General features: G+C 50.4%; 69 protein-coding genes and 1 tRNA gene (1 of these 70 cut by a window edge). 55 read left to right on the plus strand and 15 right to left on the minus strand.

The features are described 5' to 3' along the window. The first annotated feature begins 684 nt into the window (after window positions 1-684). The 17 genes from KGP26_RS29770 to KGP26_RS29850 all read left to right on the plus strand — a co-directional run bounded on the left by KGP26_RS29770 (window position 685) and on the right by KGP26_RS29850 (window position 10320). Complete coding sequence (locus KGP26_RS29770) at window positions 685-2004, plus strand: hypothetical protein (protein ID WP_223665818.1); 1320 nt, start codon at window positions 685-687, stop codon at window positions 2002-2004. 8 nt (window positions 2005-2012) lie between these two features. Continuing rightward, window positions 2013-2576 carry a 3'-5' exonuclease gene (locus tag KGP26_RS29775; RefSeq protein WP_223665819.1) on the plus strand — a complete coding sequence of 188 codons (564 nt, stop codon included), beginning with the start codon at window positions 2013-2015 and terminating at the stop codon, window positions 2574-2576. Between the two features lie 161 nt (window positions 2577-2737). Further along, on the plus strand, window positions 2738-2965 hold the full coding sequence (locus tag KGP26_RS29780) for a hypothetical protein (RefSeq protein WP_223665820.1): 228 nt from the start codon (window positions 2738-2740) through the stop codon (window positions 2963-2965). Beyond that, entirely contained in the window at window positions 2962-3636 is a 675-nt protein-coding gene (locus KGP26_RS29785) for a hypothetical protein (RefSeq protein WP_223665821.1), read from the plus strand. Before KGP26_RS29780 ends, KGP26_RS29785 begins: the two co-directional genes overlap by 4 nt. Further along, window positions 3633-3899: a hypothetical protein gene (locus KGP26_RS29790; protein WP_223665822.1), complete on the plus strand. Its 267-nt coding sequence runs from the start codon at window positions 3633-3635 to the stop codon at window positions 3897-3899. The genes KGP26_RS29785 and KGP26_RS29790 overlap by 4 nt, the downstream gene beginning before the upstream one ends. Beyond that, a complete protein-coding gene (locus KGP26_RS29795) occupies window positions 3896-4816 on the plus strand; it encodes a DNA cytosine methyltransferase (RefSeq protein ID WP_223665823.1) in 921 nt (306 codons plus the stop codon). Before KGP26_RS29790 ends, KGP26_RS29795 begins: the two co-directional genes overlap by 4 nt. Beyond that, window positions 4816-5586 (plus strand): phosphoadenosine phosphosulfate reductase family protein, encoded by a 771-nt coding sequence (locus KGP26_RS29800; RefSeq protein ID WP_223665873.1) that lies wholly within the window; start codon window positions 4816-4818, stop codon window positions 5584-5586. Before KGP26_RS29795 ends, KGP26_RS29800 begins: the two co-directional genes overlap by 1 nt. 44 nt (window positions 5587-5630) lie before the next feature. Beyond that, on the plus strand, window positions 5631-5969 hold the full coding sequence (locus KGP26_RS29805) for a hypothetical protein (RefSeq protein WP_223665824.1): 339 nt from the start codon (window positions 5631-5633) through the stop codon (window positions 5967-5969). Window position 5970: 1 nt separating this feature from the next. Beyond that, the gene (locus KGP26_RS29810) at window positions 5971-6432 is read left to right on the plus strand and encodes a phage protein NinX family protein (RefSeq protein WP_223665825.1); all 462 of its coding nucleotides are present in this window, start codon (window positions 5971-5973) and stop codon (window positions 6430-6432) included. After that, entirely contained in the window at window positions 6429-6773 is a 345-nt protein-coding gene (locus tag KGP26_RS29815) for a hypothetical protein (protein ID WP_223665826.1), read from the plus strand. Before KGP26_RS29810 ends, KGP26_RS29815 begins: the two co-directional genes overlap by 4 nt. Continuing rightward, the gene (locus KGP26_RS29820) at window positions 6773-7105 is read left to right on the plus strand and encodes a hypothetical protein (protein ID WP_223665827.1); all 333 of its coding nucleotides are present in this window, start codon (window positions 6773-6775) and stop codon (window positions 7103-7105) included. The genes KGP26_RS29815 and KGP26_RS29820 overlap by 1 nt, the downstream gene beginning before the upstream one ends. Beyond that, window positions 7102-7410, plus strand: coding sequence for a hypothetical protein (locus KGP26_RS29825; protein ID WP_223665828.1), 309 nt, complete (start codon window positions 7102-7104; stop codon window positions 7408-7410). The genes KGP26_RS29820 and KGP26_RS29825 overlap by 4 nt, the downstream gene beginning before the upstream one ends. Window positions 7411-7670: 260 nt before the next feature. Then, on the plus strand, window positions 7671-8690 hold the full coding sequence (locus KGP26_RS29830) for a hypothetical protein (protein WP_223665829.1): 1020 nt from the start codon (window positions 7671-7673) through the stop codon (window positions 8688-8690). Then, the gene (locus tag KGP26_RS29835) at window positions 8687-9214 is read left to right on the plus strand and encodes a DUF262 domain-containing protein (protein WP_223665830.1); all 528 of its coding nucleotides are present in this window, start codon (window positions 8687-8689) and stop codon (window positions 9212-9214) included. Before KGP26_RS29830 ends, KGP26_RS29835 begins: the two co-directional genes overlap by 4 nt. Continuing rightward, entirely contained in the window at window positions 9202-9447 is a 246-nt protein-coding gene (locus KGP26_RS29840) for a hypothetical protein (RefSeq protein WP_223665831.1), read from the plus strand. Before KGP26_RS29835 ends, KGP26_RS29840 begins: the two co-directional genes overlap by 13 nt. Window positions 9448-9457: 10 nt before the next feature. Continuing rightward, window positions 9458-9883, plus strand: coding sequence for a hypothetical protein (locus tag KGP26_RS29845; protein WP_223665832.1), 426 nt, complete (start codon window positions 9458-9460; stop codon window positions 9881-9883). A gap of 2 nt (window positions 9884-9885) precedes the next feature. Further along, a complete protein-coding gene (locus KGP26_RS29850) occupies window positions 9886-10320 on the plus strand; it encodes a plasmid protein (RefSeq protein WP_223665874.1) in 435 nt (144 codons plus the stop codon). 230 nt (window positions 10321-10550) lie between these two features. Here KGP26_RS29850 and KGP26_RS29855 read toward each other — a convergent pair whose 3' ends face one another. The 6 genes from KGP26_RS29855 to KGP26_RS29880 form a co-directional block, all read right to left on the minus strand. Further along, window positions 10551-10994, minus strand: coding sequence for a hypothetical protein (locus KGP26_RS29855; protein ID WP_223665833.1), 444 nt, complete (start codon window positions 10992-10994; stop codon window positions 10551-10553). Next, window positions 10994-11209, minus strand: a complete 216-nt coding sequence (locus KGP26_RS29860) for a hypothetical protein (protein ID WP_223665834.1) — start codon at window positions 11207-11209, stop codon at window positions 10994-10996. The genes KGP26_RS29855 and KGP26_RS29860 overlap by 1 nt, the downstream gene beginning before the upstream one ends. A 203-nt stretch (window positions 11210-11412) precedes the next feature. After that, window positions 11413-11537 (minus strand) — tRNA-OTHER (locus KGP26_RS29865). Between the two features lie 388 nt (window positions 11538-11925). Beyond that, window positions 11926-12366, minus strand: coding sequence for a hypothetical protein (locus tag KGP26_RS29870; RefSeq protein WP_223665835.1), 441 nt, complete (start codon window positions 12364-12366; stop codon window positions 11926-11928). Between the two features lie 11 nt (window positions 12367-12377). Continuing rightward, a complete protein-coding gene (locus tag KGP26_RS29875) occupies window positions 12378-12593 on the minus strand; it encodes a hypothetical protein (protein ID WP_223665836.1) in 216 nt (71 codons plus the stop codon). Window positions 12594-12644: 51 nt separating this feature from the next. Continuing rightward, window positions 12645-13274: a hypothetical protein gene (locus tag KGP26_RS29880; protein WP_223665837.1), complete on the minus strand. Its 630-nt coding sequence runs from the start codon at window positions 13272-13274 to the stop codon at window positions 12645-12647. 241 nt (window positions 13275-13515) lie between these two features. On the opposite strand from KGP26_RS29880, the gene KGP26_RS29885 reads away from it, so the two are divergent. Then, window positions 13516-13923 carry a hypothetical protein gene (locus KGP26_RS29885; protein WP_223665838.1) on the plus strand — a complete coding sequence of 136 codons (408 nt, stop codon included), beginning with the start codon at window positions 13516-13518 and terminating at the stop codon, window positions 13921-13923. On the opposite strand, the gene KGP26_RS29890 is transcribed toward KGP26_RS29885, so the two are convergent. Together KGP26_RS29890 and parM are read right to left on the minus strand one after the other, a co-directional pair. Then, window positions 13913-14428, minus strand: coding sequence for a hypothetical protein (locus tag KGP26_RS29890; RefSeq protein ID WP_223665839.1), 516 nt, complete (start codon window positions 14426-14428; stop codon window positions 13913-13915). The genes KGP26_RS29885 and KGP26_RS29890 overlap by 11 nt on opposite strands. 3 nt (window positions 14429-14431) lie before the next feature. Next, on the minus strand, window positions 14432-15535 hold the full coding sequence (gene parM / locus KGP26_RS29895) for a ParM/StbA family protein (protein ID WP_223665840.1): 1104 nt from the start codon (window positions 15533-15535) through the stop codon (window positions 14432-14434). A 200-nt stretch (window positions 15536-15735) separates the two neighbouring features. Here parM and KGP26_RS29900 point away from each other — a divergent pair, with 200 nt between their 5' ends. Then, a complete protein-coding gene (locus KGP26_RS29900; RefSeq protein ID WP_223665841.1) occupies window positions 15736-16992 on the plus strand; it encodes a hypothetical protein in 1257 nt (418 codons plus the stop codon). Next, window positions 16982-18499 (plus strand): terminase, encoded by a 1518-nt coding sequence (locus KGP26_RS29905; RefSeq protein WP_223665842.1) that lies wholly within the window; start codon window positions 16982-16984, stop codon window positions 18497-18499. Before KGP26_RS29900 ends, KGP26_RS29905 begins: the two co-directional genes overlap by 11 nt. A gap of 21 nt (window positions 18500-18520) precedes the next feature. Here the strand turns inward: KGP26_RS29905 and KGP26_RS29910 are convergent, their stop codons facing one another. Beyond that, on the minus strand, window positions 18521-19495 hold the full coding sequence (locus KGP26_RS29910; RefSeq protein ID WP_223665843.1) for a hypothetical protein: 975 nt from the start codon (window positions 19493-19495) through the stop codon (window positions 18521-18523). Between the two features lie 1080 nt (window positions 19496-20575). On the opposite strand from KGP26_RS29910, the gene KGP26_RS29915 reads away from it, so the two are divergent. The 15 genes from KGP26_RS29915 (at window position 20576) to KGP26_RS29985 (ending at window position 32052) form a co-directional block, all read left to right on the plus strand. Next, on the plus strand, window positions 20576-21607 hold the full coding sequence (locus KGP26_RS29915; protein WP_223665844.1) for a tyrosine-type recombinase/integrase: 1032 nt from the start codon (window positions 20576-20578) through the stop codon (window positions 21605-21607). Window positions 21608-21673: 66 nt separating this feature from the next. Next, window positions 21674-22006 (plus strand): hypothetical protein, encoded by a 333-nt coding sequence (locus tag KGP26_RS29920; RefSeq protein ID WP_223665845.1) that lies wholly within the window; start codon window positions 21674-21676, stop codon window positions 22004-22006. Beyond that, window positions 22003-22800, plus strand: coding sequence for a hypothetical protein (locus tag KGP26_RS29925; protein ID WP_223665846.1), 798 nt, complete (start codon window positions 22003-22005; stop codon window positions 22798-22800). Before KGP26_RS29920 ends, KGP26_RS29925 begins: the two co-directional genes overlap by 4 nt. 406 nt (window positions 22801-23206) lie before the next feature. After that, complete coding sequence (locus KGP26_RS29930; protein ID WP_223665847.1) at window positions 23207-23857, plus strand: hypothetical protein; 651 nt, start codon at window positions 23207-23209, stop codon at window positions 23855-23857. After that, entirely contained in the window at window positions 23854-24192 is a 339-nt protein-coding gene (locus KGP26_RS29935; protein ID WP_223665848.1) for a baseplate protein, read from the plus strand. Before KGP26_RS29930 ends, KGP26_RS29935 begins: the two co-directional genes overlap by 4 nt. 8 nt (window positions 24193-24200) lie before the next feature. Next, window positions 24201-25412: a phage tail protein gene (locus tag KGP26_RS29940; protein ID WP_223665849.1), complete on the plus strand. Its 1212-nt coding sequence runs from the start codon at window positions 24201-24203 to the stop codon at window positions 25410-25412. A gap of 3 nt (window positions 25413-25415) precedes the next feature. Beyond that, on the plus strand, window positions 25416-26228 hold the full coding sequence (locus KGP26_RS29945) for a phage tail protein (protein ID WP_223665850.1): 813 nt from the start codon (window positions 25416-25418) through the stop codon (window positions 26226-26228). Next, window positions 26225-26992, plus strand: coding sequence for a hypothetical protein (locus tag KGP26_RS29950; RefSeq protein ID WP_223665851.1), 768 nt, complete (start codon window positions 26225-26227; stop codon window positions 26990-26992). Before KGP26_RS29945 ends, KGP26_RS29950 begins: the two co-directional genes overlap by 4 nt. Window position 26993: 1 nt before the next feature. After that, window positions 26994-27977 (plus strand): hypothetical protein, encoded by a 984-nt coding sequence (locus KGP26_RS29955; RefSeq protein ID WP_223665852.1) that lies wholly within the window; start codon window positions 26994-26996, stop codon window positions 27975-27977. Window positions 27978-28032: 55 nt separating this feature from the next. Next, the gene (locus KGP26_RS29960) at window positions 28033-28605 is read left to right on the plus strand and encodes a baseplate protein (protein ID WP_223665853.1); all 573 of its coding nucleotides are present in this window, start codon (window positions 28033-28035) and stop codon (window positions 28603-28605) included. A 143-nt stretch (window positions 28606-28748) separates the two neighbouring features. After that, a complete protein-coding gene (locus KGP26_RS29965) occupies window positions 28749-29678 on the plus strand; it encodes a recombination-associated protein RdgC (RefSeq protein WP_223665854.1) in 930 nt (309 codons plus the stop codon). Beyond that, entirely contained in the window at window positions 29669-30541 is an 873-nt protein-coding gene (locus tag KGP26_RS29970; protein ID WP_223665855.1) for a Dam family site-specific DNA-(adenine-N6)-methyltransferase, read from the plus strand. The genes KGP26_RS29965 and KGP26_RS29970 overlap by 10 nt, the downstream gene beginning before the upstream one ends. A gap of 21 nt (window positions 30542-30562) precedes the next feature. Beyond that, entirely contained in the window at window positions 30563-30829 is a 267-nt protein-coding gene (locus KGP26_RS29975) for a hypothetical protein (protein WP_223665856.1), read from the plus strand. Between the two features lie 182 nt (window positions 30830-31011). Further along, complete coding sequence (locus KGP26_RS29980) at window positions 31012-31401, plus strand: DNA-binding protein (RefSeq protein ID WP_223665857.1); 390 nt, start codon at window positions 31012-31014, stop codon at window positions 31399-31401. Window positions 31402-31572: 171 nt separating this feature from the next. Further along, window positions 31573-32052, plus strand: coding sequence for an Hcp family type VI secretion system effector (locus tag KGP26_RS29985; protein ID WP_223665858.1), 480 nt, complete (start codon window positions 31573-31575; stop codon window positions 32050-32052). Between the two features lie 42 nt (window positions 32053-32094). On the opposite strand, the gene KGP26_RS29990 is transcribed toward KGP26_RS29985, so the two are convergent. From KGP26_RS29990 to KGP26_RS30000, 3 genes are read right to left on the minus strand one after another with little or no spacing between them, the layout of a single operon-like run. Next, complete coding sequence (locus KGP26_RS29990) at window positions 32095-32421, minus strand: DUF2645 family protein (RefSeq protein ID WP_223665859.1); 327 nt, start codon at window positions 32419-32421, stop codon at window positions 32095-32097. Window position 32422: 1 nt separating this feature from the next. Further along, on the minus strand, window positions 32423-33121 hold the full coding sequence (locus KGP26_RS29995) for a hypothetical protein (protein WP_223665860.1): 699 nt from the start codon (window positions 33119-33121) through the stop codon (window positions 32423-32425). 17 nt (window positions 33122-33138) lie between these two features. Next, window positions 33139-33594, minus strand: coding sequence for a hypothetical protein (locus KGP26_RS30000; protein WP_223665861.1), 456 nt, complete (start codon window positions 33592-33594; stop codon window positions 33139-33141). A 132-nt stretch (window positions 33595-33726) separates the two neighbouring features. On the opposite strand from KGP26_RS30000, the gene KGP26_RS30490 reads away from it, so the two are divergent. The 6 genes from KGP26_RS30490 (at window position 33727) to KGP26_RS30020 (ending at window position 36352) form a co-directional block, all read left to right on the plus strand. After that, complete coding sequence (locus KGP26_RS30490; RefSeq protein WP_371824957.1) at window positions 33727-33888, plus strand: hypothetical protein; 162 nt, start codon at window positions 33727-33729, stop codon at window positions 33886-33888. Beyond that, window positions 33852-34019, plus strand: coding sequence for a hypothetical protein (locus KGP26_RS30495; RefSeq protein ID WP_371824958.1), 168 nt, complete (start codon window positions 33852-33854; stop codon window positions 34017-34019). Before KGP26_RS30490 ends, KGP26_RS30495 begins: the two co-directional genes overlap by 37 nt. Beyond that, on the plus strand, window positions 34016-34708 hold the full coding sequence (locus KGP26_RS30005; RefSeq protein ID WP_223665862.1) for a hypothetical protein: 693 nt from the start codon (window positions 34016-34018) through the stop codon (window positions 34706-34708). The genes KGP26_RS30495 and KGP26_RS30005 overlap by 4 nt, the downstream gene beginning before the upstream one ends. An 80-nt stretch (window positions 34709-34788) precedes the next feature. After that, entirely contained in the window at window positions 34789-34992 is a 204-nt protein-coding gene (locus KGP26_RS30010) for a hypothetical protein (RefSeq protein ID WP_223665863.1), read from the plus strand. Next, window positions 34992-35777: a hypothetical protein gene (locus KGP26_RS30015; protein WP_223665864.1), complete on the plus strand. Its 786-nt coding sequence runs from the start codon at window positions 34992-34994 to the stop codon at window positions 35775-35777. The genes KGP26_RS30010 and KGP26_RS30015 overlap by 1 nt, the downstream gene beginning before the upstream one ends. After that, entirely contained in the window at window positions 35774-36352 is a 579-nt protein-coding gene (locus KGP26_RS30020) for a hypothetical protein (RefSeq protein ID WP_223665865.1), read from the plus strand. Before KGP26_RS30015 ends, KGP26_RS30020 begins: the two co-directional genes overlap by 4 nt. Before the next feature lie 105 nt (window positions 36353-36457). Here KGP26_RS30020 and KGP26_RS30025 read toward each other — a convergent pair whose 3' ends face one another. Further along, a complete protein-coding gene (locus KGP26_RS30025) occupies window positions 36458-36721 on the minus strand; it encodes a hypothetical protein (RefSeq protein ID WP_223665866.1) in 264 nt (87 codons plus the stop codon). Between the two features lie 643 nt (window positions 36722-37364). Then, window positions 37365-38267 carry a RepB family plasmid replication initiator protein gene (locus KGP26_RS30030; RefSeq protein WP_371824959.1) on the minus strand — a complete coding sequence of 301 codons (903 nt, stop codon included), beginning with the start codon at window positions 38265-38267 and terminating at the stop codon, window positions 37365-37367. A gap of 749 nt (window positions 38268-39016) precedes the next feature. Between KGP26_RS30030 and KGP26_RS30035 the strand changes: the two genes are divergently transcribed. After that, window positions 39017-39274 carry a helix-turn-helix transcriptional regulator gene (locus tag KGP26_RS30035; RefSeq protein ID WP_223665867.1) on the plus strand — a complete coding sequence of 86 codons (258 nt, stop codon included), beginning with the start codon at window positions 39017-39019 and terminating at the stop codon, window positions 39272-39274. Between the two features lie 24 nt (window positions 39275-39298). Here the strand turns inward: KGP26_RS30035 and KGP26_RS30040 are convergent, their stop codons facing one another. Beyond that, window positions 39299-39724 (minus strand): hypothetical protein, encoded by a 426-nt coding sequence (locus tag KGP26_RS30040; protein ID WP_223665868.1) that lies wholly within the window; start codon window positions 39722-39724, stop codon window positions 39299-39301. 157 nt (window positions 39725-39881) lie between these two features. Between KGP26_RS30040 and KGP26_RS30045 the strand changes: the two genes are divergently transcribed. The 13 genes from KGP26_RS30045 to KGP26_RS30105 all read left to right on the plus strand — a co-directional run. Next, window positions 39882-41849, plus strand: a complete 1968-nt coding sequence (locus KGP26_RS30045) for an Ig-like domain-containing protein (RefSeq protein WP_223665869.1) — start codon at window positions 39882-39884, stop codon at window positions 41847-41849. Window positions 41850-41897: 48 nt separating this feature from the next. Beyond that, window positions 41898-43475 carry a phage tail protein gene (locus tag KGP26_RS30050; protein ID WP_223665870.1) on the plus strand — a complete coding sequence of 526 codons (1578 nt, stop codon included), beginning with the start codon at window positions 41898-41900 and terminating at the stop codon, window positions 43473-43475. A gap of 13 nt (window positions 43476-43488) precedes the next feature. After that, complete coding sequence (locus KGP26_RS30055; RefSeq protein WP_223665871.1) at window positions 43489-44211, plus strand: hypothetical protein; 723 nt, start codon at window positions 43489-43491, stop codon at window positions 44209-44211. A 60-nt stretch (window positions 44212-44271) separates the two neighbouring features. Continuing rightward, entirely contained in the window at window positions 44272-44829 is a 558-nt protein-coding gene (locus tag KGP26_RS30060; protein WP_223665779.1) for a hypothetical protein, read from the plus strand. A 7-nt stretch (window positions 44830-44836) separates the two neighbouring features. Next, the gene (locus KGP26_RS30065; protein ID WP_223665780.1) at window positions 44837-45328 is read left to right on the plus strand and encodes a baseplate protein; all 492 of its coding nucleotides are present in this window, start codon (window positions 44837-44839) and stop codon (window positions 45326-45328) included. A 4-nt stretch (window positions 45329-45332) separates the two neighbouring features. Beyond that, complete coding sequence (locus tag KGP26_RS30070; RefSeq protein WP_223665781.1) at window positions 45333-45893, plus strand: hypothetical protein; 561 nt, start codon at window positions 45333-45335, stop codon at window positions 45891-45893. A 12-nt stretch (window positions 45894-45905) separates the two neighbouring features. After that, window positions 45906-46682 carry a phage tail protein gene (locus KGP26_RS30075; protein ID WP_223665782.1) on the plus strand — a complete coding sequence of 259 codons (777 nt, stop codon included), beginning with the start codon at window positions 45906-45908 and terminating at the stop codon, window positions 46680-46682. A 9-nt stretch (window positions 46683-46691) separates the two neighbouring features. Beyond that, window positions 46692-47519, plus strand: a complete 828-nt coding sequence (locus tag KGP26_RS30080; RefSeq protein ID WP_223665783.1) for a hypothetical protein — start codon at window positions 46692-46694, stop codon at window positions 47517-47519. A gap of 120 nt (window positions 47520-47639) precedes the next feature. After that, a complete protein-coding gene (locus KGP26_RS30085; RefSeq protein ID WP_223665784.1) occupies window positions 47640-51596 on the plus strand; it encodes a hypothetical protein in 3957 nt (1318 codons plus the stop codon). A gap of 255 nt (window positions 51597-51851) precedes the next feature. Then, window positions 51852-52199, plus strand: a complete 348-nt coding sequence (locus KGP26_RS30090; RefSeq protein WP_223665785.1) for a hypothetical protein — start codon at window positions 51852-51854, stop codon at window positions 52197-52199. A 4-nt stretch (window positions 52200-52203) separates the two neighbouring features. After that, entirely contained in the window at window positions 52204-53658 is a 1455-nt protein-coding gene (locus KGP26_RS30095; protein WP_223665786.1) for a baseplate protein, read from the plus strand. Beyond that, window positions 53658-54713, plus strand: coding sequence for a phage tail protein (locus KGP26_RS30100; protein WP_223665787.1), 1056 nt, complete (start codon window positions 53658-53660; stop codon window positions 54711-54713). Before KGP26_RS30095 ends, KGP26_RS30100 begins: the two co-directional genes overlap by 1 nt. Window positions 54714-54827: 114 nt before the next feature. After that, a protein-coding gene (locus KGP26_RS30105) for a phage tail protein (protein WP_223665788.1) crosses the window boundary here: on the plus strand, window positions 54828-54925 show its start. It continues 352 nt past the right edge of the window; only the first 98 of its 450 coding nucleotides appear in the window; it begins with the start codon at window positions 54828-54830; its stop codon lies off the right edge, out of view.

Genomic DNA, 54925 nt, shown 5'->3' on the forward strand with positions numbered 1-54925 from the left:
TACTCGGCGTCGGATGGTCGGTGCCGCAGTGTTTACCGGCTTCTTCGCTGTGAACATACTGCCGCTGTACATTTTCAATTTGAAAGCTGACCCGGTGGCAGTGGCTTTAAACGTGGTTGCCGCCTTCCTTGTGTCATGCTACTGCGCTATAAAAATTAAGTGATTTCAATAAGAAAAACCCCCAGCCTGAGCCAGGGGGTTCACCACTCCAGCTATCTTCGAATACACGCCCCACATAATCCAAGATAACCGAACTGCTCAAGCTTAGACTAGCTTTGGCCATCCTCGGCTGCAAGTGTAAGGCGCTTGTTTTTTAGGCGAAACTCTCCTGCTACTTATCGGTTACCCCCTACATACGCACTGTTATCGGTGGTTTGTCACAGATGTCTAATTAATTAATGCAATTCATTCTAATGTTTTGTACTATTTGCACTAATAAATTAATTAGACAAACGAGGACATGGAGGGTTAAAGCGGTGTTTAGACGTAAGTATCACTGGTTTTCACTGGTGTTCCAGAAGAGTGATGGGCAGGAGCAGATTTGCGTACGTTTCCGGCATTACCGTCTTGGCCACCGCCGAATTGAGGTGATCAAGAGCGAATTGGGCCTCGAGCCAGGTGCGACACTCGTAAGTGTGATGTACCGAGGGAAAATGACGAAAAAGCAATGGGAGACAGAAGGGAATGACTGATACAGCTTTAGTAGCAGAACAGGAAAAGGTATTCGCCCCGGATGCGGAAACCCTAGTAGCACAGATTAACTTTCTGAAAGCGGAAACCAATTTCTGTAGCCATGTAGCCGGTAACTCTATTTTTCGTGCCAGCATGGAGCGCATGGAGGAGGATCTGGGCGAGCTTGCTAGAAACTTCGCTGCCTTCGATGACCGTGAAAAAGCCGATTACAATCAGCTGGTGGACGTTGTTGAAGCACGCGATAGCACGATCACCAATTTGCATCTCCAACTTTCCATAAAAAACGACGAGCTCAATGCTCTGCGCGTTGCACTAAGCGAATCAGCAAACATCACGGCAGAAGAGCGGAACAGCCTGGATCGTGAGATCGAGCGACTGAAACAGCGTATCGATGCAATGAAATCTGAGCAGGCTGAAGCCTTGCGCCGGTTGAGCGTTAAGCTGAAAAGTGCAGAGGATGAACTCAGCGAGGCTCGTGCCAAGATTGCCAATTTGCGCACTAAACTGGGCAAAGAAATGCATGCGCACGACAGCACCGCTGTGTCGTACAAAAAAATGCAGCTCGACTACATAACACTACTGCAATACCGCGATTATTCCCGTCGTGAGAAGGACATTATCAACGGTTCCTGCGGTGACAAATTCTGGCAGAGTGAAACGTACCCAGGCCTTAAGTTCTACATGCACTTCTTCCTGTACCCGCTGACATATCCAAATGTGCAACAGGATGCCGACCAGCCAGCGTTCGTTAATAACCTGACCTTCCACATCAACGTGCGCAGTACGTACGGTGTAGACCTTGTGGGGCGCATTAGCGAGTGGGGTGTTGTTCAGTATCAGAATCTGCCTCTTTTCAAAAACGAGATCCCCGAAGAGCTCTATAACGAATTAACTCGCGCCCATCACGAGCTGATCGCCGTTACCAACCCGCACCTTGCTTCGTTCTTTGCCTACGCCGACAGCGTGAAGCTTGTCGATGTCCCGGAGCTGAAACCAGCTGACGTGGCCAAGATGGCCGAGCTGGAAATTACTACCCTGGCACACCTGGGCAACGCTTTCACGACTGATCTGGAAAAGCTGAAGGGCATCGGTGAAGTAACTGCCCGGAAGCTCCGCGCCGTGGCCTACGTCTACAAAGCAGCATGGGAAGCTGAGTTCGGCGCAGTTGAGATCGAGAAGCCGCTTTACGTCGAAACCTCACACACCATTGAAGACACCATCAACCGGCTGGTGGGCCTGCCTGCTCAACAAGAGGGGCGACCGCAGGCAACAGTTGGCCGCAGTAAAAAACACCGTAAAGGCAAAAGGTAAGGGATTACATGTATAACGTTATGATTGATATTGAAACGGGCGGCACCGGCCCACTGGCTCCCATTCTTTCGATCGCCGCCGTGCTGTTCGACTTGAACACCGGCGAAATAGGGCCAAAATTCTATGCCGTTATTGATCTGAATAGTGAGTTGGCCCTGGGTGCAAAGCCCGACGGCGATACAATTTATTGGTTGTTAAGTCAGAGTGCAGAAGTTCGTGAGGCGCTCACGCAAAAACCTGAAAATAATGCAGTAGTCCTTAAGCGCCTGACCAATTTTATTAAAAAGCATAGTAGTAAAGGATTGGATCATGTGCAGGTTTGGGGGAATGGCTCAACGTTTGATAACACGATAACTCGCACTGCATATCAACGCTGTGGCCTCTTACCATTCTGGGTGTTTTGGAACGATTGTGATGTACGTACAGCCGTTAAAATGGGGAGGGCCATTGGTTTCAATCCCAAAAAAGAAATGCCATTCGAAGGTGAGAAACATCATCCCGTTGATGATGCTATTCACCAAATAAAATATCTCACTGCAATCTGGAAACGTATTACTGCCCCGAGAGGCTAACTATGGATATATGGGAATTGTTTTCTACGGCACTTCCATTTCTTCTGCTGGCGATTGGGGTGTGGGCATGGGTGTGGGTAGCATCCATGTCAGACGAAGAATATAAGAAAAGGCCTGAAACAAAAAACTACGACTAATAATTAACTTCTGGGGTGTTCAAAGTGAAAAAAAATGAAAGCTTCAATATAACTACTCAAAAATTAATTGCTCTTTGTGATTTTATGGGAATCTCCACCAAGATAGATCCAGGGGTAGATCTGGTCACAGAAGTAACTATCCGCCAGGGTGTTATTGCCGGTGATAACGGCCAGCCGAATTATAACGGCTGGCTTGCCGAGGATGCTATTTATCCTGAAGAAGGGGCACTGGCCCTGGAGAATGTAGGATGAAAGCGCGCCCAGTCTTATTCAATGCTGAGATGGTTCGAGCCATTCTCGATGGTCGCAAGACGCAGACGAGGCGAATCCTCGCAAATCAACCCGCAACTCATTATGACGGGTTTACATTCGAAGCAGGGAAACACTATCCGCATATCGTTCGAGACGGAATGACGTTGCTATCGAGTGAAGGTATTAGCTGCCCGTTCGGACTGGTGGGCGATCAGCTTTGGGTGCGTGAAACATGGGGCGTTGTCAGTCATGACTTAGATGATAACGGCAGCATTATTGATTGGGTACCAGACCGCCCAGCTACTCCAATCCATGAAATGCCATTTGGCGATGGCCATTACTCCGGTCATGCCATTTATGCCGCCGATGGCAGCTTTGCTTGGGGCGACGATGACGGTCATGTAGATGGGCGTTCATGCTGGAAGCCATCGATTCACATGCCTCGTTTGGCATCGCGCATCTTGCTGGAAATCACCGCCGTTCGCGTTGAGCGGTTGTGCAGCATGAGCCAACAAGACGCCCGTTCTGAGGGCGTAATTGCTGCCTCTGGCCCAATGGAAGCTGGATTGGCATTCCGTGAACTGTGGCTATCAATCTACGGTGATGAGAGTTGGAAGGCTAACCCCTTCGTATGGGTTATTGAGTTTAAGCGCGTAGAGGGCCAGCAATGAAGAAGGCGATAGCACACCTCACAGAAGAAGTGATCGAACAGGCCTTCACCGGTACTAATTTTGGCCGTACTGACTTTGACGTAATCTTGGCTGACACGGTATTAAAGCGCGCAGCGGGGTATCACTCTGGCGGAACTGCAACGGCAATAACAATTCGTCTGGGACTCCTCGGCGAGAAAACAAAAAAGCCGACTAAAGCTGGTCACGAGTGGGCACTAGAGGTTTTCTATTCGCGACGCAAGCGCATGGAGGCCAAGGGATGAAAGCGATCGATTTGTTCGCAGGCCTGGGCGGTTCATCTACAGGGGCTCAGATGGCGGGCGTTGATGTTGTTTGGGCTGGCAACCACTGGCCGGACGCCGTTGAAATCCACGCTATGAATCACCCTAGGGCACAGCACGTCTGCCAGGATTTGCACCAGGCTAACTGGGCGAAGGTTCCCGCGCACGATCTCATGCTGGCCTCGCCATGCTGCCAGGGCCATAGCAGAGCCCGCGGTCGCAAAGCCGGTAATCCGCAGCACGATGCTAGCCGCTCGACTGCGTGGGCCGTAGTGTCTGCTGCTGAGTTCCATATGCCGGAAGGCATCATCGTGGAGAACGTGAAAGAGTTCCTGAAATGGGCTCTGTATCCAGCATGGGCCGCAGCAATGCAAGCGCTTGGGTATTCGCTTGCACCGCATATTGTGGATTGCGCCGATCTTGGAGTGCCGCAGAACAGAGAGCGCCTATTTATTGTCTGTACTCGCAGCAAATCACCATTGTTCCTCGACCTTCCTAAGATGCCTCATGCACCGGCCAGCAGCTTTATCGATTTTGACGCCGGTAAATGGCAACCAATTGAGAAGCCTGGCCGAGCCGCAGCAACGTTGGCCAGGGTTAAGAATGGCCGAGCGAAATTCGGTGATCGTTTCCTCATGCCTTACTACGGCAGTGGCAGCGGGCTTACTGGACGCAGCCTGAATCGCCCGATCGGCACAATCACAACGCGTGACCGCTGGGCAGTTGTGGACGGCGATCGTATGCGCATGATTATTGGCGAAGAAGTCATGGCAGGAATGTCTTTTCCAAAAGGTTACCACCGGCCACAGAGCAACAAGCTAACGGTGCATATGGCCGGGAACGCTGTTCCCCCGAAGGCTATGCAAAAAATCATTACAGCAGTGAGGGTTAGAGCGTGATGACCACCCCAGGTTTCCAGCCTGAAATCATTCAACTGATCGACGCCGGTGCAATTTTCTACGCTTCTCATTCGGGCGGCAAAGACTCACAAGCCATGTATGCGCTGATGTGTCAGCACATACCAAGTGATCAGATCGTCGTTGTTCACGCCAGCCTAGGGGAAGCTGAGTGGCCAGGAGTCATTGATCATATCAACGCGACAATCTCCCACCAGCTAAACGTTGTTGAAGCAGGAAAGACCTTCCTGGAGATGGTTGAACGTCGAGGTATGTGGCCAGGGGCTCAACACCGGCAGTGTACCAGTGACCTCAAGCGCGGCCCGATCGAGAAATTCATTCGGCAGGACATGGCAAAGCGTGGCGGTGGCATCGCGGTGAACTGCATGGGTTTACGTGCGGCTGAGTCTGCGACCCGCTCCCGGCGCTCCCCGTTCAAAGCCAATCGGAGGCAAACAGTTAAAAAGCGGGCTGTCTGGGAGTGGTTGCCGGTCTTCAACCTATCCACAGCTGAAGTGTTTCAGATGATTGCCGACGCAGGGCAAAAGCCTTTCTGGGCATACGAGCAGAATGAGCGCCTATCTTGCGTATTTTGCATCATGGGGAGCCGCAACGATCTGCGCCATGGCGCGGAACAAAACCCCGAGCTCTACCGGCGCTACGTTCAACTGGAGCGAAATATTGGACACACAATGTTCATGAAGTCTGGGCAGCCAATTTGGCTCGATGAGCATATCGGCATTCCAGTGAAGAACATCGAGGTGGCGGCATGAACAAAAAGTTATGTAGTGATGACGCCTGAGGAGAAAGGGAATTAATGACATTCTTATCGATGAGAAAAATATCAAACTCAAGCAAAACAGACAAATTCTTAACCATAAGAAAAAACAGGGTTGCCTACATCTCCAAGAGCATTTTGGCTGGTGAAAAAACAGTAGAGATGCAAATTAACGTTGAAAAAAAGGAAGTAAGACTACGCCTTGGCGAAGGACTGAGAAATAAACTCTGTGGCCCCGGCGGTATCGGTGGGCAATTCACTGTTCCTTCTGCGGTAATTAAGGCGGTTATTGAACGGAATCAAATAAAAAGACGTATCGATCTTGAAAAGAACAGCGATGGCTGGTGGTACGGCAGCTATAAATCTGAGGAGGAATAGAGTGGTTATCAACACAAAGGATCTGACGGGGAAACATCTGGATTGGGCCGTGGCCAAGGCGCTTGATATCGATATGTTCATAAACCCATTCAACGAGGTCATGAAAAAGCAGCCAGAAGGCATTGGCCCCGTTCGCTTTGAACCATCGACTAATTGGGGGCAGTGCGGGCCGCTGATCGAACAGTTCGAGATATCACTTCAGCCCCCAACCACGCGGCATGTGAATTATGGCGATGGTAAAGGAGGCTGGGAAAAAATCGAGCACTGGACGGCGACTGTACCCGTTCAGCATGCCAATCAGCACAACCAGAAGTTACTTGCAGACCTTGCGATCCCGAATATTGGTAGGGCTACGGGCCCGACATCACTCATCGCCATCTGCCGCGCAATAGTTGACGCCAAATTAGGCGATATCGTAACAACACCTTATGACCTTAATTATGCAGGGAGCAAAAAATCATGAGTAAATCATTAATAGGCCGTTGTATCCGCCGTTGGAAAGTAAAATTTAAGCCGGTCTGCGACTCAAAAGTTTCGCCGATTTGGCGTAAGCGTGACCTTAGAGGCTATATCCGCCAATCAGCCTTAACTACCGCCGATAACATGGTTCAAGACATGGCCCAACGAAATGCCAAAATCGATTATGGCATTGATGGGTGGTCGCCTGAGTTCTCAGCCTGGTACTGCGAACCAGAACGGCGCGCAGAGTATGAGAAAGAGGCGCGTGATTTTCTTAATGAGGAGGCCGATAACGATGAGATCGACGATCTGATCCAGGCGGAGGTTGATGAATGGAACGGCTGATGATCAATTCAATCCCTATTCAGAGAACAACGGTAAACATGGCCACCGGCGCGGAGAAAACCGAAACCGTAGCTGTTCCATTGGTCACGCAGGTTCGTCCTGGCTGTTGTACGGCATGCGGCCTAAAACACGCGCCTGATGAACCGCATAACCTGCGGAGCATGGTGTATCAGTACACGTTTTACGTTGAGCACGGCCGCTGGCCAACGTGGAGCGATGCTCTGGCGCACTGTAGTGACGCGCTCCGTCAATTTTGGATAACAGAGCTCACAGCACGCGGTGAAATGGCTGGTGGTGAAAACGGATTGATAACACAGGAGCAGCAGGCATGAGCAAGGATAACGATCCGATCGGCATCGAGGAGCTGCGCGAATTCATCAAAGAGGGCAAAAAATTCTGTGAGGCAGGCCTGCCACTGCAAATGCACGTCCGTATTGCCAGCGAGCTACTGGCTCGGCTAGAGAAACAGCCTGTTTACTGGTTGTGGGAGCACCGCAGTAATGAGTCTTTTGTAACCTCAATTTCACCCGAGAGATACCCTTCGGCCAGCAAACTGCTGTCTGAAGGCTGGATGGTGCGCGGGCTTGAGTTCAGCACCGCTATTGAACTGAGGCGCAACGATGAGCCACTGCACTGATATCGAGGTACCAGCTCAACCGGTGGCGTGGCGGCATGATGGCGGGCCATTCGCTGGCATAGCAATAACGCGGTCTGAGAACGTCGCTAAGGGCTGGATTTCCCGAGGCTGGAAAGTTACCCCCCTTTATCAGCAAGACTGCGTAACAGCCTTACAGGCCGAAATAGAGCGCCAGAAAGCGATCGCGGCCGAGTATCAACAACTGATTAGCCACATGAACGCTGGTGGTGATTTTTTCGCATTTCAAAGGAGCATAAGTCATGGATAAGAGCAAAGCCGTTTGGACGAATGAAAAAAGCGATGAAGCCATCATGCGGCTGATGGCCGACTGCGGTATGCCAGAAAATACAACGCTCTACCGGGCATTCAAGCAGTTAGAAAACGAAATAGTGCAATCTGCCTGGGCAGCGCTGGCGGAGCAGAACGAGCGCACCATTGCCTGTGTTAATGCCTTTGCTGGCATCGATACTGATCGCATCGCGGGCAAAAGCCTGGGCGAGTTCCTTGCCGGTGAGGTGCGACTCAACAAGGCTGAGGCGAAACCAGACGGCAGCTTTGGTTTCTCGTTCTCCGGGTTTGCCGTCCAGCTCATGGCAGGAGCCTTTGCTGAGCAGTTCAAAGCCTCCGGGGCGATCAATTACCTCGAACTGACATTCAAACATGACGATGTGGGCCCAATGACGGTCACTATGCAGCGCGTCGAGGGCTTAACACCGGTGCAGAAACTGACTGCAGCAGAGCAGCGCGCAGAAACAGCGGAACTACGAATCCTTAAAGCAATTAATCAGCGCTGGTGCCCCGACGTCGATCCAATCACCGGCCGTAAGCTCTTCATGTGGCTTAACCATCCAGACCTGGGCTATGTGCCGACGTATGGCGGCCCGTATGACAGTTATACCCTGGCAGAGCGCGATAACGCTGGTGGCTTTTCTGTGCATCGTTATGACCATGATCGTGGCGCTTGGGTTGAGGATGAGTGTGTTTGTGTGCAGGTCGTAGAGGAATGGTTGCCGTCAGACCAGGTGGAGCTTGATGAATATGTGAAAGAGAACGCACCAGGTGCGGAACGATCGGCAGATCCTGGGTTACAGCATCCGATCATCACAAGCCCGGACACAGACCCACGACGAGGAGATTTCAAGTGTGAGTCCACTGGCGAGTTCTATCGGACACAGATGGGTTCCGTGCCTGGCCGCGAGTTTATGCTGTATCGAAATGAGGCTGAATCGCTCTATTTAGGCCTGCGTGACGCGCTTTGCTCAACTGCAAAGGAGGCATGATGGCCAACCGCATCCGTTCTTTGCGGCAATTCAACGCCGGTACAGGTGAATACAGCATAGATAGCTATATTCATTGGCTTAAAAACGGAGCGATGTTCTTCGACGCCGATTACCAGCGCGAATATGTCTGGGGGGAAGAGCAGCAGCAGGCCTTTTTGCACGCGATTGTTTCTGGCTTTCCCCTTGGCCATGTGGCGATCGCCAAAACCGTGGACTGGTGTGAAAAAGAAGGCCCGTTCCTGGAGGTGGTCGACGGCAAGCAGCGCCTTACCACGTTGAAGCTCTTTATCACCAACGTCATCCCTTTTGTCATCGATGGCGTGCCGGTATATTGGCGGGAACTGTCCCGCCCTGAGCAGCTCGCATTCGGCAAAACAGGCCTTCCTGCAGTGATACTTGATGACGCTAGCCGCGATGATCTTCTGAATTATTTTATTGCCGTTAACTTTACCGGCGTTCCGCAGAGCGAAGAGCACAAACGGCATGTACTGAAATTGAAGGAGGAAGTGATATGGCAGAGTTAACAGCAGAAGAAAAGAAGTGGGTTAAGCAGATGAACGCACTTCTCAAGAAATGCCCGTCTAAGCGGATCGGCTTCTATACCATCGGCGACAACGATATAGGGCTTTATGATATCGACCATCAAGACGCGATTGACGCAGCAGACCGCGACTTAGTCCGGGGACTCAACTACACCGGCCACGGGTTTGCGGAAACTATCGTTTTTCCTGGGCCAGTTAACGGCGTATGCGGCTAAAGGGTGATGCATGATCATATCAACTGAGAAATTGAAACAACGGATCGACCGCCTACGCAAACAGGCTGCTGACGTTAAGTGGGTATCGGCTCACGGCGCACAAGAAATGCTGGAAGTTGCGGATGCCCTGGGCGAGTTGCTGGCTGTAAGGGAGGCAGCAACGCCGATATATCAAATTTGGGACGATGGCCGCTGGTACGATGCCGAAGAACGCATCTGGCGCGAGACATACAACGAATACTGTGAAAACCAATTCCGCATTGTCTACACCGCCCCGCCTGCGCCAGCACTGACAGTCAATTTCAAAGCGCTGGCGAAAGACCTGGTAGATAATCTTGTCGATTGCGGTGCCGCGGATGATGAGGTTGTTAAGCAATATCTGTCTTTCGCTGAAAAAGCCTGCCGTGCCGCAATGCTGAAGGGAGAAAAAAAGTGAACATGGAAGCAGACGTTATCAGAGAAGTAATCTCGCTGGTGGACTCCCAGCACATGATTATGCCTGGTAGGTACCCGGCGCAAGGGCAATTTGTTGTCACCGGCGCAGAGCTTGGCGGTAGTGATGACGCAAGGCGGATAGGTTACTGTGTGCAGATTCGAAAGGGCCGTGGCCAATTTGGCTCTGATATGGTTTTTTTACGCCACCCTGATGGGGCATTAATCACCCATGAAAACCAGTGCTATATCGGCATGACGGAAGAACAAGAACGGCTTGCTCGCTCTATTTTTACCGTTCTGCCGGAAGATGAAGACTATTCAAACGGCTACCGTTGTTGCGGGAAGATCGAGGAGGTTGGTTTTATTATCGAAAATTCAGCCTCAGAGCCGACACCAGACCAGCCATTCACGATAATGATTTCTGGTAGTAGAGCATAGAATGCAAAAGCCCCAACGGAGTGGGGCTTTTTATTGAAGCAGATGAGAATCAGAGCCAGTCGCCAAACTTATACCCAACTCCCACCCCCGTAACCATTTCTGCCTGTACGGCAGTGAACTCTAGCCCTTGGGCTGCTTTCGACTTTACTAAGCTGCCTATACGGCAGTGAACCTACAATAACTCAAACACCGTACTCTGCCAACGCTTATTAGTGCCACCCCCGGCGCTATTACTCATAGGATTTCAGCATTGCGTCCAGGTATGACGCTTGGGTGAACTCCCCAGGGCAATTACTAGCAAGTTCAGTCAGCCACTGCGTGTTAGCATCTATATCTAATGATAGGGTCATGTACCCGTCTATCAGCGCCATTCCAGGGCCAGAAGTGCGCCCAATACTAATTTTTTTATCATTACGAACTCGCTCAACACTTACGCCAGGCACTGATACATTTCGCCCCTTGATCTCAATGTTATTAGCCTTGCAAATTGCATCGGCAATGAGAACGGAAGCGTAGAGAGGGTGGGGGTCAGAAGGAAACTCTACGGATATGGATCCTGATAGTTCTTGCTCTTTCGTCAGCACGTCTTCCCTGTCTCGCACGACAACAGACTCTATTACCGCACTGTAGATAACGGTTGCACGAACCGTTTTAACTGTTTTCTCCAGTTTCATTATGGCGTTCCTTCTGCTTGTATTGCGAATAGTTCCAACTGCTTTGTTTTTATCAAAAATAGCTCCCAGAAGCCGAGGTGCATCTTTCTGTCACCGGCTTCCCATTGTTGCCATGTGCCCGCGGCAGAATGTACCAGGGCAGCAGCTGCGCTTTGTGTTAACTTAGCAGAATCGCGGGCGGCTCTTATTTCCATCGGGGTAGGTGATTTTTTCATTGCCTGCTTATGTCTTCCTCGAATTTCAGTGTTGGCATATTACTACCCCTTGAAGCCTTCATCACATCGAAAAGAGCACTGCCTTTGACCACCTTGCGCCGCGTTGCCCGTAACGTCGGCTCTGCGACCTCACTACCTTGCCGCCAGCGGGAGTTACACAGGTGCTGGCCACATATCCGGTGCAGCGCCCTTATCGATGTGTGTTGTGGCGGCCGGATTCGAACCGGCGACCGCACTTTGAGGACTGAATGCCTAGGGCTTGCAAACCTTTTGGCACCCACGCTGGCCAGCATTCCATAGCCCGCTCTGACCACTGAGCTACACCACAACGGCGTGAACCATCCCCCCAGGCCTTCACTCTCCTGGTAAGGTTCCCCGCGCTTAACTCCACTCGGGCCAGTTTGCGTGCTGGCTTGTGTGGCTACCGTGACCGATCCATCCGCTAAAATGAATCAGCCGGAAATGGTTCACGCCGTTGTGTGCTGTGGTGGCCGGTACTGATCTCCGGCTTGGGTTGATTACCAGTGACGTACCCTTTCGGGACACTCCCTCACGGTTTAGCGCATCAGCCTGCGTATTCACCACAACGGGGAGAGCACTGGAGTCGCTGCAACGCATATCATCGTTGCCGTTCCCCTGGTGTTGGTCGGCCTTTCGCGCTTCCGCGTACGGCTCCAATGCTCTTTCCGTTGTGCGCCCCGTAGGGCGCGGTGAGTTTACTTGGCTTGAGCCTCAACAATGACGCAATGGCCATACTGACTGTATTTGGCCATCAGCTTCACGGCGAGGTCGTGGCGTCCACACCAGCCCGCACATCTCCAATCGTCTGAAAGCGATCCTGTGCCGTCTTTGTTGATCCTGGCTATCTCAGCAACAACCACTGACTCTACCCAAGCTTCGCAGCCCATCGCGACACGCTCGCGGTATTCAGCCAGAAGCTTTTCGCTATCGTTGTAGGGGTTTCCTTTCGCTATACACTCAGCAGTGAAACGCCAGTTCTTGGCGATCTGGTCGCGGTTAGCCTTGCTGTTGACGCCTGCCCGGCGAGCATCCTGATTGGTACGGAACAGGACTGCGTGGGTGTAAATGCGGGCGCTGCCACGAGTGTGCTCAACGCCGTTCGCGTCGATTACGAAATATTTTGTTGCCTTTGCCATCGTGTAACCCTCTACTTATTTATGCCTAACGCTTCACGGATTTCGGCGGCACGTTGTTCACTTCCAGCGGCCATCCCAGCGGTATATGCGCCTTCCACCATCGCGTTGATCATTTGCCAATCATCGCGATTTAGCTTTACTGTCAGGCTTGCTACTACGGTGCCATTCGCCCGTTTGAATGCTGTAGCGCCTTTAAGCATGTAAAATTTGTTTAGTAAATATCCCATCGTGAAATCCTCTTAGTGGTATTAACGAAGCGCCCGGTAAGGCGCGGCTGATTAAAATGGGATATCTGAGTGGGTATGTTCTGCTACTGATTGAGGTTCTGTTTCAAGGTACCCTGTCAACGTCTCAGCAATTCGCCGAGCATTAACAATCACCTTGATGATGTGATTAGCCACGCGAGGGCCGTTGTTGAAAGCATCACGTTTGTATTGTGCGATTACGTCCTGTTGGTTATTGCGTACAGCTTCTGCACTCATCCAGTAGCAACGTCTGTCGGCAAGTTTCTGCGCCAGCTCATCAATTTCGTGATTCATTACCAGTGCTGCGGCATGAGCCTCAAAAATAGTGTTCTTTTCTACCATCTCAGCCAGGCGCATCAACTCATCGGCGATAGTTCTATTCAGCTTGCTAAATTCTGCTTGGTTCCAGGTATCGAGGTTGGACTCAACATAACCAGTAGCCGCTTGGCTCATGTCGTTATAAAGGTTTGCATCTAAGGTAGTGCTGTTCTCGCACTGGAAAGCATTAGCGACTGAATCAATGATGAGGCTGGCCATATGGTCAGCGCTCCGCCAATTCTTCCGCCAGGCACTTGTAAGGTAACCAACAAGGTCAAGGGATACACCGGCAGCGGTGACTATATCTTGTGCTTTTATCAGTGCGTTGATTGCTGTCTTGCTCATTGTCCAGTCCTTCTTGAAGTTAGCGGCTAAGTGCTTCCATTAGCATGACAATACCCTCATTGAGGGTGCCTGTAAACAAATAATTAGACAATTAGACTAACGAGGACAACAAAGCCACGCCTGGCCTTTAACACTTGTGATCTTTGCCTGGCTGTTTAGATTGATACTTCATAAACCGGCCGTTATTATCGTTATGTAAAATTAATTAGTTTATTAGTGACAAGCGGTAAGGAAAGTTGCTATGCAGGAAAAGTGCCCGCGCATCAGTAGCGCAGAAGTCGCCGATTTTATGCTGCGGTTGAACCGGCCGGTGTCGGCCCCAGAGTTAACAGTCCTGCTTCAGAAAGCCTATCCAGGCCTCCTCGTTGAAAAGAACGACATATACATTCGCCTGAAGGGGTTTTACCGCTCCGCGCAGGCTGATTGTGTACTAGACGATGATGTGCGGCCGAGAACGTTCCACCTGAAGGCGATCAGCAGCCACTATTTCAAGTTCCGTAACGGTCGGAGAATCGATCTGTCGACAACGGTCATCAAAGAGACGTTACTGGGCGAGGAAAAAGAAAAAGCCACGCTAAGAGCAATGGCTTTTGGTAGGGAGCTATTTCATCGGATATTAGCTAAACGTTCGCTTCTGGCTACCCTTTAGCGGTAAACGTTCGCCTCTTGCTACCCTTTGGCGGCATGGCCATCACGCTGGTGGATTCGCCTTCAACCGATTCTGCAACATCAGGCTGTGTAGGTTGCTTGGTCGCCGGTGTGTTGTGATCAGTGCGTGCTTTGACAGGTGGCGCTGAAGTCAGTTCGGGCTCGAATCGCTCAGGTTCCTGCGGCACTGGCGTAAGAGCATTGGCGCTGTTGCTAGTGCTGGTGGGCCGGATACCGCAGAACAGTTCCAGGGCGCGCAAAATCATTTCGGCCCGTTCCGCTTTATTGGCGTTAGCAAACGTCGAATTATCCAGCGCCTTGAATGCGCTATCTAAGCCGCTCTCAATAACCATGTTACCGATGCTGATCGAGTTGAACAGGAGAGCCTGCCGAGATGCTAGCGCGTCTAGTTTCTGATGCTTATCGACAAAGCGTTTACCGTAGTAGCTGTGCAAGGCAACCTTGTCTAGATTGAGCTGGAGCAAGCGGCGTTTGTTATCAGCCATAAATTAAGCCTCTATTTCAGATTGTTCGTCTTCTACATCATGCCGGGCGAGTAAAGCTAGATAAGCGCCACGCGCAACAGCTGTTTCAGGCTGGTGGGGCACAACCACGTTATCATGCCAGTCGGCAACAAAGTTAGGGATCTCACGGAGCAGGCCGCAAATATAATAAGCGCCGCCACCGACAATAATCAGGGCATCAATGCTGCCAAGCGACTTAACGATCGTCTTAAGATAATAGTTAATTTCGCTGGCAAAGCTGGCGGCCGCCGCAGTGATGATGTCATCGAGATAGATTCGCTTATCCTTCAGCGCCTCGATAGATGAACCGTAGTAGCCCTTGCGAACGATCGCATCGATATCGTCAAGCGTCATGGCGCGGATCTTTTCTACCTGGATGCCAATGGTTTCTGCCTGGGCCAGCATTTGCAGCTTCACCGCTTCAAGCATGATGTGTACGCCACGCGGCGTCGTTCCGCGTGAGAACAGGGTGTGGTTATCACAGTCCAGGTGCGCGATGTCGCATGTATAGCGGCCAATATCAACGATGGCCACATCCTTGGCGCCCACCAGGTAAGGGTTGTCTTGCCCGTCTTGGTTATACAGCGCGGCGTTATAAGCTGTCACAGCCTCGGGCATGATTTCGACGCATACAATGTCAGGAGCCGCGATATCGCTGGTGGCGTTTGTGACAGCAGTCATTAAGGATTTACGCTTCAGTTCGATTTGTTGGCGATTGATAGCGTTGTTATCGTCGTAATACTGATCGGCCGGCAGCGTGTCGGCGATAATAACTTTGCGGCCGCCAAGCTTAAGTGAGGTTAGGGCGTTCACGACCAGGACTCGGCAAGCGGCACTCAGCTGATAGTCTGGTGTCCGGGTATCAATAGCCCCGATCGCTTTATTCATCACTGTGTAGGTTTCCAGTTCGCCGCTGGCACCTGTCGTCACCCAGTTAGTTTTCGAGTCACTCTCATGCGCCTGGCCAAGCACCCGCGATACAAACGATGGAGTGACACGGATTTGTACCGCGCCTTTGTTTTCCATGACTGTTGCAACGTTGCCAGAACCGCAGTCCAGAGCCACATAAACCGGATTGTTTTTACTCATTTTTTCGCCTTTCTCTGTTAGGTAAACACGGCGAGAAGATTATCGCACCGGGATCCCTTAATCAAGCTAATACCTGATAATCAATTGCATTTTATTGGTTAATGATTACAAAAACATGATTGTAGATAGGGGTGCCGGTTTCATTACTCACTTTTGATATACAGCCTGCCATGTATTGAAAAAAGGCCTGAGTAGCATCAATGAGTTGGGACGAACACAGAGAACGTTTTGCCGCGCTTCAGAGCGAGCGGGGGATCACTGTTAAGGAATATGCTGAAGCGCACGGGTTGAACCCCAACACGGCCCGCAGAGAGCTGAAAAAGAAGGCCTCCGCAGAAGGGCTGGCTCCCCAACCCAAACGCGGCAAAAAAGCCGTGGCCAAGAAGATCACTAAAGGTGATCAAAAGCGTGATCATTCAGGTGATCACTCAGTTGTCGATGATAGTGATCATGTGATCACCGCCCCCAAGAAAAGCCGCGCACGCCGCGCCAGAACTGGTGATGCACCATTTAGCGCTGACACGCCAGCCTCAAAAAGATCACAAAAAAGTAGTGATCATCGAAGCGACAAAAAGATCATATCACCCGCGTCTAATGGGGTTGACGATACAGCCCTCGTCCATGTGCCTAAACCCCGAGGCGGTCGCCGGTTTGGGCAGATGAATGAGGATTGCATTATCCACGGTCGCTACGCATCGCCGCGACCGCAAGATATTGAAGACGCCCTGGAGGAGATGAGCGATCCCAATTTTCTGAACACTATCGAAGCTCGTTCCATGGCGATGGTCTACTCCCACTTAAAACTCATGGAGCGGGCCCGAAATCGCTCTTTAGATCTACTGGACGAGGAGGCGGAAGATCACGCCGGTGAAAAAAAAGAAGACCGAGGCACTCACCCCGACCACAAAAAGTTGCAGATGTTACTCAACGTCAGCGTGGGGATTGGAGAGACAGCAAAGTCATTAAGCGCCCTGCGATCTGCAATGCTGAAGGCCCGCCGAGAGGAAGAAGTCCACAGCATCAAGATGAACACGCTTAATCTGATCTCGATGGCTTACGAGCAGCAAAAGGAACACGACTGGAGTTATGCAGAGACGGCAGCATACATCGAAGCCCACGGAGGCATAGTTCCACCTCACTTAATGCAACAAGCCCGTATCGAGGCCACCAGGCCGCCTGAAATCGATGATGAAGAAAGTACCCTCGATCAAGATAAGTTGGATGAAGATGCCAGGGAGCATCAAGCCATGCGAGATGGCAAAGAGGCGTTTATAGCGGGACGCCGTGCCCTGGTGGCCAAGATCGTGGATGAAGGGAACTATGGGGACATCGATGCCAACGGCGATGGCCGTGAAGGTGAATTCATCGGTGCTGAATATGAGTCCGAAGAAGAGTTTGATGACGACCTGACAGAAGAGGAGCTGTATGGGCCGGAGGGCGGGGATTATGGCGCGTAAAAAGCTACGTTCTGTAACCGAAGACCCTCGCTGGCGGGAGATGGTTATTCGGTATCGGTATGATTGGGCCCGAGCATCTGTAGAGTTGTTTGGCAAAATCCCGAGCTGGCAGCAAGAAGAGATCATCGAAGCAGCACAGGGAACCGCGAGCCGCACAACAGTAGCGTCTGGTCATGGTACAGGCAAGTCGGACATGACCTCTATCATGACCCTGTGCTATCTCATGTTCTATCCAGAGGCTCGCGTTATAATTGTCGCGAACAAAATTCAGCAGGTAATGACAGGGATATTCAAGTACCTGAAACAAAACTGGAAAAATTGCCTCAAGAGACACCCGTGGCTCCAAAATTACTTTGTTCTCACTGACACCTCGTTTTACGAGATCACAAGTAAGGGATCTTGGACGGTTATGGCCAAAGGCTTCCGTCGCGGTAACGAAGAAGCATTGGCCGGTGAGCACGCAAAGCACCTCTTCTACATCATCGATGAAGCGTCTGGCGTTAGCGATAAAGCATTCGGCGTTATCACCGGCGCACTAACTCAAGACGATAACCGGCTGTTGCTAATCTCGCAACCGACCCGCCCAAGCGGGTATTTCTATGAATCCCACCATAATCTGGCACGTAACAAGGACAACCCGGACGGCGATTTCACGGCCATAACACTCAACTCGGAAGAATCATTTTGGGTAACAGAACGATTCATACGCAGTAAGCTGCTTGAGTACGGCGGCCGTGATAATCCCGAGTATCAGATCAAGGTATTAGGCCTGTTCCCGAAAAATGCCAACGGGTTCCTGCTGGGGCGTGATGAGTGCGATAGGGCCGCCAGGCGTAAGGTCAAGTTACACAAGGGCTGGGGTTGGGTAGCATGCTGCGACGTCGGGAATGGCCGAGACAAGTCCATATTGAGTATCTTCCGTGTGTCCGGTAGCAGGCTTACTCGCCGGGTTGTCCCATTCAAAGTGCTGGAGATGCCTGGTGATTGCCATCCGACGAAGTTCGCACATGCCATTTTCAACGAATGCAGCCAGGAGAAGTACCCTAATATCACTATCGCTGTGGATGCCGACGGCATTGGTGATGCGACCGTCAGAGAACTGGAATCGTTGGGCGTTCCTGTGGTTCGTATCAACTGGGGTAAGCCGATGCACTCCCGTGAAGATAAGCAACGATTTGCCAATCAGCGGGCCTTTGCCAACATCATGGCCCGCGATGCGGTTAAGTCCGGCCGGATGCGCCTGGATGCCAACCAGGCTACAGCTGAGCAGGCCAGCAAGATACCGGTGGAAATCAACGAAATGGGCCAAAACGTGATCATGAAGAAAACCGTCATGCGGCAAAAGTTGAATATCAAATCCCCAGACCGGTGGGACACGTATTGTTTCGCCATGCTGGTGGACTATGTGGCAGCGAATGACGATACCGGGTTTGACCGCGAAAGCGTACGTGTCGATGCACTGAAGTATCTCGATGCATTTGATGATCCGGAGGAAGCAGTTGCATAGCCTCCTTCCCGCTGCAACACATCAATTTTTAGCCTTTGGAATAGCTTTGCTAGTAATACGCGGAACTCGCTTCCTTTTTGCGTCAAATGCCTTTTTCTCTGCGGCGATCCTATCACTATCTGTACGTCCAGATCGTATGCGCAGGCGGAGCACTTCGCGTCGGGCCTCGTCAACTTCTTTCCTTAACTTTTCTTTTGCCTGGTTCACATCGTCGAGGAAGTAAAAAGACACGTTAGAGCTCGCTAGCGCGCAAGGCACCGGCTTAATGCTTGCATAAACGTTAGACCGGACGCCTGCGGCATTGTTTTCGACAATTGGCTCATATTTCAGTCGAGAGCCATTGATAACACAACCATGGGCCCCCACCCGCGTGGATTCGATATCTATAAATCCATCGAACATCCCAACAAGAGTAGTCACCTCTTCCTGTAGTGCTTCGTTCTTGATCTTTACAATAACATCGGTGTAACCACTTTGCCGCCGCACTAGTATGGTGTCTTCTGGCATGGCTTCGAAGCGCTCTATATCGGCTTCATACACAGCGATCGCCGCATTTATCATAGCCAGTTCGCTTTTTGGCAGCATACCTGACTCCACTGTCCTGCGCATCCGTAGATGCTGGGTCAGCTTCTTTTGGAGTGTCAAGATCACTTTATCACGGTGCCACTTTATTGTGTTTGCCGCTGGTCTAATGATGATGCCAGCCAGGTCACCATCTGCCGCGATAATTGGCATCGGAGAATAAAACGATGGGGGCAAAGGCATAAGCTTCAGTGCGCGCCGGGACTCAGCGATCTGGTAGAAGAGCTCCCATTCCTTTTGTAGATGTCGCAGACGATCCATCACTTTCGGATCATTGATCACTGCCACCGGCCGTTCCACTGCCTCGCCACTGTCGTTAATGTACGCCGCATTGTCGTGTAAAATCTGAATCCACTCCCTTCGCACTTCTTTAAAGGCTTTAAATGCGGTATCGAAAATGATGGAAGTATTCATTATGTAATTCATTCCCATACGTTAATTAGCGCTGCACAGTCCTTCCTATAACCCCGGAAGTCTAATTATCAATTAGTTTATTAGACCAGCTTTATTTTAATACGTTTCAACACGAATTGAGAATGTTTTTTGCTGGTTAGACGAAATATGAGGGATTTCTAAGACTAAACCTACAGAGCCTACACAAATGGGAGGGTTTTTTGTTACTTAAGTACAGGGAGGGAGTCAGTCTATCGTACAGGTAGTTTTGGAGTGGCAAAGCTGTCAATGCCCCCATGGAAGGGGCTTGCGGGACAGAACAGGCTGTTAAACCGTAAGGTTAACAATGTTAACTATTGACTTACTAAGTATTTATTTGGTTCAGGATCTTTATTCTCCGGTGTGCTTCCTGCATGCAGTCACATGGAAATTCGACGCTTAATATACACATCATTTCCACAATAAAAGAAGAAGTTCCTATGGTGATGAAATTTTCACTTGCCGATTTCAGTATTTGATCGTGATCAGGAGAGGTTAAAGAACTCACGAAATTCCCTTTAAAATTATAGTCTGTTTTCATTCCGTATCATGCGTATTTTATATAGTTTTGGATCGGTGTCCATTACAAATTATATCAATCAATGGCTGTTCTTTTTAGTGCGTGTAAAGGCATCTCTTGCGTTTTCGTGCTGTTCCAAGAGTCTTGTCAAAAACAGCATTATCTCCATAGCGTGGAGCTTCGGCGCTTAACCATAGCTGTTCTTTACTCATAGCCTATAACTTTATATAATGGGAGTTATATAAAGTTATAGGCTGGTGAGGGGGAAGGGTATGGCCGTTCACTGGGCGCTTGTCGCACTGCATCAGCTTGTTCGCGAAGCCTCCATCTTTTATGAAGGACGGTAGAAACCACACCGGCCTACGTCCGAATCACTAATAGAGGTTTAGACTCGCACGGGCCACATAGCTATTTCTAAGAGAAATCCTATAAGAAGTTTGCATTCTGAATCAGCATCGCTACAGGAAATCTGCAAGGCAATCCCCTTGCGAGTGACGTATTTTTCACGTAGCGCCACCAGCACATAAATGAAGGGAAAGAACATGGAAAACCTCAGCGGCCTGAATTCACTTATCGCCCTCGACGCACAGGACGATATATCCGCACGGCTGCGCGAGCTCGTTCGTGATAAAGGGGCTTTCGCTACCAACACCTGGGAGCAGTTAATCAGCGTTATGCGAATAGTTGCAGCGTGGGCGAAAAAGGAAGGTCGAATTTTTTTCCCAATGAAAAGCACTGACCTCCGTGACTATATTTCCCACATGGAAGCAAACGGTATGGCCGTCAGCACGATCCAGGTGCATACATCAATGATTGCGATGTTACACCGTGAGGCGCAAGTGGTATCGCCTACATCTTCCTCTACAGTCAGGCGAGCTATGAGACTAACCCGCCGCTCCGCGCTTGTTGCCGGTGAACGCACTGGCCAGGCTGTACCGTTCCGGCGGGATGATCTGTTTAGCCTCGATGCACTCTGGGTTGCTTCAGATCGTGTGGCCATCATCCGCAACTTGGCTTTTCTCCATGTCGCATACAGCACTTTGCTACGTATGAGCGAGATCTCTCGCATCCGGGTTCGCGACATCGGTAGAGCTCCCGATGGTCGAATCATCCTTAACGTCGGCTATACAAAGACAGTTCTCAAAGCTGGTGGCGTAACCAAATCACTCAGTTTTCAGTCGAGCGAACGGCTCACCAGCTGGATCAACATGGCCGGGTTGGCCGACCACCCCGATGCTTTTCTCTTCTGTGGCACCCACCGAACCAACAAGGCGATCATCAATACGACCAAACCGCTTACCGCCCCATCGATGGAAAAGATCTTTTCTGACGCATGGGCAGCACTGGAGAAAAACGACGTCAAGGCCAACAAAGACCGGTATACGTGTTGGACTGGCCACAGCGCCCGTGTTGGAGCTGCACAAGACATGGCGGCCGCCGGTTACAGCGTGGCCCAAATCATGCAAGAAGGCACATGGACAAAGCCTGAAACCGTCATGGGGTACATCCGTCATATTGAGGCCCAAAAAGGGGCCATGCTGGACTTCATGGAGCACGGGAAGAAGACCAACTAACAAAAATATCGTTAAACTAATTATAAATTAGATATACAATGACAACTCGTTTTATCGGGGGGTCTTGTGTCTAAAATTCATGCATCCAAGGTCTTCATTTTGGACAACCGGCGGGTAACCCTGGCCGCCGGTATTAAGCATAAAACCCCCGTTGTTGTACTGGGCCTAGAGCTGCCAGATCACCCCGCGTTACGAGATATATCGATAGACTACACAATGCTCAGCCTCGATCGCGCCGTTGCCTTTGTTGACCAGGCAACGGATGAAACGGCCCGGCGAGGCATGCAGGATTGTGAGGCTAAATTCGCGGAGGTGCTTACTCGTCTCGCTACGGCGTTCGATGGCTCAAACCACCCTAACATTCCCTCGCGCTCTAACTTATTCAAGGATCACGAATGAAATACCGCTTAACAGATGACCTAAGCTTGACCACTGACACTGATCGTAATCTCGATATCGTTGAGGCCTCCAATGCGCTTGCACTGATTGCAGGCCTTAAGCATGACCCGGTTGCCAGCATGGGGCCAGCTAACGTGTTTGTTTCAGCAGACGGTTCTCGTACCTGGATCCGTAAACACCCAACAGACGACAGCGCCCCAGATTTCTCCGCATATGAAACCATGCCCGAATTACGGCCGTTCGACAATCTAGCGTTTGGTCAAAGTCTCGTTCGTTCCCTGGGCTTAGTTGTTTCCCCTCTCATTTTCAAAAATGGCGATCTTATCGGTCAGTGGTACGTTGAGCTGAATACGGGTTACGGTGCCAATGACATGGCCAAGACAGGCCTGAAAGTTGGCACTTATGAGCCGGTTTCTGAGGTTTCGGACGTATTAAACCATGCCATCTGTTTTGCCGCGCTGCGCATCGCAGGTATCGGCCGCAAGGCATACGTGTTGAAGCCCGCCGTCGAAGGCGAAAAACCGACACTCCAGTTCATGAGCGACACGACTTATCAGTGGATGCTTGAAAATACGGATATGGGGAAGGATGTTATTCCTGTTCCGGAGCTGGATGAATACGCGTTTACCGGCATTTCAGCTGAAGACGCTGTAGCTAAAATTGAGTCCATCCTGTCGGTCGAGAAAGCCCAAGACCAGGCAGATGAGCCAGAGCAGACCGAGTTGGCCACAGGCACTGCTAACGCTGAAGAATCTCCAAAGGTTGACGATGGCGGCCCGTCTAATGTCATCTAATATCTAATTGTTTTATTATTTACATACATGAAGTGACGTAAAAGCCAGGAGCGATGGCAAACTCATTCTTCAGCCGCACTTGATCTTGAAGAATACACAAGGTCTGATACAACCGGACTGGGTTCCGTCACAAGGCGACATTTTGCTGATGATTGGCTACTGTCCTTGCTTGTCTAATTTTTTTATTTACTTTTGCGCACCAGGCGGATAGTATCGATTTCGTATCTCATGTATGCCATCTCTTTGTTAGTTAGGTACCAAGCAGTCCTTGTAGCTTGAGGCGGTTCGGTTTTGGGGTTTTGCTTTTCGACACGAAACCACATTTTCAGCACGACAGCCGGATCCCCATGCAGCAGAAACCAACCGCCTTCGGGCGGTTTTTTTCTTTCTGTATGAGGTGAATTTTATGTCAGCCGCTTTACCCATCTGCGTCGCTACATTGACCGGCCCCAACGCTGTAATGCTTCGCGCCCTTTATAAAGATAACGTCCTGGTCATGGACGAACCGACTAAGTACGCTCCCACACTGACAGGCATCAACGACAATCTCGTTCCTTCGCTCCGCAAGTTCGCCAGCAGAGGCATGCTGACGATCGTCGATGAAGTCTCTGGTGACGTATCAAAAGCCACGGGAGCTAACCGTGTCCGACTTAGTGATAAACACCACACCGGCTCGCCAGTAATTTCCGTCGCTCTGGAACGCTATAACGAACTAAAACGCACTAAAGCCATAATCCTACCCACGACAAGCGGCCGGTTCGAAATCCCCCCATCGATCGTCGACGTCTCGTTTAACTCAAGTGGCGAAGCCGTCTACAACATAGCCTGGGCAGAAATCAAAGCGGAACACATCCTGACAATATTGTGTTGTTACGCCACGTTCTACCAGCCGGTGGGCAGCGCTGGCTACATCAAAAAAATGATGAGTGCCCTACATCCTAAAAATGCCGAAGTGAGCACCGGGCCGGAATGGATTACCGAGGCAGTGATCAAAAAAGACATCCGGCCGGAAACGTTGGCAGGAACACGACATGACGAGGACACGATCATCTTATGACCACTTACAACCGACTGGACGACCGCTGCATCGAAGACCCCATCATCCGGGCATACCTACACAATGAGGTGATCCGGAAATCCAATAGCCAGGACGTAGACCTATTTCGTTACGATATAAAACCCGATGAGGAATACCGCCCTGACCTGGTAGCACATCGAATCTGGGGAATTTGCGAGCTGCGCTGGTGCGTTCGGCTGCTCGCCGGTACCGTAGCGGAGTACGAGCCGCTGCCGATTGGCCAAACCCTCGCTGTTCCTTCGATCGCATGGCTGCGTGAAAGGATCCGCCATTACGTTGATACCGGTGAATTACCGGCCATCCAGGCGCTGTAGGGGGGCTGGTGGACGGTTTCAGAAAGGATGATAACGGCCGGTACATCTCAGATGGTTTATCGCCTAAACAATTTGCACGCCTCTTCGACCAGATCCAAAAGGAGCGTGCGCATTCGCGTCGGCGGATGAACGGCAGCAGGCACCTCACGCCTTCCCTGCTCAAAAATAAGCATTTAGACGACATTATTGGGCTCGGCAAAAAGAAAGACGGCACTTTCTTCACGATAGAAGACCTTAAACAGTTCGAAGCCAACCGTGGCCAGGCACGGAAGAAGTTCACAAATACCCAGCCAGGTATCACGTATGCCCAGCTCGTGGCCCACTCTCAAGCGATCGACGTCAAACGGGCAAACAACAACGTAGACGACGGATCGGGCATTTCAAATGCCAGCTTTATCGGCCTACAACACAACGTGGCCCTGATCCGTGTAGCCGCGTCTAATCGTTCAATCGACAGCAGCCACCTGGTGCAACTCCGATTCGAAGAGTGGGATGAAGCCCTGGAGAACGTCACCAATGATAGGGCCGCGCTGATGCGCCTGGTCAGAAAGCTGGTGGCCGGACGTGCTTCGATCAACTGCGACTGCGGCCGCTACATGTACTGGTACCGCTATATCGCCACGGCTGGCAACTTCACCATATCCCCGCCCAAGGAATACGTCTTCCCCAAGATCAAGAACCCTAACCTACGGGGTGTGGCGTGCAAACACATCATCCACGCATTCACCCGCATGCAGGGGGCTGGCTGGCAAACTCGGATCATTGAATCCCTCATCAAGGCCTCAAAGGGCCACCACTATGGCGACGATCGGAAGAAGACAACCGAATACTTCAGCGAGAGCGAAATTAAGCAGCTCAATCGCAACAGGAAAGGGAAAACCAACCATGCCGCGATAAAGGCCGAGTATCAGCGATACCAGAAGCGTATCGATGCGCTACAGAGCAAGCTGACTGACAAAGATAAAACCAAGATCGATAACGCTCGGAAGAAGTTGGCCAGGGCGCGCCAAGTGACGGCGCAGGAGCGCGAACGCCGGAAAGCAGCTGAAGCTAAAGCCAAGCAGCACGCCAGCGACGTCGAAGCCTACAAGCGGCAGTTGTCGGACTTATTGAAGATGCAGAAACAGCTATTCATCGACGCCCAGGTAATGGCCGGTAAAACGCCAGAAGAGGCGGCCAAGGCCTTCGAACTACACATTAAAAGCACATTAGGGAAATAAAACATGGGCCGTTATAGCCAATTTTTCGAGCCGGAAAACGAGGAAGAACTGCCGGAAAATATGCCGATTGAGATCAGGTCAGCACCGGAAGCGCCCACCAGCACGCCCGAGATCGAATCTCCGGCCTTTACCTATATTGATGGTACGAATGTCAGCGATAGCGACAACGACGGCACAGCACCGCTCGGGGAGCCGGATTCCCCGGCTACCGCAACAATCCCTCACAGTATTGCATCACGGCCAGCACCGGCGCTAAAGAGCCGATATTCAGGGCACGCGCCTTTTAACGACATGGTGCGCAGAGATTGGCAGCGGGCCATTGCCGCTGACCCTGACGCTTTTGACGCCCTACTCTACATCCCCAGCGATGCCGAACCCGTTGATTTAGACGACGATGGCCAGCCAGTCGAGCCGAGCTTCACAGAGATCGGTAATAACCAGAAAACGCTAACTTACGGTGATCCTGCGCCGGTGGCCATACTGGATTGTCCGGATGAACGTGCAGGCCTCAATGCGATGGATAACGACGGTGACCAGGATGGTGGCGTTGATGACGTCCTGTTGCTACGGATTTCCCCCCCTCTTGAGGCGATCGAAACGGGAGAAGACGACGACGGTAACCCACATCCGGCGGCCCGCGCCTTTGTGCCTGTCGGATCTATTTTGGAATGGAACGAATCGTTATCAGAGGGTAACACGGTGCGCAGCTGGTGGTATGTACACCGCATATTTACGTACGGTACCGCGTCAGTCGGATCGGTTTACTACTGTATCCCGGCGCGCAACTTTGAAGGATCTCCGGAGGCTACACAATGATGGAACAACTATTATCCCGCTTCAACGAATTGAATTTAGAACCAACCGGCGAATTTGAGGTTTCTGGCTTCCAAGCCGTTGATGGTGCCATTGCAGCCTACATCAGCCGCATGTTTGACAAAGCCAGGGTCAATACCAAATCCTTCGAAAACGCCTCCTACATACGATTTATCGGAAGCCCTGCGGCAAATCGAGTTGTCTTGGGGAAGTTTGACGATATAGTCGATTTTTTGAAATCCTTGCGGCGTTCCGATGCCTGGAAGGCCAAAACTGAAAAGCCCAAGAACCCCCAGGTACTGCCTGTGATCAACGTTTCACGCTCTTTCGATACCGCCTTCATGGGCATAGAGCACAAACGTGATACCCCTGGCCCCCTAGAGCTGGAAGTGGTCAGCGATGGGGATGACAAACCCTATTCCACGATCGGTACCACAAATGCCTCACTGACGTACTCGATCACAATACTGGCCGCAGAGAAAGAAACACTCTCTCTGCTGATTAACACTATCGGCGCTAGCTTCAGATTTGCGGGGCACCGCTCACTATCAGCTCCGATTAAGTTAGCGCTGGTTGAAACCGCGTTAGACGCAACATTTACGGATAGCCGCGACATTGCATTCAATGATATCTCGGCTCCGATCGGTGAAGAGCGTATTTTCGCAGCGCAAGCAGTCCTCACGGTATCCGCCGACGTTAAGATGGCCATGGCCGTTAACCCGAGAAAGATCCGCCATGAAGTTGTGACAGCAGTGAAAGAGGATTGATATGGCCGCACAACTGAACCAGTTTTTCCTACAGTCCGTTGTGATCGATGGTGAGGAGATCCCCAGGGAAATGGTCACGACCTCCGCTTATGCCTCACACATGAACATGCGTTCGCCGGTGCTGGAGCTGCATGTCCGTGACGTCAACAATCAACTGATGAACGAGAGGAAAATGAGGGAGGGCTCTTCCCTGGTGGCCATCATGGGGGATAGTGAGAACGGGGCTGACTGGAAAGAGGATATGGTGATCGTGTCCTGCCCCTACGGCAATGATACGGTGCGTATTGTGGCAATACCTAAGGCACTGCATAAACTCCACCAGCGGGCCGTTACCCCTCGGTTTTTTGTCGATCAGAACCCCAAAGATATGCTTAGTACACTCGCCGGGGATAGCCTTCAGCTGGTGGCCGACCCCTTCAACCGGATCACAACCTATCATCTCGGCCCACGAGCAAAGCCGTCTGAGCTCATCGAGACAATAGCCCGCGATCATGGTGCGCGAGCCTGGATTTCCCGTGGCAATCTGAACGTCAGAACACTCTCCGCACTGGAGAGGCAAAAACCCGTTGCTAAATACGAAACCAACAACCCGTCGGCTGAGAACCTCTTCACAAAAACTCGGCACTTCACCCAGGATGAGGGCTATCTCGACAAGGTTCGTTACCGATTCTCCGCATACCATGAAACCGATGGGTACATTTCTATCGGAAAGAAAGAATATCCGATCAAGATGATTTCCAATGCCAATCGGGAGGTATTGCTGAACCTGTCATTAACCATGATCCCCAAGCTCGATGTTGAATGTGAGGGCAACTCCAGCCTCTCCGTTGGAGAAAACCTCACGGTGTTAATTCAGCGCTATGACACAGAAAGCGCGCTCGATGAGTCGGTGGAAACCAGCATGACCATAATGGGGGTAACGCATTACGAAGATCGGCGCTCATACGTATGCCGGATGATATTGGGGGTAGTGAAAAGTGCCTAACAAGATCATTGGTAAACGGCGGGCAGTAATCGTCAACACAGCCCACGAACGCGGCATGATGAAGGCACAAATACGGCTCATGCACGAGTGGGACGATATGCCTGATCGTGCTCTTCCCTGGGCAGAGTACCTACTACCGATCGGGGCCGGTTTTATTCCGACGATCGCGGGCGATATGGTGTGGGTGGAATTCCCGTATGACGGCGATTCCCGTCGGCCGATGATTGTCGGCGCAGCACAAGACTGGGCTGGTGGCATCCCTAACGTGCCACCGGAAGCATCTGGCCAGGCTGGCCAATTCATCCCGCCCGATGTTCCTGATGCTCCACCAGCACCGCAGTTGAACCCTACAAAAGATGCCGTACTCAACCGCAACGGCTTGCTTGAAGTGCGATCTGCAGGAGGTGGTTTTGCGATCACCCGCACCTCTGACGGGACGACGATTGGGATGAATGAATCAGGCCAAGCGTACATGATAAGCAGCGCCGATTTGTTCCTGAACGCCGGAGGTAAAGTGACAATAGTAGCCGGTAGCCAACTGGACGTTAAAGCTGGTGGAGACATGAATTTCACCGCATCCGGGACGATCAGCTTTAAAGGGGGACAAATCGCCTTTATCAAAGGCTAGGCACTCCAGCGCACCCGGTTCACAGGTGCGCTGGCCATTCCCTTAACCATCTGTACAAATGAACAAAAACTGGCATTGCCTCTCATTAGTCACGATAATCTAATTATGGATTAGATAACCGATGACAAAATGAGGACACACCCTTGTTTACCCTGTTCAAAAATGCGGTTGTGTATTTATATCGCGAAGGCGAAATAGTGCCGGAAGACCTTAATGAGCAGCTGCAAGCATTGGCATTCACAGCATGCGGCCCTCATGACATGAGCCGCAATGGATGGAAAGCCCTGGATGGCGAAGGCCAGTACACGCTAAAAGTTAATAATCACATCCTGCTTTGCATGCAAACTGAGAAGAAAATTATCCCCCCTGGCCATCTAAAAAAAGAGATAAATAGCCGGGTTAAAGTGATTGAAGAGGAGCAACACCGCAGGCTGAAGTACACAGAGCGCGCAACAATCAAAGAGGACATTCTGCAATCCTTGCTGCCTCGTGCGTTTCCCCGCAGGACAGAAACACAGATCTGGATAGACCAGGACAACAAACGGGTTATCATCGATACCGCTAGCACAAAGACCGCAGAGAACGCACTCGCGTTGTTACGCAAAACCCTTGGCTCCTTGCCAGTTGTCCCGCTCACCCCCGAGAACCCTGTCGAGCTGGTCATGACGGAATGGGTGAAAGCGGGTGAAGCCCCTGCACCACTCCACATGCCCGAAGAATGTGATGCCAAAATGGTAGACATTCTCTCCGACGGCGGCACCGCGTCATTCCGCAATGAGCCTTTGGGCAGCGAGATAATCATGTCCACTATGTCCAGTGGCAAGCTGGTAACGAACCTGAACTTGTACCACGCGACTAAGTTTCACGTTAACTTTACGATGACCGATAGCTGCATATTCAAACGTCTGAAGTTCTCCGACTTGTTCCTGGAAACCAACGACGAAATGCAGGAAGAGGACGATGCAGGATCCGACGTTCGCAAGCGAGCCGATTTCCTCCTGATGGCACAGACCGTCTCTGAAGTAATCAGCGACTCCCTTGCAGCATTCGGCGGTGAAGCCAAATGGAGATAAGCCTTACACTCGGTATCGACGTCAATAAGCGAGCTCAACTTCGGGAGAAGCCTACCCGTTCTGTGTTCAAGTGGGCCGGTGGTAAAGCTTCAATCCTTCAGACCATTGCCCTACACCTGCCCGCAGGCAAACGCCTGATTGAGCCGTTTGTCGGCGGTGGTTCGGTATTCATGAATTTTGACTATCCAGCGTACCTATGCGGCGATATCAACAATGATCTGATAACTACCTACCAAGTGATCCAATCGTCGCCTGACGAGCTGATAGAGGCTCTTATTGAGCTATTCGCCACAAAGAACACGGCTGACGGATACCTGGCAGCCCGTCACCGCTTCAACACGGAAAAAGACGACCTGGAGCTGGTGGAGCGTGCAGCTCACTTCATGTTTATCAACCGGCACGGTTACAACGGGTTAATCCGCTACAACCTTTCTGGCGGCATCAACACCAGTTACGGAAAATATAAAGCCCCATATCTGCCAGCTCAGGAAATAAAAGCATGTCACGCAGTAGCTGCTCGGTGTGAGTTTGCCCATCAAAGCTTCCAGTCCTCGATCGACTGCGCTGGCCCCGGTGATGTGATTTTCTGCGATCCGCCGTATGAGCCACTGGAGGGAAAAAAAGGCTTCACGACGTATGCCCCTGGTGGATTTAGTTTTGAGGATCAGCAGGCCTTGATGTACCACCTGGCGGCCGCCCACTTGCGAGGCGCAGCAGTAGTTATCACAAACAGCCGGGCACTGAACATCGTTGACCTGTATGCCAAGCACCGAATGACCATTCACGACCTGGAAGCCCCCCGCTCACTTAGCTGCAAAGGCGATACGCGGCAGAACGCTAGTGATTTGATAGCAACGTTATGACAATTTAGGAGGAAGGTACCCATGGAGAAAAAGAACGGTTTGGATGTCCTCGGGGAGCTGACTGGTATTTCCGGTGAGGACATGCGCAGTATAGCCACCAGCGTTAAGGCCAACTTCGATAAGCTTAACGCATGCCCCTACCATGAGTTTAAAGAAGACAACACAAGCAATCCTGCACATCGAAAACAGTACCGCTGCATTCACTGCGATGGCACCATCGATCAATCGCGGTATACCTGGCATGAAAAGGGCCGTAGAGCCAAACCTGGCTACTACCCACGGTCATGACATTCGCCATTCTACCAAGCCCACCCCCGTGGGCTTGCGTCATCATAGTGAAACACTAGCTAGTAACTCATAATTCATAATTCATAATTATGAGTTAATAATCAGAGTTCCGTCATTGCAAATCGTCTAAGGATCCTGCAATTATACGGCCATTATGCCAATGGCACTGCGCAGGAGAGACAATGCCTAATCGTATCCCGCTTGATCCCGTACTCCCCAAAGAATTCGATAACACGCCAAACGACGCACGTAGCAAAGCGCAATTAGATGCTTGGTGGGATCACCCTTACGGAGTGACACATACCTCCGGGCAAATCCACGTTCGCTGTTTAAACGGCGGCTCCTGGGATAGACCGTCATCGCTCGGTGTTGCTGACAACTATGAAGACGCCTGCCGCCTGGCTGAAGCCGAACAGGCTAAATGGGTAAGCCGGAGAGAGGAGCCCGTATTCAAAGTGGTCGGGGATGGCACTTTTGCGCTTGTACGGCCAGCACAAAGGCCTGACGCGGATGAAATCACAATTGAAACGTTCACATCACTGGAAAAAGCGCAAAAATACATGAATAGGTAGCTAGATAAAATAGAAATTTTATATGCATCAGCCTTAATAACATCATTAGTATAAATACATCCCCGTATTTATACCTTGGCCTGCTACTTGGTTATGTACAGATGGTTTTTTTTGTGACTATAATCACGATGATTGTTTTAAATAACATGCATTTATAAAAGGATTTTGTATATGGCTAATTCGATTTATGCAAGTGTAAAAGGTGAAAGGCAAGGGTTAATTTCTGGTGGATGCTCAACGTTTGCATCAATAGGCAACAAATATCAAAGTGGGCATGAAGATCAAATATTAACACTTGCTTTCGAACATGCCGTATCCAGAGAGCAAAACGTCAATCATGGGCCTATTTCATTTGTTAAACCAATAGATAAATCATCTCCTCTTTGGGGGGTTGCAATATCAAATAATGAGTGTCTTGATGTGAAGTTCGATTTTTATAGAACGTCGGCATCAGGTACTCAAGAGCTATACTACTCAGTGAGGCTAACGAAAGCTTACATCAGCAGAATTAACACTATCTATCCGCATGCCATTGACCATGCGGAAAACCAGCCTGAAGAAATGATTACTTTAAAATACCAAAGCATCACATGGGAGCACCACATTGCTGGCACTTCTGGTTATAGCATTTGGGATGAGAGAGTCATGTAATCCAAAACCGCCCTGCATATCTCTCCAGGGCGGTTTTAACATTCAATACCAAGGGCAGTCTTTGAACTTTATAATAAACAAAAATACCCATGAAACTAAAAAAGCCACAGCACTGAGATTAACAATAACCCCGCGAAATTTTCTTACCATCATGTAAATAGCAACAGGAGAGAATGCCAACAGTATTGCTATTGCCATGGTTCCCCTGTAGTCATCTACAATATAAACCCTAATTGCATCACAAACATTTTTAATTTCATCCCCATCAATATAGGACTCTTCACTTAAAGTGCTGAAAGCGAGTGATGATAACATTAGGAACCAAGTGTACATCACCATGATAATTGATGTCGGTGTTATTTTCTTCATATCATAGCCCAAGGATTTTCATTATAATATATCTTCTTTTGATTATAGTTCTTCCGTACGAACTATAATCTCTTATGGGGTCACCTTTTTCCGCATGTATTGACGCTACAAAATCCGCCCTATCTCTTTGTATTCCCCGGTTATATCTTGATGCGGCTATAATTAGCTGCTCATCTGTTATGTTTAAAGTGTCAACTATGCCGGGGTTATCATATACTATAAGATCTCTAAGGTGTTTGGCGACTACGCTTATATTAAATTCATCATCCAAGAGGCAATTAGCTAACTGTAACTGCTTGGTTGTTGTTAATCCATTGGGGTCAATGCCGAGAGTTTCCGCAGCAGCTCTTAGCTGAATTGCCAAACTCCCAACAGATGTTGCATTGGAAATTTTATTTACACTATTATTAAAAAAATCCATGAGCTGATACGCTTGAAGCACGCCAATGGCTTTCAGTCTCTCGGGGGCACCTGCCACTTCTGCTATTGCCACCCCAGCTAAAAGTAACACTGGTATTTTTTCCTGATGTGCATGCCTTATTATTCTGTCTTTATTATATTGAAGATATGCAGCTTTGTACGCCCATAACCTAGGCTCGCCTGTCACCTTAACTGGATCATCAGGAAACAATTTCCATAGAATTACGTCCCCCATATCCCATTTTGGAAAGGTTGAACCAAATTTGCAGAATCTATTCATTACAGATGTTCCTTATCCTAGTTTCTAGCATCAAACTCTTCGTCAGCCCTGCGTTGTTCGCCAGCTGTCAATGCTGGTGGAGTAGCTGCATCGATTACCCCATTAAAACGGCACTCGTATCGCTTCGCTTTGCGCTTTGGCCGGTCGTCAGCATCTAACAATTCGCTCGTTAAATACATACTGTTTTTTTCCACAGCATGCAGGTTATAAAGGCCGTATGACCCACCAGCCTGCGCATATTCAACAAATGAAATAGTGACAACATTTGCCCCGGCCTGAGTAGATTGCGAGGTCTTTACGTTATCTTCCCGTTCCCCGTTCAGCGTTACGATTGTACGGCCTTGGCCATCATGCTGTTTATAGACCAGGATGTTATGCCGATCGCATTGAAACGATATCGCCTGCTGCGCTGCGAATGCCAGGGGGGTAAATAGAGAGATAGATGCAGTTACCAGCAATGCCTTCATTTTCATAAAATCCTTTCTGATTATCGCGGCCAAAAGCCTCCTGTTTGGTCGGTATTGTACCCGCGCAATTTAGCATACAGAAGCAAAACTCAGTTCGGGTACGGTTAGTCCTCCATTGAACAATATGCAGAGGCTACCTTGTCCCAACAAACCCAACCAGCGCCATATCAGCAACGAGTTATCGATGAACGAGATCAACTGGCCGAAAAGCTAAACGCGCTTTCTAACTTTCTGAACACGGCCATTTTTCTTTCTCTCCCCCAATGCGAGCAAACCCTCTTGACCGAACTAACTTTCTGAACACGGCCATTTTTCTTTCTCTCCCCCAATGCGAGCAAACCCTCTTGACCGAACAAAAGGGAATCATGGGCGATTACCTGTCGATTCTAGAGAAGCGTATTTCTCGTTTTACTAAGGAGTGCAACCAATGACATTGACCACAGGGATCCTTTCAAACCCGTATCTCATGACGACATTAAACCCGCAACAAAAAGAAGTAGCACAAGCATTCTTCTCCCCTGGGGAAAACCGAAAAATAGTGGTCTTAACCGGCCCTACCTGCGGCATGTCGAATAAAATCACCAACATCGCAGTGGCAAATCTTATCGATAAACGCCGCACGACGATCGTCGTGAGCAACAAAGCAGGTAAGTTCGGGCCTATTGTCATTTCAGCTCTAAACCAGGTGTTACCCAAAGGTGAGCCGCTGGTGCATTCGGGCAACCTCATTTTCCAGCCACACGATGCACACCCGCGTGTCATGTTCGTAGCCCCTCACGATTTAACAAGCACGCTTATCGACACGTTAACCTCCAATCTATCGGCTCCGCCCATCGACATCATCTTCGACGGCCTAGGCGGTTTCGCTTCAAACGACCATTGGCAAAAGTTAGTTACGCCACTTAACCCAGGAACGCTACTCATCTGTGATGAACCACTGGTGCTAAACGGTGAAAAAGCACTGGTGCATGAGCTGGCCACCAGCGAGGAATACCACGTCATGCATCTCGCTACGAAGGATTCTCCGCTGTTTAAACCGAACGTCGATATCAATTCATTCCTTAAGGCTGGCGAGACTGAAAAGGACTTCCAGGCCCGATTGAAAGGGACGTTTGCCTAATGGCAGCTATATCGATCAAGGGGGCTATATGCTCCGGGCACGGGAGCTTTCCCCCGCGCCCCTGCGTTGAGGGTGATCCATTGGTCACGATCAATGGCGTGCCGGTAATGGTCGACGGCAGCGTGTTTAGCGAACACACGGACGGTAACTCGGTGCATGCGGGCGTAGCGGTTTCCACCCGGCCATGGATCACGGTCAACGGGAAAGGGGTGGTTTGCAAAGATGATCCCGTCTCCTGCGGCTCTATCGTGGCCACCGGCGATCCGCTGGTGGAGGTGTCCTAATGCTGGATAATCCTAAGCAAATTGCGGCGTTCCGTGAGCTCAATAAATCGGGGTTTACGCCATCTGCGTCCGTTTCTGCCGCTGCGGCCGCAGCCAGCCAGGCGCAGAGCAAGTCTGCCGAGCTCTTGGCCCTGATCCTGCCCGACATTACGTACCCTGCCAGTATCACGGCAGCGATTAACCAGCTCAAAGAGGTGGCCCGGCTCCTGGACGTAGCCGCAAGTGCCGGTAGTGATTTTGCTGAAGCGTTTTCCTCGTACCAATCTCCCTCGGAACTGATCACCGTCAGCATCGGCTGGGATTGTTACCTGAAGGGAGAAAACAAACCTGTTACCACGCCACCGGCACTGGTAACCGCGTTAGCAGACAAAGCTGTAGTGAAGTCGATGGCTGACGCTATTGCTAAAGTGATCCCGTCGCCAGTGGCCAACGCGATGAACGCAATTAACAAGATCCTAAACGTCCCACCGGCTGGTGGTTCTGGTTCTGGCTCTGGTTCTTCCACAGCGCCACCAGCGCCCTCGCTAAGCAACGATCTGGTCAAAACCCTCATAACTACGTGCGAAGTCATGAAAAACGCGTCTAGTGGCATCCAGGGCGCTTCTAGCGCGGTGAGCGTTTTAACCCGAGATGGCAAGTTGTCCGTTGACCAGGCGGCCAAGGCCTTCAGCAACGCAGTGGGAATATCTGTGTTGGATTCCATGGGTACCAGCTCCTCGATGCAGGGCGCGATTACAGCGATCACCCCCACCAGCGTGCTTAACGCCCTATTCGGAGGAAAATGATGTCCCCCCTACCCCTGGTTTTCAGCCTTTTAAAAACCCCGAAGATCCGCCGAGCCGCATGGATCGGTGGTGTGGCGCTTTTAGTTGTGGCCACCGCCTGGGGTGGTTATGCGGTGATAGCCAGCAAGTTTGCAGAACAGGCGTCAGCCCTCGAAAAAACCCATGATGCGCTTCGCGACGCCAAAAACCGTAACGATGCCCTGACGTCGGCCTTGGCCACGACCGCCGCCGATCGCGACGACGCAGAGAGTCGCCTGGTTGAGCTCAATAAGAAACGCGGCCAAGAAGCCGAGAAATTAGAGGAATTCAAACGTGAAAATGTTGTGCTGCAAGAAAAGCTCGCTCAAGCGATGGTCGATGATCCCTGCTCTATTCAGCCTTTGCCTGCCGCTGTTGTCCGGCTGCACCACGAAAGCATCCGTTCCTTTAACGCAAAATATCGCCCCAGACAAGCACAACAAACCCATTCTACCGGCGGAAATGTGCCTTCTACCGGAGGACTTGATCGCGCAGTACGGGCAGTACCCGGCACTATTCCTACCCAAAGTAATGGAGAGCCTGGCCAAGACGAATAACCACAACATCACCGTTAACGAGATCAACGGCGCGATCGCAACTGAGTGACAATGTAACGTAGGGGAAAGTGGTAAGCCTGTTTAAAAAACAGGCTTTAACACGCATCAGAGAGAATTGAGTTGCTGCTGGAGCTGTTGCACTACCGTCTTCTGGGCTGCAAGTGCTTTTTCTGCTTCCCATTCTGCATCTCTAAGAGCTTGTTGGTGTTGCTCGCGGCGACGTTCCTGCGCTCCGCTTCCCTCCCCACGGTGCATGTCTCTTTCAAGCTCAGATAACACCGCCTTATAGGCAGCATCATAGGCTGCCTGCAACTCTGCCAGTTTGGCCAACGCCGCATTAAGCAGCTGCTGAACTTCTTCTTTGCTCATACAAATAATCCCTTCATAAGTTAAATCAACACTGAAGCATCCTGTTAACTCGACCACCAAACTACACACTGTTACTCAGCCTGGCTACCTACTCGTTGCCTATAAATCTCAGCCGCCTGCTCAGCACCGGCCGCAGTCAAAGTTAGGTACAACCGCAGGCTATCATCACGCTCTAACGTAACAAGCCCGTTCTTGGCCATCGTTCTGCACGAAATGCTGTAGTTGTTGGGGAAAAGCTCACTAGGTCGGTTGGCGCTCACAATGTTAAACAGGCCCGTTTGACGGATCCCGCCAGTACGCCCCTTCAAGCGGAAGGCATGAAGGATAAACAGGGTATCCTTTTGAATTGCAGACAGTCTCATATGATTTTTAGGCTGGTGGATTGGCCTTAATCATATCATGTATGTTTAAGAGGGGGCTGGAAATGTGTTTATAAACGGGATGGATACTTGCTAGTGTGTTTATAAACTGGATAAATGATGTGTGCTGACGCTCAGAACGAAGAAAATGTGTTTGCTTACGGGAAGAGTTGTGGGTTTATCCCGGTACCCAGCCCCAAACCTTGCCAAATCCCACCAGCCATCCCGTAAGCAAACACATTTTGACTCTCCTCCACGAGCCAATCCAGTTTCTAAACACAAAATCACTCGTCGTCGTCCAGGCCTTCGATAGGGCTGACACCGGCAGGCAGATGGCACTTGGGGTTGCGGCCATGTATCAACACATGCCAGTCCTTGTCCCGCTTCTGAATTGAGGCATCGAGATAGCCGGTTGCGATCAGTTCTTCAACGGCCTTTTTGATAATGCGGTTCTGCTGGTTCTGCGGAGACGTAAGCACCAGGCGCTGCTTAATACGGTCAAAAGACAATGGGATCGGCTTTCGTGGGAGGCTTTCGATGAACGTGTATAGCGCTTGTGCCGTCCCTTTGTTCGCCAACTTCCTGAGTACAAACATTTGTAGGAGCACCTGGTTGTCTACCTGGTACAGCTCCCACAGCGACTCGTCGGCCGTAAGCTTGATAATGTCAGCCTTCACGTCCCAGTTCCCCTTTTGAAGCAGGCCGGTGACAGTCAGTTTGTCTTTGTTCTTTGAGGAAAGACTAATCGTGGTACCGCGCAATCTGGTCAGCGAGTCGGAGATCCTCTCACGCAGAACGCGCGTTTTCTCCTTGTCCGGGTATCCGGCAAACGTGGCGAATTCAGAGAACGGCAGCTCGATCGTGTTTGTGTCCCGGCCGTACTTCGAAAACGATAGGATGACCGCCACCCAGACCTTAAAATCAGTCTCCATCGAGAGCCTGGGCCCGCTTATGGTAATGTTTGAGTACCCTTCTGCCTGGGCTATATCAAGCTTGGATAGTTCCTCTGAGGCATCTATAGTGACGCTGTCTGTGTTCTTTCCTTTGCGCTTCAGGCTTGGTACGAATAGACCAAGTCGCATTAGCGCAACAGGCTGCACAGTGCTGTTTTTGTTGGGGGTAAGTTTTGTTTCACCTTTGGACGCAAGAACATCAAGTAGACTTAAAACATTGTTTTTCATGGTCATTAATAGGCTTCTTTGATGATCTGAGTTATGTGGACAAAAGGATCCTTTTACCAGTTTATAAACACACTTTATCCCGTTTGCAAACACATTTATCCCGTTTACAAACATGGTTATCCCGTAAGCAAACACATTTATCCAGTTTGCAAACACACAAACGTGGCTACAGGGCGCGTGGTTAGTGGCCTAAGCGGCTCCGGGATCTTTTTGGTAGTTATGGGATCATATTGGTTAATTTATTGGATCTTACACGGTGAATATGTGGATAAGTTCTACTGCATAACTCTAATTGGATGACCGGTTATCACAACGTGGTTCTTTTTTTACTCAGCTACGCTAAGCCAGGTCATAGCCACGTCAGTGACAAGCTTTACTGCCAGCGGGTACTCAGAGAATTTCAGTTCTGGATGTTCAGCAGTGAGCAGCAAGAATATTGTGAGGATACAATCGGATCTAGGGGCAACCAAATGCCTGGTAATAACTGACCAAACATCATTGCTATCCAGCTGCAATGTGGTAGCACCCGTAGCGGTGAATTCATTACCTGATAAACATTTTGCATTTCCCATAAGCGGCACCTAATCCCTACACATTCTCAACAAAAACCCAAAAAAAACGGCCGATCATTTGATCGGCCTCCCTGGAAAGATGTTGGACACAAGTTTTATTATGTTGGCGTGTTCTGTAATTCTGAACACGGTCGATATTATGCAATGTTACACATGTCGTCAACTAATTAAGACGGCAAAAACATGATCACTAAACGTCTAAAATCTGCGCGGATCAGCGCCGGATTGACCCAAGAGCAACTCGGAGTAGCAGCAGGTATTGATGAGAGCACGGCTCGCGGCCGCGTATCGTCATATGAGACAGGTGCCTATCGACCAGTTTTTGAGACTTTGTGCTTATTTGCGAAGGTTCTTAACGTACCGGAGTGCTATTTCTACATCATTGACGATCAGTTTGCTGACGACGTTTTGCAACTTTATCGCCAGCGTTCTAAGGCATAAAAGCCCCTATATGGGGCTTAGTGGTTACTCACGTTGGCTGGTGGCCATTTTCTCAAGGGGCTTTAATTTATTTTGCTGCTCTAACAGTTTCAGCATAGATACTGCTTTGCGTATACCCCGCGTAAAACTCCCCTCTCCCAAAGACTTTATGAAATCCTCTTCGGGTGGAGCAATAAACGCAGATACCGTCTTGGCGTCCTTCTGCTTTTTCCTCGCGCCCCTCCGTGGCCAGGGAATTTCATCAAAGTTGGGTACCGGCTGCGGCGTCCGTAAATCGAAGCGAAGCACTTCACCCGTAGATGACGTGATTACACAAGCTTCAGCTGTCAATAACAGATCCTTATCAGCAACCAAATCGGAAAAATTACGAAAAGCCACATCTTTTACGCCGGAGTGCTGTGGCGTACTTGTCGCTCCGTTGCGATATTCCACGAAAACTGTGTAACGCATAACTAATCTAATCCTGTATTAGTTTATTAGATTTAGTTTAACAAACATCCAGTTAGAACCCCACGAATTTATCTTTCCTTTCCAATAACTCACTTTCAGTAACATCCCAAATGTCGAGAAGTAAACCCCTGTCTGTGCATTTTGATAGGGCGAAAAAGTGTCTGATCCAAAATTATTTCATGAGCGTCAAAAAGACGTGAATAAGCGCGCTGGCCGTGTGCTGGCGTTTACGAGCAACGCACCGATCAACGCAGATATGAGCGTTGATGAGCAAGTTAACGTAATTTGCCAAACAGCAATGAAAGACCCGATGTTTGAGGGTGTCAATGAGCGTGCTGTTCGCCAGATTGCAACCACCTGGGCCGCGAGTATTAGTGACTATCGTCGTATACATGGGTGCAACCCACCAGCTGACCTGCTGGCTAACGCCCAAAATGCTTGTGAAAACCTGATCCTTGAATCAGCTCCTGACCGTGAGCGCACTGGTGACGGTGCCGCGATGTTGGAATCTGCATCAAACGACATGAGAACGTCAGAAGGCGTCATGCGCCAAGCCATTTTCATGGCCATGATCCTGCCTGCCGCCCTGGGTGCAGCCACCAGCGATATGTGTACCTTCATGCCGGTATCGCGTGACGAATCGGACTTCTATGAGGTCTATAACGTAGCTGGTTCGAAAATGGGTTCGTTCGATCGCGGTGACCAAATGGATCACCTCTCTGCTGGCATCTTCTCGCAGATGGGCCGCATTTTCATGCTGAAAGACCAAGATTCGGTCGACGGCACGGCGAAAGAATTCACGATTGCGATCAAGGAATTTGAAGGCCGCGACATGCCAGTACGCCGAAAGCGCGTTCGTGTCATCGTGAACCGCCGCATCGGCAAACACTACGATGATGGTGAATGCAGTATCAATTTCAATGAAAAAGATGCCAAAGGCAACGCCTTTACCGTAACCGGAAAGGTTGATTACTCCAAAGGTATTGTGGTGCTGAAATTCGAGGAGGCTCCTCCTGCCGGTACTCATATCGCTATGCAAGCCGAGTTGGATGTTGAAAGCGATCCAGACCTGATCCCGGTAATTAATCAGGCAATGCGCAGCTGGAAGATGAAGCCTTCACAGTACATCCTTGCCGCTGAGCACACAGTCCAGGCCATGATGGACTTGCAACGTGAATTTGGCTTGAATCTGGCCTCAATGCAGTTTACCAGTCTGACGCAATGGTGCTCGCACGAGCAGGATATGAAGCGTCTGCGCAAGCTTGCTTTCCATACTGTACATAATTACACGTACGACACGGCGCTGCCGCAAAGTCAGCAGTGGGAGCAATGGTGCCAGCTGTTCCGTGGCAAGATTACCGGCATCTCAACAGATATGCGTGACCGCACCAAAAAATACGGTATTCGCGGTGGTTTTGCTGGTGGTGATGCAGCTGGTTACATTAAGTCGCTGCCACTAAGCATGTTCCAACCTGCCCCGAATTACGTACAGACGTCCTACGTGCATTTCATCGGTATGTTGTTCGGTACAATCCGAATCTATGAAGTACCGAAACCAATTTGTCTGCAATTCGACAAAGAAGGCTATCCGTTCTCCAGCAACGATATTCTCTTCTATTCTCGCGGTGAAAACCTCAGCGAGGCCGGTATCGTCGCCGGTGATGCCGTACCTGCGATTCCATTCACCCATCCAACCACCACTGCCCTGGTTAACCGCCAAACGCTGTGGGGCTCTGCAATCAACGAGATCCACCCGCGCAACGGTGAAGACTACTTCGCTCGTTTGACCCTCGTTAACGAGAAGATCGGTGCTATCGATCCACGCACTGGGAAGTTTATTGAGAAAACCCCGGAGGCAGGCGCACCCACCGTGCCGGTGGAAAGCGTGAGCCTGGCACCAAAGTCAGTAACAGTTACCGTTGGCGAGAAGTTCAAATTGAGCCCAACGGTTCTTCCTGAAAACGCGACAAACACGGTTTTCACGCTGACTTCTAGCGATGAGGCCGTAGCTGTTGTTGATCAGAGCGGTGAAGGTGAAGCGAAAGCTGTCGGTGTTGCGAACGTCACTATGACGAGCGAGGACGGAACAAAAACCGCCGTTGCAAAAGTCACGGTGAAGGCCTAACCCCTGGATTAAGCGCCCCACCCCATTGGGGCGCTTATAGGAATAAAAATGAATAAGATCCCTTTTGCGATTGGTAGCGCTGCTGGAGTAGCAGTAGCTCCGATCGACGCATCAGCAACAATCGGCACATTTTCGGGCGGAAGCTCTGTTTTTACCGGGCTAGTTTTTTCCAAGAAAGGCAAGCCAAACACGGTATTGGGTATTACCCCGAATAACGTCAAATCTGTCCTGGGCGATGCACCACGCCCACAAGAAGGCCCGTTCTTCGAACCCCTCCGACATGTCAACCAGGCGTTATCGGGCGGCAATGGCTATGTTGTACGAGTGCCATTGCCAGGGATGATGATCCCTGCGATTCATTTGACGGCTGATACTACAGGTACACCAGCTGTAACTACTGTTAAGGCCAGCACCAGCGCGACCCCATTTGGTGCAGACATTACGGTACCTGCGAAAGCTGCATTGACGATCTATGTCGAGGATGGCGACAAGTCGGAAAACCGCAAGCTGAGCTTAGAGCCAATAAAATCCAAGCCGGGTTTTTTCGCACTGAAGCTCATGGAAACGGATTCGCTGGGTGCCGTAACAACAATCGAAAGCTACGAAGTCTCGTTCAAAATCGATGCCATTGATGATATGAGCCTTTCTGCTTTCCTCCCCGACGTTCTGGAAAGAAATAACTCATGTCTACGCGCCTTAGTTTCAGAAACGGCGGTACTGCCTGAGACGTTCAACAGCATTAGCCAGGCCTTCGTTGGCGGTAGCGACGGTGATTTCAAAAAGCTCACAGCGAAAGACTACTCTGCGTCTATTGCCGTGCTGGAAGGCTCGATCGTGGATTTCACCGCAGTTTTGACGTTGGGCATTTATGACGCGGTGGCTATTGGCCAATTAGCCGATCTAGCCAAGGCTGTACGTGTCGACATGTTTGCTGACGTAGATCCTCGCTTGCCAGCTGATAAAGCGCTAGCGCAGTTAGCAGCGCTTGGCCTGGGTGGCAATGAAAACGTTGCTGCTTACTATTTCCCATATTCGTGCCGCGATCCGCTCGGGCAGTCCACCGTTGTGTTTGGTTTATCCGGCGATGCATTCACTGCAAAAGCAAAAGGTGTTGCCCTGGTGCCAGACATTGGCGGCTGGCATTACTCTCCTGCAGGCAAGGATCGCGGTGTAATTAATCGAAAAAATATCAAACCACTTCCGGCCGCTGCAAATATCGATCGTGAGGTCTTTGCAAAAGCACATCTCAACGTTGTAACAAGCAGCGAAGGCGTGATCTTTATTGATGATGCACTAACAACGTGTGCTGAGGATAACTACAAGAAATATCAGCATGTGGTTTCTGTAATGAACTCCATTGCACGTAACTACTACGCCCTGGCCTCCTCCATCAAACATAGCCCTGACGGCATTACTCGTGAAGGCCTTGAAAAGGGTATGACCCGCCTTCTTGATCGCTATTACGCCGCCGAAGCGTTAAGAAAACCGCGTGATCCTGACCAGGGTGATGCCCCTTACATCTTAACCGTGACTAACACGGACTTTGATAGCTGGCAAACCCGTTGGGAAGTTTGTGTCGTGGGTGTTGGTCGTCGAATTGTCGGTATCCCTGTATTGCTGCGCTAAGTTGGAGAAAAAAATGGATATCTTGAAAAATACCGGAATTAACCCGCTGTACACAGCAGCTTTTTCTGCGCCACCAGCGGCCCCAGGGGACGGTGACGCAATGCTGGAATCGGGCAAGAGCTCACCCTCTAAAAAAGAAAACGACGGCAAGCAGAGCCTTTCTGACCTCATTTTGGAGTCGGTATCTAAACGCACTCGGCAAGATGAGCGGTCGGTGGCTGCTTCGTTCCTGATCGAGTGGTCACGTTCCGCCAGCCCAACAAGTAGCGACATTGACGAGTTCGCGATGGTGATGGCAGGCATCAGCGATGATGAAGAGGATGAGGACATCACCGATGCGGAAGTAGACGAGTACAACCGCATGCTGTCCATCCTTGCTGACGCGGCTGTCTCCCTGGGAGCCGATCAAGACTCAGTGACCCAAATGGTCGATGAAGAGGATGACGACGCGGCGATCGCTGTTGCAGACGCCATCTCTGCGGCAACTGAAGATGACGATGAATCCATCGCGATCTATACGGTCAGCGGCGATGGTGATGATGACGCGATGCTGGAGGCGAACAAAAAAGTCGTTCGTAATGGCCAGGTAAAGCTTATCCGCAAACGCCCTCGACCAAAGCGTATCAATGCCGCGCAGCGTGCCGCTCTCAAAAAGGCACGCCGCAAGTCGCATACCGCATCGGCTAATCTCTCACGCCGCAAATCACTGCGTATCCGTCGGAAACGTGGCCTATAAAGCGACCTGCCCACCCCAGCGGTGGGCATTTAGGAGGGGCCGGTGATTTGTGGCGCAATTATGCCCGACGGCGTAAGCCCGTTTTTGAAGGCTTACATCACATCGGGTGAACACATGGTTGTTGGGTACATCGGCGAGGGCAGTTCGGCAACGCTTGAAAGCTTGTGGACGTCTCCGTTCGAGAACAACTCCGTTGGCTCGATGGCGGGGATCAGCACGCTGGCGAATGCCACACAGACAGTGTCAGGAACCACTTCAAAGGCGAAGATCAACAGCATGTTGGTTTGGGAGGGCCAGAAGCCTCCAGAGTTCACTTTGTCTCTGCATTTCATGGCTCGAATCGATGCTCAAATCGAAGTTAACTCTCCGATCATGGTATTGCAGCAAATGGCCTCCCCCGACCTGAAAAACTTCCTGCCCGGTGGACGTCGGCCGAAACCCGTTGTTCTGGATATCGGCCGCCGCCAAAAAATCATGCATGCCGTTATTCAATCAGTGCAGTACGAACTTAACGCACCGCGCACGAGTACGGGGATGTATGCCCACAACACAGTGAACTTACAAATTTCTGGTATGACGGCTTACAACGAGTCGGAAATACCGCTTATGTACATATGAGGCAATTATGAGTGGATTTGGTAACACAAAAGCAGACGTCGGGTTTCTCAAGAAGCGTCTGAACCAGAACATCGCAGCAGGCGAAAAGCTGGTCAGCTCGGAGTATTGGATGACGATCAAGGGGTATGAAAACCTGTCTATCCTGATCCGTACCGCGCAGCTCCCGGAGATGACCCGTGAAGATGTAGAAGACGTGGCCCCTGGGGGCATGAAGTTCAACCAACATGGGCCGCTGCGCAACAGCGGTGAAATCCAGGTGCAGTGCGTTGAAACCATCACCGGCGATGTTCTAAATTCGGTGAAAGATATGGTCTTCAACAAACGCTATGTGGATATCACTATTAGCACGACAGCAGAATCCCATGGCGGTGAAGCTAAGGGACACACGCGCAACATGTCGCATTGTAAAGTTTACTGCGATGCAACGGATCTGGCGTCTGAAGACGTCACCGCCGTAGTTCGCCCTAGCCTGCGTATCGTCTACAGCTGGGTGGAGTAAAGCGATGACGATGACGCCGAACGAGCTGCTTGAATCTGTAAAGCCCCGTTTCACACCTCTTCTGGTCGTTGAAACGAAGACGCTTGAAAGCCTGCTAATTAAAGCTCTGGCGGCTTATCAAGATAAAGCTGGATTAGTTCAGAAAGTTCGGGTCAATAAGGAGGCGGGGGTATCCCTGCCTTACCCCGATGACTATCTAGCGCTGGTACATGTAGTTGATAGTCGAGGAACGCTCGTCTATAGCGAGGATTTTGGCTCCTCGATCGACTTGGAATTGACCGGCCGCGAGCGTTATCCCTTTACGCTGAGCTATCTGGTTAATCTTCGCGATCGCCCGTTGGATAAATGGACTGTCCCCCCCTCAACAATCGGTATGATCCAGGACTACCTGGAGGCGTTGATTGCCATCCCAAATACCGAACGCCAACGCCGCGTTTCAATTGCAGGAAAGTTAGACACGTCTGCCCTTCCCGATGCCGTCACGCTTGAGCAACGTAAGAATGATCTGGAATTACAAATGGCAGCTAATCGGGCGATTATCGCCGGGGCCACATTATTTGGGTAAGGAGGCGTCGTAATGGGGCTTTTTGATGGTTTATCCAGCCGTTCCAGCTTCAAAAACTCAATGAAAAACATGCTCAGCAACGCTAAAGACACCGCTATTAACGGCTTTATGCAGGGGGCTAATGACGTTGTAAGGGATGCGCTTAATTATGCCCTCAACGGCGGGAATCTCGGTGGTTTTGCTGGTGGCGGGATCGTCAACGGAAAGGTTGGCCATAGCGGCGAAATTGCTTATGCAAAGAGCATGCTGGAAATGGCGATGCGCATACAGTTCGCCCAGGGCTGGCAATGGGTTGTTGAAGCCGATGGCATGAAAGACCTGTTTATGTTCGCAAAAGACGTTTCATACAGCGAAGGGACGATCGAGACGGATGCAAAAATCATCGGTGCTATTCAATTCAATAAGCCGACACACATAACGCCAGGCACCGTCACGATCACTGTACGTGATGATCAGACCGGCCGGATAGCTAAGTGGTTCGATAGCCGAAAAAGTCGTGTTATCAACAAAGACGGCACGATTAATCTTGCCCCGTACTACGTGATGAATGTTCGCGTCTATCGTGTTGGTTTTGATGGCAGCAAATCGTTGGACGGCGAATACGCCGTTATTCCAACGGAGCGCGGGGCAACGGCGCGGGCATATGACCAGGTCGGGGAGTTTTTTTCATATCCTCTGACCTTTGTTTGCCACACATCTTCAGATACCAGCTTGACAGGTATGGCGTCAGCGATGGCCATGGGAACGGCAGGCCGAGCGGTTGATACCTCCAACGTTATTAAATTTTAAGGTATATCGATGTTAATCCCTACCCTATTCCAGCCTTCTAACCCACGAAACGAAATTAACTTTCGGGTTCCGACAGTCGATGATGCATTGCAATTCAGCGGAGTATCGACAGAGCAGGAAGAACAGACAACGACTAAATATCTCGATGCCATGCAAATTGGTGATGTGCAGAGTAGCGCTAAATGGACAGCACAAGACCGCAGAACGGCGCTGTGGTGGATTTACACGCATTCGCAGTCTGAGGGCGCTTATCAAACGTTAAGTTACCAATGCGCGCACTGTAATGAGCTACACCATTACGATTTTGATATGGCAGACCTCGCTGACCAGGTGGAACTGCTGACCGTTCCGCCTTACGTCGAAGTAGAGATCCCGGTTAGAGGGGTTCCTTATTTGTGGCATCTGAAGCCACTGGACGGTGTGGGTATGGAGCATTTGGAAATGATGTATTCCAACCTGCCAGCTGAAGATGACCCGGACTATAAGAAAGAATTAGCGAACTTGAAAGTAGTCGAGATCACCTTGCAAGCGCACCTGGCAGACCAGCCAGATGATTTCCAGAAAGCCGCTGAAATGCGTTATGAACTTATCCGCAGTATGGACGTTAACTCCGAGTTCGTGGCACTGGCGGCCAATGTGAAAAAGATGAACAAAACCCTGCACCACGGCCTCCCTATCAAAATCCACAAAGGCCAGTGTCAGTTGTACGTGAAACCTCATGATTGCCCTACCTTGGCTAAGGAGGATAAAGCGGTTTCAACCCGGCTGTTCTTTCAATTTCGGGGTGTCGACTACCTTCCAGGTAATGTCGCTCAACTCCTGGGTGACCCTGATTAATAATCTGGCGTTATACGGTAGGCAACCGATCAGCGACATTGAAAAATTACCTCAGTGGCGTGCATTCAAGATTCTTGATGCTCTGGTTCAAATGATTAAAAACTCGTCAGGGAAATGATAATGCCAGCACGACAGATAAACGCTTCAGATACGCTGTTGGTCATCGATGCGATCGAGAGCGCCAGCGCCAGAGAGCTGGATGTTCTTTCTGATATCCATCGGGCTATCATTGGAAGAATAGCCACCAGCAGCGCAGACAGCCATAAAACCAAGCTGCAAGACTCCAATGCCTCAATACTCGCCAGTATCGCCCGTCGCGAAAGGGGTGGCGACACTTCAACAGCATCAGTTAATCGAAGTCAATTGCATGATTTACGCAATATCAGTGGTGAGTTGAAAATATCGATATCACCTGAAATATTGCAGATTGGTGATAGTGGAAATCAAAAATCATCTTTTGGTAGGGTTTTTCCCCAGGAATCTGTTGCCGCCGCTAGTTTTGGTGAAATTAACAGTAAATTGCAATCAATTAGCAGTATTGTGCAACCGGAAAGCATTGGAGGAACCTCGAACCTTACGGGGATGGCTGGTGGTGCAACTGAAAATCATCATTTTGTCATCGGAAACACGGCAAGAAAATGGCAATTAAATGACGGTTATGACCGGTTAAATAAAAATAAAAAACAAACAGATAACGGCGTAACTGGCCCCCGCGATTCGAGTGGCCGGTTTGTCTCTAGAGATAAAGTAGAAGCAGGTACCGAAAAAAAGAAGGATGACCAGGAAAAGAGCCTGATTAAACGGCTTTCGGCGTTCTTCTCGAACAAAAGCGGGGACGGCTCCACCGGCGAGGTGGCAGGCATGGCGGCTGGTGGTGTTCTGTACAGCGCCGGTAAAGAGGCCGCAGGCCTGGTTGGTGGTGTCAACAGTAGCGTCGTAAGCCTCAAAGAATGGCGAGATAAGCGCAAAGAACGGGCCAGCGCTATTTCAGGAGAGCCGCTTAGGTTCCCTGGTATGGCGTCGGCAAGTGCGCCCACAAAATCGCAACAGGCTTACAGTTCAAACACCACTAACAAGGTTGTGTCTGTACTGACGTCACAGCAGGAGCAGCTTGCTAAATCCGATGAAGAGATCATTCGGATTCTGGGAGATATACGCGATAAGTCATCGAAAGGCGCTGGCGGTGGCCGGGGCATAATTGGAAGCATTCTTTCTGCGCTCGGCGGCCGCGCTATTGGGAGAGCGCTAGGCTCCCGGATCATGAGCGGCATTGCTATGGCCCTCGGCGGAGGGGCGCTCGTTAAGCTGTTTAAACGCCTGGCTGGTGTTGGCCCTGGATCAACTACATCAAGGGGTGGGCGTGGCCGGTCTTCAGCTGGTGGCACACCAGACAAAGCTAAACCAAGAACCAAGGCTGGCAGGCCGAAGGCAAAAGGCGGAAAGCTGGCCAAAATAGCGGCCGGGGCCGGTGGATTAGCGGCAGGTACCTACGGAGCGATAAAGGGCGTATTTAGCGGCGGCGCAAATGATGATGCGGCCGAAATAGATAAGCCTGAGCCAAAAAAGAAAGAGCCGAAACGTCGAAAATCTTCCCGTTCTAAGCGTGGGCGTGCCAGAGCACGCATTACCACTGCGACCAGGGTGCCAGCTGGCGCAGCAGCTACCACAGCTGCCAAAGTGTCTACAGGCGTCGCGGCAGGTGCGGCAGGTGCGGCAGGCGTAGCCGCTACCACGGCGGCCAAGACGGCAACCGGCGCAGCAGCAGCCGGTACCAGTACAGCAGCGGCTAAGGCTGCCACTACAGCAGCACAAGCTCCAGCCAGCGCAGCGGCAACCACGGCGGCCAAGGTTGCCACTGAGTCTACGGGGAAAGCAGCTGGTGAAAAGCTCGCAGGGAAAGCCGCGGGCAAGCTTGCAGCCAAGGGCGCGCTCAAAGCGATCCCAATCATCGGGACGGTGATCGGCGCAGGCCTGGATGCTGCAGATGGTTACGCTGACGAGGAAGCGCAGCGGAGCACATTTAAATTAGCCGACGACCAAAAGGTTTCGGGCCGCCACAAGACCGAATATGCCGCAGCGAACATAGTCGATATGGGCGGGCTGGTTTCCGGTGCTTCAGGCCTTCTTGCTGATGGGGCACGCGCGGTTGGCTTGGATGGTGTAGCTGAGAGCTTGACGTTCAGCACAAGCGATATTGCACAAGCTATTGATACCCGTGTGAGTGAGATCGATAAGTCTATCGATAACGGCATCAATAGCGTTAAAAGTTTCTTCGACCCAGGGAAAGATGGCCAGGTCATCGATGCTATACGTGCCGGTGCGAATAAAACGGCCGATGCGGTTAAGGAGCTGGATAAATCGCTGAAGGGCATGTTCTCCGGGCCGGGTGGCGAGAATCCAGCCCAGGGAGAACAACCCGCAGTGCAAGGGGTGGTGGCTCCGGTACAGGGAGTGGGTTCAGCAGTAAGCACGGTACCGCAGATAAAGGTTCCCCAGACAAATAACGTCTCAAACGATTTGAATATTGGCGGTGCAAACGCTCGGAATAGAACGTTTAGAAACAACAACTTCGGGAACCTACAGTTTGTTGGCCAAGAGGGGGCTGAGTTAGAAGCGCCTAATGCGAAAGGTGAACAGCGGTTCGCCAAGTTCGACTCTCCGGAAGAGGGATTCCGCGCCCTGGCCAATCAGCTTAGTAGCTATGCTGAAGGCACGTCTAAAGCTGTTGGATACCAGAAGCTCGATACTGTTCGTGGGATCATCACCAAGTTTGCGCCTAAGGATGAGAACGATACCGAAGGTTATATTAAACAGCTGTCAAAAACATTGGGTGTCAGAGAAAGCGATCGGCTCGACCTGGCCAATGCCGACGTGATGACAAAAGTAATGCGGCAGGTAGCTACTATTGAGGGGGGAGCTCCGCAGGTTTCTGACGAATTCATCAAGAACGCAATCGGTCAGCGTTCTGGCCGCAAATGGGTTGGTGAGTTTAACCCGGAAACATTGGGTAAAATTAACGAGAAGCGGCAGGCTGAAGGCCTGGCTGCTATTTCTCACAAAGATCAGTTCTCCCGCCCAGAGAAGCGCTCTGTTGGCTCCCGTACCAGCGAGCTTGTAAGTGAGGTTGCTGGGGCCGCTGTAAGTGGATATGACACTGCTACAACGTACCTGGGGGAGTTGGCTGGTAAAAGCGACTCGGCCCTGACAGATTTGTTCAACGTCGACGGGTTGGCTGTTGTCGCACCAGATCGTGGGCTTACGTTACCTGTTGGTGCCAAGTTGCCACCAGGGTTGCAAACTGCTTCGAAAGCGCCTGATGCCATTGGCGCGCTTCAGAGAAAGCAACAAACCACCAGCTATGATAGCGCCCCTGGCGTAGCCGCTGGGATTGGGGAGCGTCAGCCCCCTGTTGTCGACGGCACCCGAAGTTTGCCGATGGGCGTTGTTCCGTACAGCAGCGTTAAGAAAGTGCAAAAGGTACAACCAGGGGGGCAAGGAACGCCGCAAAACATCGCAGACGCCGGTGGTAGCAGCTGGTGGGATGGTTTCAGTGATGTAGTCTTCGAGTCCAGCAAAACCGCTCTAGAAGGGACTGCACGCAATGTCCTGCAATCAGTCGGCGTGGATATCGATAATCCGCTGGGATCCTTTGCTGCGACAGCTGGCGATACTGTCGGCGGTGGTGTTTCCTCTGTGGTATCCGAGTTAATGGCCAATACGCCACTTTCGTTTTTAAGCGACACGGTATCCGGCATGTTAGGCGAAAAATCCAATAGCCTGACACAGCAAGCGATCGGTGCTTTCCAGAGCACTCCTCCACCGGTTGTGCCGAACCTGGCGGCGAGCGGGGTTGCGCCGGTATACCAGCGTGATAACGAATCTCGAAACAGTGATGACTCCATAGCCAGCTTGTTGGAGCGCATAGCAAAGGGAGTCGAGAAGCAGCTCAACATGAAGCCCGAGACTAAGGAAACGAGCGGTAATGTTAATGCTACAACGCACAGCCCGCAGCCCGTACCACGCGCTGAAGTGCCGGTAGAGATATCTGATAGCGCCCTTGAAAGGCTGTTTGGCTAACGTAAGTCGCGGCAAGGATGCCGCGCTTACTCATACTTCACACTTCATATTTCACACTTAATTATCATAATTCATAATTCACACTTCATAAATCATACTTCATATTTCATAAGTATTACTTCTTACTTCTTACTTCTTACTTCTTACTTGTGAAGTATTCATCCCCTTGCCACAGGGCGGCAATCGGCCAGGGCCGTCAATAACTCACTTCGCCTAAATTATGGTTCCATTCCCTCTGTGTATTCAGGTGTAGAAATGAATGAAATAGACAGCCTTCTCCGCGTAACAGGGGAGGGGGTTACGGTCAAGCTGGGTGATGTTGAAGCCATGCAGGCTCGCATAGAAGACTGGCTTCATACGCCCGAAGGCAGCGTGTACGGGTACCCCTCCTTTGGTAATCCCTTGGCCAAGTACAAACATGAGACGCTGGACAGCGTGCATACGCTCGTGGCCATGGAGAACGACATCATTATCAAGATGATGACGGATATTGCAGATCTGACCCTGGAAGGGATCAGGATAGAGCCCGTTGAAATTGATACTTTTGTTCTGATCATCGGCATCCCCGATGATGAACTGATGTGGACGCTGAAAAAGGAATAGCACAATGACTTTTCAAGAAATATTAGATAAGTTCACGACCCTTATCGAAGGGAACATGTGGTGGCGTCGTTTTGTTAATAGCCAGTTTATGAACATGCTGGCGATCATGGCCAGCCAGGTTATTTATGCCAGTCAGACGGCTGCGGAAAAAGAGTTAACTGAAGGTTTTATCAGTACAGCGTCAAAACGTACATCTATCCTCGCAGCCGCAGAAGATCGCGGGTACGTCGCCCGCCAGATTAAACCGTCTTACGGAACTTCCACGGTAACGAACAAGACCCAGCAATCGCTGTCATTGGCAATCTACACCAATCTCATATCAGATGAGCAAAAGCGCTATATGCTTATGGAGCCGGTGATCCTGAAGCCAGGAGAAGTAAAGACCGGGGTGGCCACAAAGCAGTTGGAGCGTGAGCGAGTTGTTTTCGACGTTCCCAAGGAAACTGAGTTTTTGACATTCACCTTGTCCAAAGACATGACAAAACGATGTGTTGATATTGATGTGTTCGTCACGGAAAAAGGCGTTTTGCAGCAATGGAAAGAAAACCATCAATTCCGCCTTTCCAACAAAGATAGCCGAGACTATGTGAAGTTTTACCGGCCAACGGAACAGATAGGTGTGCGGTTTGGCGACGGTTCAACAGGGAAAATGCCTGCAAGCGGCGAGCAGGTGATCTTAGACGTTTGGCTAAGTGAGGGAGACATTACGCTGGTTCAGGGGCAGTCACTGACGCCGTATGCTGAGTCCTCTTCGCTGGCCGGTAAGATAGAGATCAAAACGGATGCGCCTATCACCAATGGGGCAGGGTATGAGTCAACAGAAGAAACGAGACTGCGCGCACAATACTTTACTGCATATGATAATCAGGTGGTGTGGGATGGGGACTATAAACATTTCTTGCGAACTCATATTCCAAATTTAAATTGGGTAAATGTGTGGGGGGAGGAAGAACAGGAAAGGTCTACAGGGGTTAAATCGCTTGAGAATATAAACAGAATTTTTTTCTGTGGACATAAAAAAGGATTTTCTCAGGCGCAGTTGGGGGAGTTGATCATTTCAACTATTAAAACAATACCCAATAAACTGAACACGAATTTCTTTTACGTAAACTCTAACGAGAAACCGTTTACCATATCTGTTAAAGGCAGCGTGCGAAGAGGTCTAGATGTAAACGAGGCGGAGAGGCAGATCCGTGAGCAGTTAGAGAGTAAGGCGGGGCGTAACTCTAATAGATTTGAACGTAAAAATTCAGATGGTGCAAATAGCGTTGAGTATGATTACTCTGAAGAGTCTTCTTATGTTTCTGAAAATAAAGTGTGGGCGATAATCGAAAACACCAAACTATTGTCTGAGTTCAAGCTTGAAATTAAAAACCAGAGCCAGGTAACGGCGCTTAATGATTTTATTTATCTGAATGTCACTGATTCTAAAATAGAACTTGATTTTGGAGCTATGTAATGAAGGATAACTGGTTTAAAGAGCAATTGACGCCAGCAAAGCAAAAATCCGGCCTTTGGGCAGGATTTGCTGACGTAGTTCAGTCAATGTTAAGCAGCGTCGTCTTGCCTCTGATTGAGCGCACCGCCAACAGAAAATCTTTGTATTCAATGGAGAAAGACGATTTACGTAAGAAAATGATGGAGTTGGGCAAGTTCTTCTACATCGATAATAAGAATATTGACTCGCTGCCGGTGCTGCTATCTCAACGCCTTGATGAAATCCACTTCAAAGGTACTACGCGCCCTATTGAGGCTACGTTATGGCGGGAGTTTAAAAACTTAACGGCCAAGTGGGAACCTCTTTATGCGCCGATTGACCAGGTTAAATATCCCTATGGTTCCTTTTTTATCACTGAAGAATATCTGGATCTTTACAAAGAGAGTTATGGTGAATTCTTCCTAACATCCCGTGGGCGCATTAATATTGTTCTTAACGACCTTTACGCTCCGTATTTGGATGCTGAGCCGTCAAAAGTCCTGGAAGAGTTCATGCGGCAATTTAAAATGGTTATCAAGCCATTAATCCCGCTACATATCGTTTTTGACGGGATGGGGTATCATCTGAATGTCGAGTTGGAGGAAAGGAATATCATCATCACGCTGGTTGGCGTGAGCTCCGACATCAAGAGCGGAACATGGTATTTGCAAAGCTTACAACCAGAAATAGTCCCCGAATCGCTCACCATCGAGCTAACGGCTACAGAGACAATTAACAACATTGCCAGGCCTCTCGACACAACGCCTGTCTTCCTGGATGAGATGCGGCTTGATGCCTGGGTGCTTGATGTCGTTCCTACGCCGATGATCCAGACGACGCAGCCAGATGCAAGGCTGATCATTGCCGATAGCGTGGCCACTCTTGTGACGCTTGGTTATCGGGGATGCAACGTAGAGTTCTCGACCGGCAGCATCACCGGTTTCGTGTTCCCTGAAGGTATCGATCGTGCCATTTTACCTATCTCGGTGGCCGACGTTGGGAAGATAAAGACAATTATCTATTTAGACACAATCTAACAGCCATGCGGGCTGGTTTTCCATGCTCGCGTTTTAACCCGCCATTTCATTTCAAAAACTCACTTTACGTACACTCGCCAGTTAATCAACCCAACCATTAGCAGGCGATCACGCATGGCAGAAATCAAAGCCGTTCAAACTGGTGGGAAGCTGTTTCGAGCTGCTCTCCTAGATTATTTTTACAACCGGCGCGCAGAGTCGGAGATCGGAGC

The organism is Serratia sp. JSRIV002, assembly GCF_019968725.1.
GTDB classification, from domain to species: Bacteria; Pseudomonadota; Gammaproteobacteria; order Enterobacterales; family Enterobacteriaceae; genus Chania; species Chania fonticola_B.

What these genes read in the sequence shown, in the direction of transcription:
- KGP26_RS29980 (WP_223665857.1), top strand. Translation starts at nt 31,012, where the DNA reads ATGCCTAATCGTATCCCGCTTGATCCCGTACTCCCCAAAGAATTCGAT.
- KGP26_RS29825 (WP_223665828.1), top strand. Translation starts at nt 7,102, where the DNA reads ATGAGCAAGGATAACGATCCGATCGGCATCGAGGAGCTGCGCGAATTC.
- KGP26_RS30090 (WP_223665785.1), top strand. Translation starts at nt 51,852, where the DNA reads ATGAATGAAATAGACAGCCTTCTCCGCGTAACAGGGGAGGGGGTTACG.
- KGP26_RS29815 (WP_223665826.1), top strand. Translation starts at nt 6,429, where the DNA reads ATGAGTAAATCATTAATAGGCCGTTGTATCCGCCGTTGGAAAGTAAAA.
- KGP26_RS30060 (WP_223665779.1), top strand. Translation starts at nt 44,272, where the DNA reads ATGCCCGACGGCGTAAGCCCGTTTTTGAAGGCTTACATCACATCGGGT.
- KGP26_RS29905 (WP_223665842.1), top strand. Translation starts at nt 16,982, where the DNA reads ATGGCGCGTAAAAAGCTACGTTCTGTAACCGAAGACCCTCGCTGGCGG.
- KGP26_RS30050 (WP_223665870.1), top strand. Translation starts at nt 41,898, where the DNA reads ATGAATAAGATCCCTTTTGCGATTGGTAGCGCTGCTGGAGTAGCAGTA.
- KGP26_RS29995 (WP_223665860.1), bottom strand. Translation starts at nt 33,121, where the DNA reads ATGAATAGATTCTGCAAATTTGGTTCAACCTTTCCAAAATGGGATATG.
- KGP26_RS30055 (WP_223665871.1), top strand. Translation starts at nt 43,489, where the DNA reads ATGGATATCTTGAAAAATACCGGAATTAACCCGCTGTACACAGCAGCT.
- KGP26_RS29890 (WP_223665839.1), bottom strand. Translation starts at nt 14,428, where the DNA reads ATGGCTGATAACAAACGCCGCTTGCTCCAGCTCAATCTAGACAAGGTT.
- KGP26_RS29860 (WP_223665834.1), bottom strand. Translation starts at nt 11,209, where the DNA reads ATGAAAAAATCACCTACCCCGATGGAAATAAGAGCCGCCCGCGATTCT.
- KGP26_RS30025 (WP_223665866.1), bottom strand. Translation starts at nt 36,721, where the DNA reads ATGAGCAAAGAAGAAGTTCAGCAGCTGCTTAATGCGGCGTTGGCCAAA.
- parM (WP_223665840.1), bottom strand. Translation starts at nt 15,535, where the DNA reads ATGAGTAAAAACAATCCGGTTTATGTGGCTCTGGACTGCGGTTCTGGC.
- KGP26_RS30015 (WP_223665864.1), top strand. Translation starts at nt 34,992, where the DNA reads ATGCTGGATAATCCTAAGCAAATTGCGGCGTTCCGTGAGCTCAATAAA.
- KGP26_RS29805 (WP_223665824.1), top strand. Translation starts at nt 5,631, where the DNA reads ATGACATTCTTATCGATGAGAAAAATATCAAACTCAAGCAAAACAGAC.
- KGP26_RS29795 (WP_223665823.1), top strand. Translation starts at nt 3,896, where the DNA reads ATGAAAGCGATCGATTTGTTCGCAGGCCTGGGCGGTTCATCTACAGGG.
- KGP26_RS29855 (WP_223665833.1), bottom strand. Translation starts at nt 10,994, where the DNA reads ATGAAACTGGAGAAAACAGTTAAAACGGTTCGTGCAACCGTTATCTAC.
- KGP26_RS29820 (WP_223665827.1), top strand. Translation starts at nt 6,773, where the DNA reads ATGATCAATTCAATCCCTATTCAGAGAACAACGGTAAACATGGCCACC.
- KGP26_RS29800 (WP_223665873.1), top strand. Translation starts at nt 4,816, where the DNA reads ATGACCACCCCAGGTTTCCAGCCTGAAATCATTCAACTGATCGACGCC.
- KGP26_RS29945 (WP_223665850.1), top strand. Translation starts at nt 25,416, where the DNA reads ATGGGCCGTTATAGCCAATTTTTCGAGCCGGAAAACGAGGAAGAACTG.
- KGP26_RS30035 (WP_223665867.1), top strand. Translation starts at nt 39,017, where the DNA reads ATGATCACTAAACGTCTAAAATCTGCGCGGATCAGCGCCGGATTGACC.
- KGP26_RS30000 (WP_223665861.1), bottom strand. Translation starts at nt 33,594, where the DNA reads ATGAAAATGAAGGCATTGCTGGTAACTGCATCTATCTCTCTATTTACC.
- KGP26_RS29985 (WP_223665858.1), top strand. Translation starts at nt 31,573, where the DNA reads ATGGCTAATTCGATTTATGCAAGTGTAAAAGGTGAAAGGCAAGGGTTA.
- KGP26_RS29970 (WP_223665855.1), top strand. Translation starts at nt 29,669, where the DNA reads ATGGAGATAAGCCTTACACTCGGTATCGACGTCAATAAGCGAGCTCAA.
- KGP26_RS29835 (WP_223665830.1), top strand. Translation starts at nt 8,687, where the DNA reads ATGATGGCCAACCGCATCCGTTCTTTGCGGCAATTCAACGCCGGTACA.
- KGP26_RS29975 (WP_223665856.1), top strand. Translation starts at nt 30,563, where the DNA reads ATGGAGAAAAAGAACGGTTTGGATGTCCTCGGGGAGCTGACTGGTATT.
- KGP26_RS30020 (WP_223665865.1), top strand. Translation starts at nt 35,774, where the DNA reads ATGATGTCCCCCCTACCCCTGGTTTTCAGCCTTTTAAAAACCCCGAAG.
- KGP26_RS30080 (WP_223665783.1), top strand. Translation starts at nt 46,692, where the DNA reads ATGTTAATCCCTACCCTATTCCAGCCTTCTAACCCACGAAACGAAATT.
- KGP26_RS30040 (WP_223665868.1), bottom strand. Translation starts at nt 39,724, where the DNA reads ATGCGTTACACAGTTTTCGTGGAATATCGCAACGGAGCGACAAGTACG.
- KGP26_RS30005 (WP_223665862.1), top strand. Translation starts at nt 34,016, where the DNA reads ATGACATTGACCACAGGGATCCTTTCAAACCCGTATCTCATGACGACA.
- KGP26_RS29875 (WP_223665836.1), bottom strand. Translation starts at nt 12,593, where the DNA reads ATGGGATATTTACTAAACAAATTTTACATGCTTAAAGGCGCTACAGCA.
- KGP26_RS30075 (WP_223665782.1), top strand. Translation starts at nt 45,906, where the DNA reads ATGGGGCTTTTTGATGGTTTATCCAGCCGTTCCAGCTTCAAAAACTCA.
- KGP26_RS29840 (WP_223665831.1), top strand. Translation starts at nt 9,202, where the DNA reads ATGGCAGAGTTAACAGCAGAAGAAAAGAAGTGGGTTAAGCAGATGAAC.
- KGP26_RS30030 (WP_371824959.1), bottom strand. Translation starts at nt 38,267, where the DNA reads ATGACCATGAAAAACAATGTTTTAAGTCTACTTGATGTTCTTGCGTCC.
- KGP26_RS29990 (WP_223665859.1), bottom strand. Translation starts at nt 32,421, where the DNA reads ATGAAGAAAATAACACCGACATCAATTATCATGGTGATGTACACTTGG.
- KGP26_RS29930 (WP_223665847.1), top strand. Translation starts at nt 23,207, where the DNA reads ATGTCAGCCGCTTTACCCATCTGCGTCGCTACATTGACCGGCCCCAAC.
- KGP26_RS29785 (WP_223665821.1), top strand. Translation starts at nt 2,962, where the DNA reads ATGAAAGCGCGCCCAGTCTTATTCAATGCTGAGATGGTTCGAGCCATT.
- KGP26_RS29900 (WP_223665841.1), top strand. Translation starts at nt 15,736, where the DNA reads ATGAGTTGGGACGAACACAGAGAACGTTTTGCCGCGCTTCAGAGCGAG.
- KGP26_RS29955 (WP_223665852.1), top strand. Translation starts at nt 26,994, where the DNA reads ATGGCCGCACAACTGAACCAGTTTTTCCTACAGTCCGTTGTGATCGAT.
- KGP26_RS29880 (WP_223665837.1), bottom strand. Translation starts at nt 13,274, where the DNA reads ATGAGCAAGACAGCAATCAACGCACTGATAAAAGCACAAGATATAGTC.
- KGP26_RS29935 (WP_223665848.1), top strand. Translation starts at nt 23,854, where the DNA reads ATGACCACTTACAACCGACTGGACGACCGCTGCATCGAAGACCCCATC.
- KGP26_RS29910 (WP_223665843.1), bottom strand. Translation starts at nt 19,495, where the DNA reads ATGAATACTTCCATCATTTTCGATACCGCATTTAAAGCCTTTAAAGAA.
- KGP26_RS29790 (WP_223665822.1), top strand. Translation starts at nt 3,633, where the DNA reads ATGAAGAAGGCGATAGCACACCTCACAGAAGAAGTGATCGAACAGGCC.
- KGP26_RS29885 (WP_223665838.1), top strand. Translation starts at nt 13,516, where the DNA reads ATGCAGGAAAAGTGCCCGCGCATCAGTAGCGCAGAAGTCGCCGATTTT.
- KGP26_RS29960 (WP_223665853.1), top strand. Translation starts at nt 28,033, where the DNA reads ATGATGAAGGCACAAATACGGCTCATGCACGAGTGGGACGATATGCCT.
- KGP26_RS29915 (WP_223665844.1), top strand. Translation starts at nt 20,576, where the DNA reads ATGGAAAACCTCAGCGGCCTGAATTCACTTATCGCCCTCGACGCACAG.
- KGP26_RS29850 (WP_223665874.1), top strand. Translation starts at nt 9,886, where the DNA reads ATGGAAGCAGACGTTATCAGAGAAGTAATCTCGCTGGTGGACTCCCAG.
- KGP26_RS29925 (WP_223665846.1), top strand. Translation starts at nt 22,003, where the DNA reads ATGAAATACCGCTTAACAGATGACCTAAGCTTGACCACTGACACTGAT.
- KGP26_RS30095 (WP_223665786.1), top strand. Translation starts at nt 52,204, where the DNA reads ATGACTTTTCAAGAAATATTAGATAAGTTCACGACCCTTATCGAAGGG.
- KGP26_RS29770 (WP_223665818.1), top strand. Translation starts at nt 685, where the DNA reads ATGACTGATACAGCTTTAGTAGCAGAACAGGAAAAGGTATTCGCCCCG.
- KGP26_RS30070 (WP_223665781.1), top strand. Translation starts at nt 45,333, where the DNA reads ATGACGATGACGCCGAACGAGCTGCTTGAATCTGTAAAGCCCCGTTTC.
- KGP26_RS29845 (WP_223665832.1), top strand. Translation starts at nt 9,458, where the DNA reads ATGATCATATCAACTGAGAAATTGAAACAACGGATCGACCGCCTACGC.
- KGP26_RS29775 (WP_223665819.1), top strand. Translation starts at nt 2,013, where the DNA reads ATGTATAACGTTATGATTGATATTGAAACGGGCGGCACCGGCCCACTG.
- KGP26_RS29830 (WP_223665829.1), top strand. Translation starts at nt 7,671, where the DNA reads ATGGATAAGAGCAAAGCCGTTTGGACGAATGAAAAAAGCGATGAAGCC.
- KGP26_RS30085 (WP_223665784.1), top strand. Translation starts at nt 47,640, where the DNA reads ATGCCAGCACGACAGATAAACGCTTCAGATACGCTGTTGGTCATCGAT.
- KGP26_RS30495 (WP_371824958.1), top strand. Translation starts at nt 33,852, where the DNA reads ATGCGAGCAAACCCTCTTGACCGAACTAACTTTCTGAACACGGCCATT.
- KGP26_RS29870 (WP_223665835.1), bottom strand. Translation starts at nt 12,366, where the DNA reads ATGGCAAAGGCAACAAAATATTTCGTAATCGACGCGAACGGCGTTGAG.
- KGP26_RS29950 (WP_223665851.1), top strand. Translation starts at nt 26,225, where the DNA reads ATGATGGAACAACTATTATCCCGCTTCAACGAATTGAATTTAGAACCA.
- KGP26_RS30100 (WP_223665787.1), top strand. Translation starts at nt 53,658, where the DNA reads ATGAAGGATAACTGGTTTAAAGAGCAATTGACGCCAGCAAAGCAAAAA.
- KGP26_RS30065 (WP_223665780.1), top strand. Translation starts at nt 44,837, where the DNA reads ATGAGTGGATTTGGTAACACAAAAGCAGACGTCGGGTTTCTCAAGAAG.